Here is a 49,869-nt window from a genome sequence, read left to right as displayed (position 1 = left end):
ATGGATGCCTTACTGCCTGTCATAGGGATTCTGGTGGTGTATCCATGTGTGATTATGGGCGTCTATTTCTACCTCGAAGGAAAGGGTTACAGGTGGATCAACGGAATCGATTGGACCTCGATGTCCGAACAGGAGAGGGTCAATGCGTGCTCCTATGTCGGTTTCTATATGGCGATTGGGTGCGTGATCCTTGGAATCGCCATGGGTGCGATCCTGTCCAATTTCATCATAGCGATAATCCTGATCGTCGTCTCGATCATCATAATAATCGCAGGCTGTGTGATGCCGGAAAGGGCCATGGCAAAGAAGTTCGTGGAGAGAAGTCCCTCTTCCAAAGCGGCGATATTCATGGTCTTCACACTATTGGCCATCGTCCCGATGACCGCCTTGGGTGTCAGTCAGTTCTCTCAGGAAGTGGTCGATGTGGAGTTCCTGGACGACGAGGTCCACATACAGGCCCCGATGTTCAATTATCATTTCAAATACGAGTCGATAGAGGATTTGGACATCGATTTAGATTTCGACAAGGGTAAGCGCATAGCGGGATACGGTACCCCGACGATATGCAGCGGCACCTTCAAGAATGATGTGTTCGGCAGCTACAAACTCGCATCTTACACACAGGTGAAGCCTTGCATCTTCCTCCTCTATGAAGGAAAGTACTATGCATTCAACCAGGGATCGGACGAGCTGACGCAGCAGGCTTATGAGCAGCTTTTGTCACACGTAAAGGACTGAAAAGGAAAACAGGGGCATCGCCCCTTGGTTTCATCTCATCAGGTAGAATACGAATCCTGACCAGATCTTGGGGAAGAAGAACGTTGTCTTTTTGGGCATCCTCTTTCCGATCATGGAGAGGTCCCAAATGGTCTGGAGCTTGGGCTCGTTGAGGATGATGGCGGCATCGTGCTTGTTGGCATCCATCTGCTTCTTCACGGAGTCGTACTCGGCATCGTAGGAGATCGTTGCCTTGCCCTCGTCGGATTTGTAAACCCCCTTGAGGATCTTTTCCTGAGCGACGTAGGTGTCGAGCTTCCACATGGGGTCGTCACTGCTGTTGTAGTCGGCTAGAAGGCACTTTCCGGACCTGAACATGATTCCCATCATGTGGTCCTTAAGCTTGGATTCCATCTCATCTCTGCTGACTTCTTCGGTCTTCAGCGCTGCAGAGATTCCCTTGATCGCATTTTTCTCGGAGATGTTCTCGGTGTCGATGATCCTGTGCGTGGGCCAGATGACCAATCCCTCGTTGTTCGAAGCGACCAATGTCGCGAGGACGAAGGATTTCTTCTCGTTCCCGGGGTTCTCCAAGGAGTAGTTCAGAGCGGTCTCGTATCTGTGGTGTCCGTCAGCGATGAGCATCTTCTGATCCTTCAGCTGCTCTGAGATCTCACTGCAGATGTCCTTGTCGGAGAGCCTGTAGTACTTGTGCTCCACACCGGCATCGTCCTTGTACATGTAGATGAGCCTGGCGTTGTCATTGATCTTCTTGTTGAGTTCCGGTGTGAGCCCCTCGAAAATTCCGAAAATAGACTCAAGGTGGGCCTCCATGTCCCTGAGAAGGTTGAGACGGTCCGCCTTGACCTTGGAGAAAGTCTCCTCGTGGGGGATGATGTTGCCTTCCTCGTACTTCTCGGTCTTCAGAATACCGACGATCCCGGTGCGGACGCGCTGTGTGCCGTTGTCGTCAAAGGTCTGCTCGTAGATGTAGAAAGAATCCTCGTCCTGCTTCAGAACGCCGGACTCGATCCAAGAGTCCAGTTCCTTCCTGGCGGAATGGTATCTCTTGTCCGCATCCTGCTTGAGGGTGAGGTTGGTGACGTTATGGGGATGCGATTGAAGCTCCTTGAGATAATCGTCGCTGATGACATCGTATGGAGGCGAGATGCGGTCCACCTCGTGCTCTCCGTTGCTGAGATTCGGTCTGTATCCGGCGAATGGAAGGAATGTTACCATCTTTGCACCGGAGCACTTGATGTGTTGCTCATATTTGTGCATTCGCGGAGGATATCCACTCCATGCCCCTCTGATACTTGCTTTTGGTGACGGATTCGAAGCGAAGTTTATCGGTCACGAAACGTGAAAGGCCGAGGCTGTCGAAACCGTTCTCTGCGCTGTCCCCCATGAATTCAATCTCAATCTCCAGGAAGTCTTTGGAAAGGTCTCCCGAGACATACTTGCAGACGTCGAGGGACAGCATGATCTCGTTGCCTTCGTCGATGTAATAAAATGCGACACGCTCGGATTTGAGGGTCAGAACAGGCTGTTTCTGTATCTTGACTCCGGGGAATACCATTTTCCCGAAGGCCTCAAGCGATCTGAAACTCCCGTCGGAGCTATCCTCAATCTCTTCCCTGGACATGACACCCTTTTCGTTGGAGATAGGTCTCTTCGCCGTGAGTTTGAACTTCCCTTTAGAGGATGCCTTGTTCCTGAGACTGCAGCCTGAGCGATAAAGATCAAGTTCTTTGGAATCGTAGTATGTGTCCACCGACGATCTGGTCCTGACCTTGTACTTGACATCATGGCCCTCCAGGAAAGACTCGAGACTATCCATTATCGCCCGTTTGTCGGATATGCGGTCTGTGGTGAATTTGAACTCGTTCTCTACTGCTTTGGACATGTGTCTTGTCAAGCCATGTAAAGAGTCCATATCATAAATCTGTCGGGTAGTATTCATATTAAGTCGGCGTTCCTGTCCGTGAGTAACATGGATATCATCACCAGGGAGATCGATGGCCGCGAGGTGCGTATGACTGATAGTGCCAGCGATATCTGTGTGATCACATTCTTCGCAGATTTCGATGAAGGTTCCCTGAATGAATTGATGCAATCCATCCCTGAGGCGAAGGTCGCAGCTCTGAAGGTAGGCGATTGGAATCAGGAGCTGTCCCCATGGGAGGCAGCTCCCGCGTTCGGGGACGAGGGATTCGGCGACGGGGCCGAGGATACGCTGTCCTATATCGTCGGCAGTATGATGCCTGCGATAGGGTGCAGCAGGTATGTGATAGGCGGGTACTCCCTGGCAGGACTGTTCTCCCTCTGGGCCTGCTATCAGTCAGACAGATTCGAAGGATGCTGCGCGGCATCTCCGTCAGTATGGTTTGACGGATGGGATGATTTCATCGAAGGGAATTCCTTCAAGGCTTCCAAGGCATACCTGAGCATGGGAGAGAAGGAGTCCATGACCAGGAATCAAAGGATGTCCAAGGTGGCTGACCGTATCGCGGAACAGGAAGGACTACTCTCCAGACAGATAGGTCCCGGCAATACAGTGCTGGAATGGAATAAGGGCGGCCATTTCCAGGACGTGTCTGCTAGGAAGATCAGATCTTTCAGATGGATGTTGGAGAAGATGGACCTGTGCTAATCGTAAGGACCTACAACAAAATTGTTGGAAGCAATCCTTTAAAGTATGAATCGGGGATGTGAATCCCGGTAGACATGTCCAAGGTCATCAGGGTCGGTTATATGGGAATCCCATTCTCCAACAGTGAGGAGATGGCCATGATATTCTCCAAAAAGTTCGACCTCCATGATGTGGAGCTCGTTCCCCTGATGTCTGCTCAGAGGGTCATGGATGAATTGGTGGCCCGCAGGATCGAATACGGTGTACTCGCGGTGGAGAACAAGTTCGCGGGCATCGTCGAAGAATCCCGTGTCGCCAAGCTCGGAGTCCGTAACTTGAAGGAACTGGACCTGATGTGGTCCCCCATACACCATTGTGTCTTCAAGAGGAACAAGGATGACAAAGTGACTGCGCTGGTCTCACACATCCAAGCCCTTCTTCAGTCCCAGAACAATCTGAAGAGGCTCTACCCCGGTGCAGAGATGATCGAGTGCGAGGACACCGCATATGCGGCCGAGATGCTTTCCAAAGGTGAGCTTCCTGAAGGCTCTGCGGCCGTATGCAGGAGGGATGCCGGCGAGCATTACGGACTCTATCTCGATAACGAGAATGTAGAGGATAACAAGGAGAATATGACTAGGTTCTCCCTTGTGAGATTAGAATGAGTGCTTTTGGTCCAGCACTGTAATGGCGGCCATGGCCTCGACGACGGCGACCGCGCGGGGAACTATGCAGGGATCGTGCCTTCCTTTGATCTGTACGGTGTCGTCGGCCATCTTCTCCAGATTGACGGTCCTCTGTTCCTTGGCGATGGATGGTGTCGGTTTGAAAGCGACATCGAACGTCACCGGAAGACCGTCGCACATGCCTCCGCAGATCCCGCCCATGTTGTTGGTCATAGCGGATATCTTATCGTCTTTCATGCAGTATTGGTCGTTGCTTTCGGAACCCTTCATGTAGGCGAGGTCGAAACCCTTGCCGAACTGCACACCTTTCACCGCAGGTATGGAGAACATCGCTCTGGAGAGCGATACGTCCAGCGCATCGAACCATATGCCTCCGAAACCTGCTGGCAGCCCTACTATGGAACATCCTACGACACCTCCGACACTGTCGCCTTCCTTGGCGGCGTCCACTATAGCATCGTTCATCAGACGGTCGAACGTATCGTCGATGGCACGGGTCTTGTAGTTTCTGGAACCGCGGATGCTGTCGAAGTTGTGCTCCGCTTCATCTTTGACGCAATGGATCTGCTTGGAGTATGCGGCTATGCCTACGCCTTCCGATTCGAGGCACTGCTTGGCCATAGCTCCCACGGCAACGAGCGGAGCGGTCATCCTTCCCGAGAACTGGGCCCCTCCGGCGACATCGAAATCCTTGAACTTCATCAATGCGGGATAATCGGCATGTCCGGGTCTGGGCGTGATGTTGAATCCCGAATAGGAAGAGGAGTTCCTGTTGGTGTTCATTATCTTCAGCAGCACATAGCGGGACGATACCTTCCCGTTTGTGACTCCCTCCTCGAAAACCACTGCATCGGGTTCCTTCCTGGGGGTACCTATCCCTTCGGAAGGTTTCCTGAGCGCCAGTTCCTCCTGGATCCTGTCGAAGTCGATCTCCATACCTATCGGGAGACCTTCCACGATGCAGCCAATACAGTCGTTGTGACTCTTGCCGAACAGGCTTATCTTGAATCTGTTTCCGAGGGAGTACATGGGATCATCTCAGACCTATAGAACGCATCTGCTCCACGAAGCCTGGGTACGACACGTTCCAACATCCGTCGTTGGGCATGGTAACGGGTCCATCAGATATCAACGATGCGACCGCGGCCGCCATGAAGAGCCTGTGGTCCCCGTGATGCTCTATCTTTCCGCCCTTAAGGCGTTCCACGCCGTTGATAATGCACCCGTCATCCGTACCGGCGATATCCGCTCCGAGGGTCTTGAGCATCTTCTCCACCGAGGCGATCCTGTCGCTCTCCTTGAATCTGAGCTGGGGCGCTCCGTAGAGACGGCTCCTTCCCTCCGCCGTGCTCATCAGCACCGCAACTATAGGGAATAGGTCGGGTATATCGGAGAGATCTATATCGCAGGCCATCGGCCTCCCGTTGATGGAGCTCGTGATCACGCCGTTGCTCTCCGTTATGAAGCAACCAGCATCCTTGAGGATCTGCACGATCTTCTTGTCCCCTTGGGGATCGTTCATATCCAGGCCGTCCACGGATACGCTCCCCGACAGCCCTCCTGCGACCAGCGGGAACGCTGAGGACGAGAAGTCGGACGGTACCCTGTAGTCGCAGGGCCTGTAGCTCTGCGGCTCCACATGGTAGCCTTCGGGAGTCCTGACGATGCAGATTCCGAAGCTTTGCATCATGGAGATTGTGATGTCGACATACGGTTTCGATACAAGGTTCCCTTCGAGGATGATGTCCATAGGTCTGCCGACCAGCGGGGACATCATGAGCATCGAGGAAACGAATTGAGAGCTCATGCCTCCGTCGATCCTTATCGTATCGCCTTTGACTGGACCCTTGATTCTGATAGGTGCCTTTCCTTCGTTGGAGTCGCATGTCACCCCGCATCCCTCAAGAGCTTCCAGAAGCGGACCCATGGGCCTCTTCCTGATCGATTCGTCGCCGGTGATTGTGACTTCCTCGTCGAACAACGCGGCGATCCCTGTCATAAGCCTCATGGTGGTGCCTGAGTTCAGAACATCGATAGTCCTGTCCGGTGCGTGAAGTCCGTTGGACTCTATGGTGAGTTGGTCATCCTCGATAATTACCGAAGCACCCATGTTCCTGACCGCATCCGCAGTGGCCAGGGTGTCGAAGGACAGAAGCGGATTGGTTATGACGCATCTTCCTCCGGAAAGGGCTGCCATGATGATCGCCCTGTGCGTATAGCTCTTGGAAGGGGGAACGGTGACCTTTCCGAGCACCTTTCCTCCGTTGAATGTTATGTCGGATCTGACCGAAGTGATGATGGTCTTGCATCCCATGGCATCCGCGATGCGCTCCCCATCCCCTTCCTTAGCGACGATGGCGACCGCCGGCCCGGTTCCTGAGACCCCTGCAGCCAGTGCACCTGATTTCATCGCCTTTTCGGGCAGATCTTCAATCCCTATGATCGATCCGACCAGCGAACCGTTGGTGTTCAGGACACTCAGGTAATCGCCCCTGATTCCGGGGACCATGGATTCGTATTTCTCACGCAGTTCCATGTACTTCTCCACAGGGACCTTGCTCTTAGGTATGGAGTCATCGGGAACGCAGATCACGACATCGTATCTGGGGACATCTGTCTTGGAAAGTAGCTCGTTCTTGGAGTTGTCCGTGACAACCAGACCTCCAAGATGGCATCCGCAGGCATCGTCGAATGCACCGGTGATGGTGACCTTGCATTCCTTGGCGCATTCCACGCCTAGCCTGATAACCCTGAGAGGTTCCCATTCTTCGTCGAAATGGTCCAGCACCGCAGATATGGTTGCGTTGCAGACAGAACTGGAGCTCTTGAGCCCCATCGACGGCGGGATGTCCGTCCTGACAGTGAGTTCGTAATCGAAAGGTTCCTTTCCGAGAGCCTCAAGCGTCCTGGCGACACATGTCCTGACAAGGCCGTCATTCGTGTTAGGCCTGTCCACCAGTGTGATCCTGGTGGAATCGGCGGGTGCGAAATCCACTTCTGTCTTGAGTTCGATGCCTATCGTCGCCCCTATGCCGCAGGGTATGGCGTTCATGACCGATATGGCCCCGTATGATACTCCGTGACCAGTCATTCCAACGCACCTCTCATTATGTCGCAGTCGGGTTCCTTGCCGAACCACATCCTGAATGATGCCGCACCCTGGCCGACCAGCATCTCCTTTCCGTCCACCAGCCTGCAGCCAGTGGCCTTAGCTTTTGATGTGAGTCCCGTCTCTCTTCCGTAGACCATGTCGAACACCGTCTGTTCCTTTGTAAGGGTGGAGATGTCCGAGGGATAATCGCCTTCGACCAACCCTATGGGTGTGCAGTTGACGATGATGTCGAATCCCTTCACATCGCCGGTATGAGGTTCGCATCCGAATTCATCGCATACCGATGCGACTGTTTCCTTATTTCTTCCGGAGACCGACAGTCTGCATCCAAGCGAATCCAAGGCATAAGCTGCTGCCCTCGCTGCGCCTCCAGAACCCATGATCAGGACCTTTCTGTCCCTGAGGGGGACATCCAGGAGCGCATACTCGATCCCTATCACATCGGTGTTGTCTCCGATGAGTCTTCCGTTATCGTTGATTATGGTGTTGACGGCACCTACCTTCTCCGCAGGTCCCGAGATACTGTCCAGATGCTGCATCACCTCTTGTTTGTAGGGAATCGTGACATTGAGTCCTCTGATATCGTAGCCTCTGATGACCTCTTCGAGCCCCATAAGGTCAGGTGAGTCGAACACGAGGTATTTCCCGTTGATCCCCGCGCTCCTCATGGCAGCATCCTGCATGGCAGGTGATTTGGTATGCGACAGGGGGTGGCCTGTGATACCAACCAGCTGGCAGTCGTCTCCCAGTTCGTTCATCCTGTCGGCGCTTAGTTGGCCGGGTGCCGTCGAGACGCCCTCGAAGCCGAATGTGAACTCGTTTCCGAAGATCTTCTGTCTGATGCGTGTGACCTCTCCGATCTGACCCATCCCGAGAAGGACGTGCTTCCTGTCCAATCTCTTAGAAGCTTCCAGGATGGAGCAGAGGTCCTTGAACGATGATGCTTTGAACGCTCCCTTGGAGATCTCCTGATCCCCTTCTGACAGCATCGAGACTATCTCGTCGGCTGAAGGAGTACGGTCGAAATCATGTATCGACCTGATCTTCCTGTACTCGGTCCTGATGTCCCTGTCGCCCACATCGACCAGTCCTCTGAAGCCTTCGGGCACGGAGGAAATGTCGTTGCCGCACAGCGTCAGCAGGAAATCCCTGTCGTCCCCTTCAGGTATCCTGTCGAATACGTCGAGGCGGATCTCATGCATCTCCGCATCCCTTTTCAGCGGGACGGCGGAGCCGTAAGTGGTACAGATCTTCATTTACTTCTCCGAGATGGTCTCTTCGATGGCCATTCCGAAGTGTCTTCCTCCGGTGTCCAGTTTTGCCAAGAGTTTGTCGCCTACGACCACCTTGGTGACCGATTTGGCGCCCTCGGGTCCGACCATCTTTATGGTCTCGGCGTTCTGCAGCATGACCGTGTATTCCCTCTTGCCGTCGGTCGCGGTGACCATGAGCAGAGGTCTCTTCTCTATCTTGCATCTGCCTACCGAGGCGACCCTGGTGTTGCCCTCCCTGTCGCAGAGTAGTACGGGATCACCCGCGCTGATCTCTGAGAGGTATCTTGTACCTCCTCCGGGGACCTCCATGTATGAATGTACCGCGCCGGCATTGACTCTGAAGGGCCTGCTGGCGACGTATCCGTTCTCCTCGCTCTCAGATTGGATGAGGAAGAGGCAGTTGGAGTATGAGCCTATGAGCATCCCTTCTCCGGGGACCATCATGCTGCATGTGTCGATGCATACCCTGTCGCCCATCTCCACCGCTTTGATGGATGTGACCGTTACCTCGGAGAGCGTCTCCTTCCCCGTTGCGGATAGCTTGTCACCGAACTTGCGGACCATCAGAGGGTCCTTGATATCTATGACTATGCCGTCCACACCCTTCTCCATGGTGGTAAGGAAGAGCTTGGTGTCCTCTGGATCGGATGTGACCGTGTAGACTTCTGTTCCGGTCCCGCCGAACTTAGCGATCATGTTCTCCAAGGGGATGATCGTCCAATCAGAGGTGGTGACCATGACGGCCTTCTTCTTTCCCGCAAGGGACATGGCCTTGCTCTGGGAATCGGGGTCGTCGATGTCTATCATCTCGTATGCATCATCGAGGATCCTCCCGTTCTCGGTGTAGATGACCTCCATCTTTCCGAGCTGTGCAAGGTTCTCATCCTCCTTTCTGAGGATGAACATGGTCATACCGGATTCCAGTCCGTTCGTGACGAAATCCCTTCTTACGGAGGGGTCGTCGGATCTGTCTGCTCTCACGATTAGTTTCTTCATCATCATCACTCAAAGGAATTTGGCCGCTTCCTCGACGGAGAATCCGTCAAGGACTATGCTGGAGATGGCCTTGGTTATGCCCATGACGTTCTTGTTCTGGAAGACGTTCCTTCCGATGGACACTCCGTGGCCTCCCGCTTCTATCGAATCATGGACCATGTTCAGGATGTCCATGTCGGATTCCATCTTGGGTCCTCCTGCTATGACGATGGGTGCCAGTGCGCCTCTGCAGACCTCCTTGAAGGAGTCTATGTCACCTGTGTAGCTTACCTTGACGAGATCGGCACCGATCTCCGATGATGCCCTGGCGCAGTGTGCGATGGCATCAGGGTCGAACGAGTTTCTGATCTCGGGGCCGCGGGGGTATGCCATGATTATGAGGGGCATTCCCCAGTCGTTGCACTGTTCTGAGATCTTTCCGGCCTGCTCGAGCATGCTGGGCTCATCCTCGGAACCGAAGTTGATGTGTATGGAAACTGCGTCCGCACCGTATTTGATCGCCTCTTCGATTGTGGTGATCTGGACTTTGCTGTTCCTAGTGGGTCCGAGGTCCGTGGAAGCGGAAAGGTGCATGATCAGACCGACATCCCTTCCGGACTGACGGTAGGAGTATCTGATGAGTCCTTTGTGCATCAGGACAGCGGTGGCTCCGCCGTTCGATACGTCATCGACGGTCTTCCTCATGTCAATCAGTCCGTTCACTGGTCCGACGGATATCCCGTGGTCCATGGGTACTATGACCGCGTTCCCGGTCCTTCTGTCGGTAATCCTTTCCATACGAATGCTCTTTCCATACATCATGTCGATGCCTCACCCCTTTGTATCTTCTTTTATATTTTAATCTACGTCAGCTACTCTCAAAGTACTTTCTTCCTGCGTTCATCATATCAATGAATCCCGCAGGGTCATCATCCAATGATTTCTGCATCAGTTCGTTAACCGTTTTCCTGAACAGGGACCACATCTCGTCCCTGTGCAGATTCATGTGCTGGATCTCATAGTACAGCATCGGGTTCTCAGATGCTACGGACCTGTTGGTGTCCAGACCCTTGTTGAATGTGGTAGAGGATACCGTCAGCAGGTCCTCGAAGCTGTAACCGCTCCTTTCCAATACTGTGAACAAGGCTATGTTGACAGCATGCGTCAGTCCGAGGACGTAGGACATGTATCCGTCGTGCTCCTCGATATCCATGACCCTGATGTTGCCTCCCCTGTCGTCGAACAGTTCCTTGGCTTCGTCCACTGCCTTCTGGCATCCGCAGTCGCAGATAATCAGGTTCCTTCCGTACATCGAGGTGGCGGACGGTCCGAACATAGGGTGTATTGAGCACACCTTGTGCGTCTTGGACATCGCTTTTAGCCTTTTGACCAACGGGGTCTTGAGCGATGTGAGGTCGAATATCAGGCAGTCTTTGCCGCAGATGCTATCCAGATCCGTTATCGTTTCGTAGGCCTTGTGGATCGGTACGGACACGATGACGATGTCGCAGCCTTTGCAATCTCTGATTGTGAGTCCGTTGTCGGCAGCGGGATCGATGATCTTCACGTTGTGCCCCGATTCCCTCAGGAGGTTGGCGGTCCATGAACCCATCTTTCCGGCACCTCCGATGATTGCGACCTCTTTGGGCACCATTTTGATGGGGATGCTGGCCTCTGCATCGACGGCTTCCTTGATCAGAGCTTTGGAAACGGATTCCATGACCTCGCTGCTGAGCCCTTTCTCGGCGCCTCCGTCGATGTATCTTTGGATGACCTTTTTCTCGACTTCGATGTTCCTGATCGGCAGGCTCTCTGCTCTTTTGATCTCTCCGATCTGAATGGCCAGCTGTGTCCGTTCTGAGATCAGCTTGATTATCTCTGCATCCCTTTTGCGGATCTCGTCTCTGAGTTCGTCAAGTTCCATAGGCTCACGTCTGTGAATCATCCGCAGGATACTATAACCTTAATGATTAACCGGCCTGCGTGCTACGTGCTAGCACGGCACACTATAATAATATTGTGACAGAAACTCCCCCGAAGGGGAGAATTGGTTTCACTGGTGGATGTCCGAGGAGGGAAGGGTTCCGTCCATGTACTGTTCGTATCCGTACAGGTCCAGCAGACCGTGTCCGGAGAGACAGAACACGATGGTCTTCTCCTCGTTCTTCGCCTTTGCATCGAGTGCGAGGTCGATCGCTCCTTTCAGTGCGTGGCAGGATTCCGGTGCAGGGATGATTCCCTCAGTCCTGGCGAACAGCAGTCCGGCCTCGAAAGTCGCGGTCTGGTCGTAGGATCTCGCAGTGATCTTTCCAGAGTCGTATGCTGCGGATACGAGAGGGGACATTCCGTGGTATCTGAGTCCTCCGGCGTGGATCGCGTTGGGGATGAACTCGCTTCCCAGGGTGTACATCATCAGCAGAGGTGTGAATCCTCCGGTGTCTCCGAAGTCGTACTTGAACTGTCCCTCGGTGAGACTGGGTGCCGCTTTGGGCTCCACTGCGACGAACTGGGTGTCCTTGAATCCCTCTCCTCTGATCTTCTTTCCGAGCATGGGGAAGACCATTCCTCCGAAGTTGGATCCTCCGCCGGTACATGCTACGACGTAGTCGGGGGTGATCTCTCCGATCTCCATCTGCTGCATGGTCTCCTGACCGATGACGGTCTGGTGGAGCATGACGTGGTTCAGCACGCTTCCGAGAGAGTAGTTGGTTCCAGGATCCTTCGCGGCAAGTTCGCATGCCTCGGAGATGGCGATTCCAAGGGATCCAGATGTTTCTGGGTGCTCCTTGAGGACCTTCCTTCCGAATTCGGTGTACTCGCTGGGGGAGGCGTAGATCTTTGCACCGTAGGTGTTGATGATGGTCTTCCTCAGGGGTTTTGCCATGTAGCTTCCCTTGACCATGAAGACTGTGGTATCCAAGTCGTAGAGGTTGGAGACCATTGCGAGAGCGGTTCCCCACTGTCCTGCACCTGTCTCGGTGGTCAGGGTGTGGATACCTGCCTCGGCGTTGTAGTAGGCCTGTGCCAGTGCGGTGTTTCCCTTGTGGCTTCCGAGGGGGCTCATGTCCTCCCTCTTGAAGTAGATCTTCGCAGGGGTTTTCAGTGCCTTTTCGAGCCTGTATGCCCTCTGAAGGGGTGCGGGCCTGTTCAGGTAGATCAGGTTGTCGCGGACCTCTTCGGGGATGTCTATGTATCTCTCGGTCGAACCTTCCTGCCTGATGATCTCCTTACAGAAGATCGGCTCGAAATCTGAGGGTTTGGCGGGTTCGCCGGTTCCCGGATTTAGAGGAGGTTTGAGGTCGGTTAGATCGGATGCCAGATTGTACCATCTTTTGGGGATGTCCTCTGGCGACAGATTGATTCTTGCATCTTTCGGTATTGCCATGATTCAGAGCAAAAATGGTAGATATATAAACATATTGTTCATTAATGTATACTAATATACATTGAAGTTTATTTGAGTACTATAAGGTGCTTAAATGCCTTATAATAATGTAATAAAATATTCATTAATTAACTATAATATACATTAAAAGTTGAGAGAAGGATGTGCTAGATTCTTCATAGAATCCAGCTGGCGATTATTCAGATCAACAGATCCTTGGAACGGGGTCCCCGGCAGGGGCCTCGAGAATCCTCTTTCCGCCGATCTCGGTTTTCAGGACGACTCTTTCCGGTCCGTCGGTTGCGTATCCGATGATCGCAGCGTTCTTTCCCTCGGGAGTCCTCCTGAGAGTCTTCAGAACCTCTTCGGCCATCTCAGGTACGACACCTATGACAGCTTTGCCTTCGTTACCGATGCTCAGCGGATCGATTCCCAAAAGGTCGCATCCGTTGACGACGGCATCCCTGAGCGGGATGTCTGCATAATTGATCTCCATTCCTATGTGGGATTTGCTACACCATTCGTTGAGTGTGTTGGCAAGTCCTCCTCTCGTGGGATCCTTCATAGCAACGATTCCTCCGGTCTTCAGACCTTCGGCAATCATCTTGTTCAGAGGAGCGACATCGCTCTGGAGGTCGGCATCGAATCCGTATCCCTCACGGAAGGAAAGCAACGCGACACCATGGTCTCCCAGATATCCCGAGACTATGATGGCATCTCCAGGTCTGACGCTGGAATCTGTGCACCATCTGTTCTCGACCTTCCTGTATTCCGCAGCCTTGGCCAGGTTGGAATCCAGGTAGGGGGACCTCTTTCCCACGGCCGATGTGGACATGACCATCTGATCCACTGCACCGGCTTCCACGACCTTCGTGTCGCCTGTGACGATGGGCACTCCGCAGTCTGCGGCAGTCTGTCCCATGCTTGCCATGACTTTGTCCACCACATCGATGTCCAGTCCCTCCTCGATGATGACCGAGCAGGCAAGTGCGATAGGTGTCGCACCCATGACCGAGATGTCGTTGACGGTACCGGATACGGAGATCTTTCCGATGTCTCCTCCGGGGAAGAACAATGGTTTTACGGTGTGTCCGTCGATGGTGAACACCACGTCGTCCACGACTGCAGAGTCGTCCATGGAGTCCAGGGGTACTTCCGCTTTCATTTTGGGGAAGTGGCTTGTGATGTGCTTGCCGAGGAACTCCTGCATGAGTTCTCCACCGGCGCCGTGATTCATGATCACCTTCGACATGGTTCGCACAATGGGAAAGGTTGGATAAAGGCATTGCCCAACGAAGAAGACAAGCTTGCTGAAATTGGATGCTACAGCCAATGCTTATATCGGCGTATCTTCGTTCTTCCTCCATGAGCAGGCTGTCCGATATCCTGAGACTGGAGAATCATGCTGTAGCGATATACCGTGAGAAGACCATACCTGAGGATGCGTTCGTACCGCAGAATGGCCATTGCACGATTCCTTCTCTTTTCATACGCTGCGTGCGTCTGGGCGACAAGTGTGCGGCAGATTCTGAGCATTCTCCCTGTCATGGATCGAAGAGCGGTTTCGGTTTCGGAGGGATAAGTGACCGTCAGAGATCCGCCTGGTCCGCTTCCGTCATACCAGTGGAGGTCAGAGACCAGATAGCTCATAAGAGCTCGGGGATGTCGTATTTCAAAACACCGGAGATCGCCATGCTCCAGCAGAGTGCTATCAAGGATTACGGTGATGGGAAGGATGCCATCGTCTTCCAGGAATTGGATTCAGCAGTGAAGGATGGGAAGCCGATAGAGGTTGTAGCCTTCCTGGTGGACCCTACGCGTCTGAGTGTGTTGCAGCAGCTGGTCTCATTCTCGAAGACAACTCCGGGTCCAGCCGCGATAATGCCGTACGGTTTCGCCTGCCAGCAGGTATATGCATTGCCCAGGGCAGAAGGGGAGTCGGACGACCCCCATGCGGTAATCGGTATGACTGACATGTACGCCAGACGTTATGTGGATCGCGACAAGTTCTCTTTTGCAGTGCCTTATAAGCTGTATCTTCGCATGATCGATGACATCGACGATTCGTTCTTGGTTAAGGAGAAGTACCTGGCCAATTTCGACCAGGCACTCTGATTTACAGGTGAAAACCTTTAATCGGCGATGGCGCTACATTGGAACGGCCCTATGGGGTAGCTTGGATATCCTGCCGGACCTCGACTCCGCTGACCTGGGTTCGAATCCCAGTAGGGCCACTCGCCGTTTTATTCCATCATGCTGGATACGCAGCCTTTACAGCATCCAATCTCTCAGGGTCGAACGGGTTGGTGATGGGTACACCGCTCACAGTGAATGTAGGCGTGACGAGGTCATCTCCATTCTTGAGAGGTGCCCCTTCTCTTGCAGAATCTACCACACCATATCCGATGCTTTGTGCCGTATAGGAATAACCGCTGCTGGTCTTCGGTACAGTGCCTTCAGTGACATGGACCTTCACGGTGCTGTCGATGCTTCCTTTCAGAATACCTGAGTGGAATCCAGTACCGATGTCTGCGGCGTACTTTCCTCCCTCTGCGGTTATGTTGGAATATGAGCTGATAACGATGGTTAGGTCGGTAGATCCCTGTTCTCCACAGCACCTGTCATATCCGCTTCCAATACCTGCTCCATAGTATCCTCCAGTTACAGTAACGTCGGAGTTCTCGATTAGGATACTGATGTAGATGACTGGTTTGGTGGTTGCGTTATGTGCTGGGTGACTTCCTCCGATACCAGCAGAACCGTTACCTCCAACAATGTTCTGAAGGTTTGAGTTGATAATGGTTATGTCTGAGCTGTCCCAGAATCTTCCTCCGATACCAGCTGATTTACTGCCTCCGAGAGCTTTTTCGATGATGGAGTTTTCTATCAATATAGTCCTTCCTGCTATAGCTGGAGCTCCTTCCGCTTCGCTCATTCCATTGCCGTCGGTGAGGAAGTTGATTTCATCGAATCCTCCGCGGGCCTCTTTGATTGTCGAAGATGTGATTGTTACCGACCCGTTGCTTCCTCCGATTCCGGCTGCACATCCACCGTAACCGTATGCATATAGGGCTGAGAGATTTGTGACCCTTATGGTGCCTGTTGTAGCACTTTTTCCTGCAAATCCGATTCCACTCCCTCCGGTCGATGCGTAATCAGAGGTGCCCTTTTTGTTATATCCTTCATGTGAATCGTATTCCTGACCATTGTTACCTATGACGGTCAGTGTTCCGCTTCCAGTTATGGTGACTTCGCCACTTTCATGAACTCTGATGGCATCAGCATCCTTTCCGCCTTTGAGATTCACGTCATTTTTGATGACTACCGTAAGCCAAGCATCGCTCTTGATTTCGATTGCGGGCGTGTTCTCCGATGCGTTAATGGTCACACCGTCCAGTATAATCTGGTGTATGTCCTCCAATACAGTGGCAACATTGTCTTTGTAAATCGTCACTTTGTCTCCTTCAGCGACAATCTTATCGTATGTTCCTGTCAGATAGTTCGGCGGTGTGGTGATCGGGTCCTCTCCGCTCCCCTCCCCTCCTTGCTCCGAGGGAGTGGTGATGTAAATGATGCTGGTGTATAGATTGGAGTTGTTAACCATCAGAGTGGTGTCGGAGGCCCTTCCGACCAGGATGCCGGCATTTCCTCCGTTCAAATCGGCTATTATTGTCGTCCTGCTCAGGTTACAGTCCGAGACTTTGACAGTGACCGTGTTCTCCTGGATGTTTCCGGCTATTCCGCCCACATTCCTGTATCCGTTGATGGTCAGGTGCGAGACGGTACAGTCATCGACATCGGAGTTGCACATTCCGGAGATTCCTCCCACATCGTTGCCCATGTCGCTCAGGGCGTATGGGGTGGAGATTGTTATCCTGCTGCACAGGACGTTCGCGTAGGATACTTCTGAATTGGAAATCTTCTTGGTCTGGTATCCGGCTATCGCTCCGACATACCTGTTTCCGTCCAGGTCGACATGGGTCACCTTCAGTCCTTCAGCGGTGGAGTCGAGGAATCCTGCTATCGTACCGACATGCCGCGAGCCTGAAATGGATATTTTGTCCACTGCCAAGTTCTCGACGTGACCTCCGCTCATATGTCCGAACAGACCGACATAGTCGCTGCCGGAATGGATCACCAGATTCTCAATCACATGGTTGTTCCCTTTGACAGTGCCCTTGAACGGGCAGGTCGTAGGTGAGGAAACTGATCCGATAGGGGTCCACTCGTAGCTTCTGAGGTCAATGTCATGTCCGATCTCGAATGTCTTGCCGTCGAACCCTCCGTTGGCGAAGTTGTTCTGAGCGACCCAGGCCAATTCGGATGCGAGATGGATTATGTATTTGCCGTCTACAGTCCTGGGCTCCTTGGTCTCTGCTCCGTCCCAAAGGTATTCCCTGATCTCGGAGATCAGAACAATCTCCGTGGAGTCGGCAACACTGCCTCCTCCAGATACTTTGCAGAATATCTTGTAGATCCCGGGCTCGGTAGCGGTCGGGATATCGGTCGAATAGTTTTCAGTGGATAATCTGTAATACGCGATTCCTTCTGCGACGGTTCCGGGAGTGATAAGCTCCTTTGCCCATCCGTCGAAATCGTACGATTGCGCTGCAGGTTCCGTTGCCCACGATGCTGATGTAGCCATGATGCTGAAGATACCGGAATCGAACTCAACGACATAGTTGCCCTGATTCCTCTCTCCTGTGGCGTGTATCTTGTAAGCTCCCAGATCCTCTCCCGCATCACGGGTGAGTGAGTAGCTGACATTCGCATCCCCATCGACTGTTGCCGTGAATACGGGATCGCTGGTTCCGAACTGCTTGGAAGCGTCGTTGGGAGTGACCTTGACAATCTTGTAGATCGACAGGGTTCCCGTGAGGATCATAAGCCGATAGTTGCCCTGGACCTCGTTGGCGGTGATGCTGATTGTGTATTTTCCCAATTCTTCGCCCTGTTCTCTTGACAGTGTGTATTTCACCTTGTCGGAACCGAGGGTGCCGCTTACAGTGGCAGTGAAAGTGGGGTCCGAGTTTCCGAACTGTTTGGAAACATCGTTGGCTTTGACGGTTACCGTCTTGGGTTCGATGTATGCAGTAATCGATTTCTCGGTAAGGGTCTTCGAATTCTTCGTCACTTTGTACCATACGGTGTATTTGCCCGCATCGGTTCCTGTGGGTATGGTCGAAGAGTAGTTCTTACCGTCCAGACTGTATGTGATCGTCTCATCTGTGAAAGTGGATTTCACCAAAGCCTGGGGAGATCCGTTGTAGATGAGGCCCTGAACAGCCTCAGTGGTCGAATTGTCCGTCGGACTGACCGGCGTCACAGGATCGGTCTCGGGCGATCCTTCGATAGTGAAAATACCTGTACCGAACTCGACCAAGTAGTTGCCTTGAGCGCGTTCTCCGACTGCATGTATCTTGTATGTGCCGGGGCGTTCTCCGCTTTCGCGCACCAGAGTGAATTCGATTCCCTCTCCACCCTCGACCGTGGCAGTGAGTACGGGGTCTGCAGACCCGTAGGCCTTAGAGGCATCGTTGGGCGTGACCACGACGACTTCGTTAAAAATGACGAGATATCCGTTCTCGAAGGTCAGCTTGTAGTTTCCCTGTACTTCTTCTCCGGAGGCGCTGATGACGTATCCTCCGCAATCCTCTCCAGGCTCCCTGGAGATGGTGTATGTAACTTTATCAGAACCGAGTGTACCGCTGACCTCTGCTGTGAATACAGGGTCCGCTTCTCCGTGGTATTTCTGGCAGTCGTCCACTTTGACGATGACAGGTGCCGGCCGGATTGTGACTGCAATCTTACTTTCGCCGATTATTTCCCCGTCCCTGTCCACTTTGCACCAGACGGTGTACTTCCCTGCGTCGGTCTTGGAAGGAATCTCTGTCGTGAATTCTGTTCCGTCCAGACTGTAATAAATAGTGCCCTCGTCCACTACGACCTTCACCAACTGTTGTGAAGTTCCGTTATAGACTAAATCCTCGGTTGGTTCTATGCTCCAACCTGTCTCGGCACTGCCATCATCGAAAAGCCCCGCGTATGCCGCGAATCCAGCAATTATCGCTAGTACGGCGGCAATCACGGCAATGATCAGTACTTTGCTCTGATTCACCAAAATGCCTCTTTCTTTCTGATGCTCTACAGATAGTCCCGATCTCAATATAAATTTTAACGGGAATTTATCGAAAAATGTACAAATTGGAGGAGTCTCATGCACTTTTCGTGTAAACTGAATATTGACCGTAGCAACGAAAAATGGTCATATTTTCCTATACTGATGGAAGGGAAGAAGTTTGAGGCGGGATCAGTTCCCGGGGTATGTGATGAGTGCGAACGGATGATACTTCTCGAATTTCTTCATTCCTTCGAGTCCGGCAAGCTCCATGACGAATCCCATTCTGACGATTTCTCCTCCGAGCCTCTCGACCATCTTGACGACTGCTTCGGTGGTTCCTCCGGTGGCGATGAGATCATCGATGACGACAACCTTCTGCCCGGGTTTGATGGAATCTGTGTGCATCTCGACTGTAGCCGTTCCGTACTCGAGCTCGTAATCCTCGGAAATGACCTCTCTAGGGAGTTTTCCTTTCTTCCTGACAAGGATGAATCCCTTTCCCATAGCGTATGCAACGGGAGCACCGAATAGGAATCCGCGAGATTCCGTTCCGACGACAAGGTCGAAATCGATGCCTTTGAGTCCTTTTATGAGGCCGTCGATGGCGAGCTTCAATCCTTCTCCGTTCTGGACTACAGATGTGACGTCCCTGAACATGATCCCTTTCTTGGGGAAGTCGGGGATCGTGGTGACGTAGTCTTCTAACTGCTTCATGCGCCGCGGAACGATTCCTGTGTAAATAAAACTCTCACAGATACTTGCGGTAGCGGAATATCATGACCACAGACGCCAGCATGACCACTGCCAATATGCAGGCGATCGTCAGTATGACATTGTCCGTGAGTCTGAAGATGATTCCGCAGGCACCGATCCCGGCAAGGAGCACCCCTCCCATGACCGCAGCACCGTATTCCGACGGTCCTCCGGAAGTATCGTTCCTGTCTTTGATGTAGAATGAGACTGCGAGATATCCGCCGGAGATTATCAGGATGGTGAAGACGGCGTTGACGATCTCAGTGAAGTATCCTACGAGTATTCCGGCTATTATCGCAACCGCGAAAGCAAAAGCGGCAGCCGTGTTCCATTTCTTGACATCCGAATCCTCTGACACGTCCTTACCTCATCTCGCGGGCTCCGTCCTCTCCTCATAACGCTCGCAGGCCTTGTTGGTGACATAGGCAACGCAGACAAGGAAGATAACGCTGACGGTGACCGGGGCGATTATGAACGTCCAGGGCTGGGGAGTGAGGACCGCCGAGAGCGCAGTCGCCCCTCCCGGAGGGTGGACGCAGTCAAAGACGACCATCACTATGAGCGAGAGCATGACGGCTATGGCGCATGCATACCATTCGGATCCCAGAAGATATTGTGTCACCCACCCGCAGATAGCTGAGAGGAACTGCCCCAGGATGGCGGATCTCGGTTTGGCCGGAGGCGCCTTGGGAAGACCGAACAGGGTGACGGCCGTAGAACCCAGGGACGCTATCAGGAGGGGCAGGTCGAAGAAGGCCCACAATACTCCCAGGAATCCGATCCCGACGAACGAACCGATTATTCTGATGATCTGGGGTCTATCGAAGCGCTGCTTCACCCCCTCGAGGAAGTCCATGCGGGCCGATAGAATTCCCTGTATTTCTACTATAAGGATGTTCGATATCGCTCCCGGGTCTTGCAGATAAGATATATTAGTTAAGACGCAATCCATCGACACATGCCTAGCAGCAGGTTCAGAGCAGTGGACGAAGCCTTCAGAAAAATGCCTTTGGATGTCGACGCGCCATCTTCTCTGACCTCTGAGTACTACGGGTGCAACGTATTCAACAGGAAGGCCATGAGGGAATATCTCTCCGAGGACACGAGGCGCAAGATCTACGAGTCCAGCGAGCAAGGTGTCACTCTGGACAGGGAAACAGCCGAGGATGTTGCTGCTGGTATGAAGAAATGGGCCATGGATAAGGGCGCCACACACTACACGCATTGGTTCCAACCGTTGACAGGGGGAACCGCGGAGAAGCATGTCTCCTTCATAGAACCCTTCGGAAAGGGCGAGGCCATCGAGGAGTTCACAGGAAAACTGCTCTGCCAGCAGGAATCGGATGCATCCTCGTTCCCCAACGGAGGCCTCAGGAACACGTTCGAGGCCAGAGGGTACACCGCCTGGGATCCCTCATCGCCCGCATTCATCATCAAGGACACACTGTGCATCCCTACGATTTTCATCTCATACAACGGGGAGGCCCTCGATTACAAGGCGCCGCTGCTCAGGTCGGAGATCGCGATCGGCAAGGCCGCGGAGGAGCTCCTCAAATACTTCGGCATCAAGGACGACAGGGTCGTATCCTATCTCGGATGGGAACAGGAGTACTTCCTGGTGGATTCGTCGCTCTTCTCACTACGTCCGGATCTGATCATGGTGGACAGGACGCTCATCGGGCACAACGCCGCAAGGAACCAACAGCTGGAGGATCATTATCTGGGATCCATCCCGGAGAGGGTCCTTGCATTCATGAGGGATCTCGAGTTCGAATGCTACAAACTAGGTATCCCGATCAAGGCCAGGCATAACGAGGTGGCCCCAAACCAGTTCGAGATCGCCCCCGTGTACGAGGCGGCCAACCTGGCGAACGACCACAACCTCCTCCTCATGGCCATGATGAAGAAGGTCTCGGAGAGGCACGGATTCAAGGTGCTGTTCCACGAGAAGCCCTTCGCAGGCGTCAACGGTTCTGGAAAGCACTGCAACTGGTCGATAGGCACTGTCTCCGGTATCGGATTGTTCACACCCGGAAAGACCGACAACGAGAACCTCATGTTCCTCATGTTCGTAGCAAATGTGCTCAAGGCCGTGTATGACAACAACGCTCTGCTCAAAGCATCGGTCCTTACGGCGACTAACGCCCACAGGCTCGGGGCGAACGAAGCGCCCCCGGCGATCATATCGGCATTCCTGGGAACGCAGCTCATGCAGGCATTCGACGACCTTCTGGAGTCCAAGGACATGGTCAAGCTCAAGGGCAAGAAGTCCTACAGCCTCAACATCCCCCAGATCCCGGAGCTGATGCTTGACAACACCGACAGGAATAGGACGTCGCCCTTCGCATTCACCGGAAACAGGTTCGAATTCAGGGCGGTGGGGTCATCCGCCAACTGCTCCAACGCCGTATCTACACTGAACACGATCGTGGCCGATCAGTTGAGGGCATTCAAGGCCGCCGTCGACGAGAGGGTCGCCGAAGGGATCCCTGTCATGCAGGCCATATTGGACGAGACCCGTGAGACATACAGGGCAGCCAAGAACATATGCTTCGACGGCAACGGCTATTCCGACGAATGGAAGAAGGAGGCGAAGAAGCGCGGTCTGGACTGCGAGACCTCCCCGCCTAAATCTTATTCCGTCCTCACGGATAAGAAGACCGTCGGTCTGTACAAGAGGACAGGCGTCATGACGGAGGCTGAGCTGGAGGCCAGGAAGGAGACCTTCTGCGACATCTACAGCAAGAAGGTGGAGATAGAGGCCAGGATACTGGCGGACCTTACCGAGAACCACATCCTCCCCATCGCGATCCAGTACGAGTCGAGGCTGCTCGATAACGTCTCAAAGATGAAGGAGGTCTTCTCCGCCCAGGAATACAAGGCGCTCTCCTCAGGAGAGGTCTCTCTGATAAAGCATATAGCGGAGCATCTCTCCGAAGTGCGCAAATTGGCCATCGACATGGAGGCGGAGTGCAACAAGGCCAATGGCCTCAAGACCGATTTCGCAAAGGCCAATGCGTATCATGATAAGATAATCCCGTACATAGAGAAGATAAGGGTGCTCATCGACGATCTAGAGATGATAGTCGATGATGAGATGTGGCCTCTTCCCAAGTACCGCGAGCTCCTGTTCATACGCTGACACGAACTGTCTGGATACTTCTTCCGATCAATCGGAGCGACCGAGGATACGGTAGGTTAGATTTATATAGAAGAACAAACTTTATCCGTATCAGTCATTCCAAATTGGAATATATTGGAGGAAGTAGAATGGGAATGGGTAACGCCCCCGTAATCATCCTGAGAGAAGGAACAAAGAGAGAGAAAGGAAAGGATGCCCAGATGAACAACATCTCGGCAGCCGTCGCTATTTCCGGAGCAGTCAAGAGCAGCCTGGGACCCAGGGGAATGGACAAGATGCTTGTCGATTCCATGGGAGATGTCATCATCACCAACGATGGAGTCACCATCCTCAAGGAGATGGATGTGCAGCACCCCGCAGCAAAGATGCTCGTCGAGGTCGCCAAGACACAGGATGCAGAGGTTGGAGACGGAACAACAACATCCGTCGTCCTTGCCGGAGAGCTCCTCAAGAAAGCAACAGACCTGATCGACGCCAACGTCCACCCCACAATCATCGCAAAGGGATACAGGATGGCAAACGAGAAGGCACAGGAGATCCTCGAGAAGATCGCAATGAAAGTCTCCATCGATGACACCAAGACACTGAAGCTCATCGCTGAGACCGCAATGATCTCCAAGCAGGTCAACCAGTCCAAGGAACTCTTCGCAGATATCGTCGTCGACGCCGTCAAGACCATCGCCGACAAGAAGGGCAAGGGCTACGACATCGACCTCAAGAATATCACAACAGTCAAGAAGGCAGGCGCCAACATGGAAGAGACCGAGATCATCAAAGGTCTCGTCATTGACAAGGAGCCCGTCCAGCTGAACATGGAGAAGGTCGTCAAGAAGGCAAAGATCGCACTGATCGACTCCGCATTCGAGGTCAAGAAGACCGAGATCGACGCGAAGATCCAGATCAACGACCCCGCACAGCTCTCCGCATTCGTCAAGGAGGAGGAGAACATGCTGAAGAGGATGGTCGACAAAGTCGTCGCATCCGGTGCAAACGTCGTCTTCTGCCAGAAGGGAATCGACGACCCCGCACAGCACATGTTCACAAAGGCAGGCATCTATGCATGCAGGCGTGTCAAGAAGTCTGACATGGAGAGGCTCGCAAAGTCCACTGGTGCTAACATCATCAACAACATCAGCGACCTCGAGAAGACCGATCTCGGTTACGCAGACTGCGTCGAGCTGAAGAAGGTCGGAGAGGAGCAGATGACATTCATCTCCGGACTCAAGGACCCCAAGACAGTCACCATCCTCGTAAGGGGAGGAACCAACCACGTCGCAGACGAGGTCGAGAGATCCCTCGTGGACGCATGGTCCGTCGTCAAGGTCGCAATCGAGGATGGAAAGATGGTCACCGGAGGAGGATCCACCGCTATGGAGATCGCAATGCAGCTCCGTGACTACGCACAGTCCGTCGGCGGCAGAGAGCAGATCGCAATCGAGGCATTCGCTTCCGCAATGGAGGTCATCCCCTCCACACTGGCAGAGAATGCAGGTCAGGACCCCATCAACATCCTGATCGAGATGAGGAAGCAGCACAAGGGAAAGAAGCTCTACGCTGGATTCAACCCCTACACCGGAAAGGTGGAGGACATGAAGAAGCTGAATGTCATCGAGCCCTACAGGATCGGTACACAGGCTATCAACTCCGCTACCGACGCTGCAGTCATGATCCTGAGGATCGACGATGTCATCGCAGCCGCGACACACAGCGGTCCCGGACCCCAGGACATGCCCGACATGAACGACATGATGTAAACACGTTGAACAAACGCGGGGGCCAGAACCCCCGCTTCACACTTATCCGAGTGCACTAAAGAGGTAACCAGATGACTGGAAAGTCTAAAGAGAAGAAGAAGGACGATGCATCCAAGAAGGACGAGGAGTTCGAGATCGTCGAGGATGAGCCAAAGGTCGATCCCGTTGCGGAGATCCAGGCTAAGGCCGACCACTATCTCGATCTTGCCCTGAGGCTGCAGGCGGACTTCGATAACTACCGCAAGAGGAAGGAGCGTGAGATCGAGGACTACAAGAAGGTCGCGACCTCGGGCATAGTGACCGATCTCCTTACGATTGTGGATGATCTGGACCGTGCTTTGGAGCACGCGAAGGAGGATGACGACCTGGTGGTCGGAATCAAAGGTGTGAGGGCTAATCTGATGAAGATCCTCGAGAACAACGGTCTGAAGGAGATCCCTGCGGAAGGGAAATTCGACCCCAACTACCACGAGGCCCTGATGGCCGTGGAGGGCGAGGAGGACGATCAGATTGCAGAGGTGTTCCAAAAGGGATACACCTTGAACGGAAAGGTCATAAGATTCACTAAAGTGAAAGTGACGAAGAAAACGGCTTAAGAATAGGAAGGTGAGCAAGTATGTCAAGAATCATCGGAATTGATCTAGGAACAAGCAATTCGGCCGCCTCCATCATGGAGGGAGGAAGGCCGACAATGATCCCCAGCGCAGAGGGAACCAGCGTCGGAGGAAAGTCATTCCCTTCGTACGTAGCATTCACAAAGGACGGACAGCTCCTCGTCGGAGAGCCCGCAAGGAGGCAGGCCGTCACGAATCCTGACGGAACCATCAAGAACGTCAAGAGGAAGATGGGAGGAAACGAGAAGGTCACAGCGCTGGGCAAGGAATACACTCCCCAGCAGATCTCAGCATTCATCCTCCAGAAGATCAAGAAGGACGCAGAATCCTATCTCGGAGAGACCGTCGACAAGGCGGTCATCACAGTACCCGCTTACTTCAACGACAACCAGAGGCAGGCAACCAAGGATGCCGGAGCGATCGCAGGACTGGATGTAGTACGTATCATCAACGAGCCTACCGCAGCGGCACTCGCATACGGTCTTGACAAGTCCGATGTCGAGCAGAAGATCATGGTCTTCGACCTCGGAGGAGGAACCCTGGATGTCACAATCATGGACTTCAGCGACGGAGTCTTCGAAGTCCTGTCCACATCCGGAGACACCCAGCTGGGAGGATCCGATATGGATGAGGCTCTGACCAACTACGTCATCGGAGAGTTCAAGAAGCAGACCGGAATCGATCTCGCAGCGGACAACATGGCCTTCTGGAGGGTCAGAGAGGCATGTGAGAAGGCGAAGATCGAACTGTCCACCACCATGCAGACAGAGGTCAACCTGCCCTTCATCGCATCCGACGCATCCGGCCCCAAGCACCTGGTGCAGACCATCACCCGTGCCAAGCTCGAGGAGCTCGTGGAGCCCATCGTCAGCAGGTGCAGGCAGTCCATCACTCAGGCTATCAGCGATGCGCACCTGTCCAACGACAAGATCGACAAGATCATCATGGTCGGAGGACCTACCAGGATGCCCATCGTGCAGAACTTCGTCGAGAGCATCGTCGGACCCAAGATCCAGCGCGGAATCGACCCGATGGAATGCGTATCCATGGGAGCTGCAATCCAGGGAGCTGTCCTGTCCGGAGAGGTCAAGGATGTCCTCCTGCTCGATGTCACTCCTCTGTCCCTCGGTATCGAGACCCTCGGAGGAATCGCAACCAAGCTGATCGACAGGAACACCACCATACCGACGAAGAAGTCGCAGGTGTTCTCCACCGCAGCAGACAACCAGCCCTCCGTGGAGATCAACGTCGTCCAGGGAGAGAGGCAGATGGCAGCGGACAACACGTCCCTCGGTAAGTTCATCCTCGACGGAATCCCACCCGCGCCCCGCGGAATCCCTCAGATCGAGGTCACCTTCGATATCGATGCTAACGGTATCATCAACGTCACCGCGAAGGACAAGGGAACCGGAAAGGAGCAGAAGATCACAATCGCATCCTCCAACAAGCTCAGCAAGGATGAGATCGACGATCTCGTCAGGCAGGCCGAGCAGTTCGCCGACGCGGATAAGAAGAAGGCAGAGCTGGTCGAGGTCCACAACCAGGCCGAGACAGCCGTCTACACCGTTCGCAAGTCGCTCGACGAGCTCGGAGAGAAGGTCACCCAGCAGGAGAGGGCAGGCATCGAGGCAGCCATCTCCGACCTGGAGACCGCCAACAAGTCCGACAACGTCGATGACATCAAGGCGAAGATGGATGCTCTCATGAAGGCTATGGGCCCCATCAGTCAGAGGGTCTATCAGGAAGCTTCCCAACAGCAGCAGGCCCAGCAGGGACCAGCAGCAGGCGGAGAGGCCCCCAAGCAGAACTCTGGCAACGCAGGCAACGGCGACTATGTGGACGCCGACTACAAGATCGTGGACGACGAGTGAGACTGATGCCGAGAGACTACTATGAGGTACTCGGAGTGGAGAAGACTGCCACTCCAGAGGAGATAAAGAAGGCGTACCGCTCCCTTGCGAAGAAGTACCACCCTGACGTATCCACCGAGCCCAAGGAAGTAGCGGAAGCTAAGTTCAAGGAGATCTCGGAAGCCTACGAGGTCCTCTCGGATCAGGAGAAGAGGAACCTGTACGATCAGTACGGTTTCGACGGAGTCAAACAGCAGTTCGGAGAAGGCGGGTTCACCTGGGACAACTTCACGCGTGCCGACGACATCAGCGACATATTCGGAGACATCTTCGGAAGCATGTTCGGCGGAGGCATGAGGTCATCCAGGTCCCGCAATTCCCCCCAGCAGGGAGACTCCCTCAGGTACGACATCGAGATCACACTCAAGGACGTCCTGGAGGGCAAGAAGGTAAAGCTCGATGTCCCCCATACCGTCATCTGTGAGGACTGTAAGGGAACGGGAGGAAAGAACGGAAAGGTCACCACCTGTTCCAAGTGCGGTGGATCCGGTCAGGTGCAGATGGTAAGGAGGACCCCCTTCGGGAACATGGTATCCGTATCCGACTGTCCTGAATGCCGCGGAAAGGGGAAATCCTCTGCGGAGAAGTGTCCCCGCTGCCGCGGTAACGGAAGAATCACCACAGATTCCCATATCGATCTGAACGTACCGAAAGGAATCGACGAAGGCATGAGGATCAGGGTCCCCAGTGCCGGTAACGCTGGTATAAACGGCGGTCCGGCGGGAGACCTGTTCGTTGTCGTCCACATCAAGGAGGACAAGAAATACGAACGTGACGGGGCTAATCTCTGGTCTGAGATCACCACCAGCTATCCCAAATTGGTGCTTGGAGGAGAGGAGACCGTCACCGCCATCGACGGCGACAAGGTCATGCTGACCATTCCCTCGGGAACACAGGTCGGAACCGTCCTAAGGATCCCGGGAAAGGGTCTTCCCAGGATGAACTCCTCTTCGAGGGGCGATATGATGGTCCGTGTGTTCGTTGACATCCCCAAGAAGGTCTCCGACGAAGAGAAGGAGCTCCTTCAGAAACTCGATTCGTCCGCAGGCAAGGGTACCAAGAAAGGTCGCAAGAAACTGTTTTGAGGAATTAGTTACTCCAATATATCCCAAGGGGCCCGAAAGGGCCCTCATTCGGGATAAGATTCTTTACTGGTCACGTCTTCGCACGCTCATGGGAAAAGGCACTGTCATAGCGGCCGTCGCGACTGGCGCTGTCGTGCTATGTCTTATCTTCAGCTTCGCCACCGCAGAAGACACTCCGACTCTTCAGGCAACGATAATCGTTGAGGAGTACAGTTCTTATCTGGATGTCAGCAGCGAGGATCTGATGTCCATCGGAGCCCATCCTGGATGCGATATCAGAGTCGATTACGGCGATTCTAAACATTTCGTTGCGATGTTTGCCGATTCTCACGGCAGTTCCGCATCCTTCGCTCCATATATCCACTACAGCGAGTTGTCTCAAAGAATTGTTATCGGTATCGTCTCTGGCAGTCTCATCGAAGAGACCGGATTAGTCAACGGGGACATGTTAACTCTAAAGGTCATCGGAGACAACCCGTATTACAAGCAGGTCCCCAACTACCTTGCGGGTTACACCGACAAGCGCACCGATTATGATGACGACCAAGTGTTCGGGAACTATCGTGAGCTCAGAGGGGGAAACCTGAAGGACGATATGTTCTACCGCTCATCCAATCCTTGGAACTATAAGAGCGAACGCGCCCAATACAGTGATGATTATTACAGGTCCATCGGTGTTGAGAACCTTATCTGTATGGATCTGAGCATGGATGAAGTGGAGGAACGTTGCCAGGAATTGCCTGATGCCTATGCGACCTCTCTGTTTAAAGAAGGCAAGGTCTATGCACAGATTCTTTCGCATAACGTGCATTCTCACCCGGATCAGGCACGTTATGTATTGGAATCTCTACTTGATTCGGAAGGTAGTGTCGGAATATTCTGTACCCAAGGAAAGGACCGCACCGGAGCATACTGCGCTATGATCGAATCCCTGGCCGGTTCTACATTTGAAGAGATCAGGGAGGATTTTATGGAATCCTTGTGCAACTACTATCATATCGAGAAGTATTCTGATGAATACGAGATCGTAGCCAATATGTATGTTGACCGTGTCCTTTACCTGTACAAGTATCCTGAGTATATCGGGCACTACCTTGATGTTGACTGGACCCACATGGATTTCAGCGAATACAATCCCGAAGAGGTCATGACCGATTACCTGATTGGATTCGCGGGCATGCCTTCAGAGCTTGTCAATGCGGTGAAAGAGAAGGTCACCGCCTAATGGTGATCGGACGGTCTTTCCCTCGAATAGGGCAGTGCATCTCTCCAATTCGTCGCGTATCTTTATGTGCTGAGGGCATACATCCTCACATTTACCGCATTTTATGCACTCGTTGGCCATCTTCCTACCTTGCCAGACTACCAGCCAGTCCAGCTGACCCTTTGAGAAATCAGAGAGGCCGTATTGTATGACCTGATTGGATGCCATGAACGTTCCTGAGATCCCGATGTTCTTCGGGCAAACCTCTGCGCAGTAGTCGCATGTGGTGCAGGGGATGATTGGGTAGGTCGCCAGGATGTCTGTTGCCTTTTTCACTGTGTCCCTCTGTTCCTGTGTGAGATTTGTGAAACCTTTCATGTAGGACAGGTTGTCCTTCATCTGTTCGACGCTGGACATCCCTGAGAGGACTGTGAGTATCCCTTCTTTATCTGCACAGAATCTGATGGCCCAGGAGGCGCAGCTGCTGTCGGGTTCGGCATCCTTGAAGACCTTCTGTACCTTTTCAGGGGGATTGGCCAGCAGACCTCCTTTCACCGGTTCCATCACGATGACCGGTACGTTGTACTTCCTAGCAACCTCATAGCATTTCCTGGATTGGATATCGTTGCTTTCCCAGTCGTTGTAGTTTATCTGAAGCTGAACGAATTCCACATACGGGTGTTCCTTCAGAAGCTTTTCGAGAAGGTCTGCCTTATCGTGGAATGAGAATCCGAAATGCTTGATCTTACCTTGGTCCTTGAGGTCCTTGAAGTACTCCCATAGGCCGAATCTCTCGAACACCTCGGTCCTGGCGTTTCCCAGGTTGTGGAGCAGATAGAAGTCTACGTAATCGACGCCGAGGCGTTTCAGAGATACATCGAACAGTTCGACAGCCTCTTCCTTTGTCTTAGCGCCTCTCCATGCAGCATTCTTGGTTGCGATGTAGTAGCTGTCGCGGGGATACCTTTCTACGAGGGCCTGTCTGATCGCTTCTTCGCTGCCCGGATATGCCCAGGCTGTGTCAAAGTAGTTGAATCCCGCATCCATGAAGAGATCGACCATCTCCTTAGTCTGCTCGATGTCGATTTCATCTCCTTTCTTGGGAAGGCGCATGAGTCCGAATCCAAGTTTGCCAATATTCTCGTCGATCATAGAATCTCTCAGAAGATGAAGAATCTAAGAGTATATTTACCTGGCCGTTCGGGTTATGATGTATGTCGTCGCGAAACCAGTGATCCGAGGGTTTCAGATTTTGTGTATGATCCAATTCTGGATGTATGGTCCACACATTGTTCCGTTGTCAGAAATACTGACCAAGCGGCTGGCTGAAATAGACTGGGGACCCGAGTACGATAGCATCGGCTCCTCTGAGCTTCTCAAGGACGGGGCGCAGGTCATCCTTCATCGCACACACGCCATTGGTCTTTGCATCCTTCAGCTTGCATGCGAAGCAGCTTGTGCAGCCTTTGAATGTGTAATCATAGAGGTCTATCCTCTCTACCTCGAATCCATTGTCCTTCAGAGCCTCTCCGGCCCTGTCGATGGCCTGCGCAGTGTTCCATTTCTTGCGGGGACTTCCGTTGATAACAAATGCTCTCATAACTTGTGGACTAAGTTCATACACATAAAGCCTTAACACAGATGATATACATGTTTCTCAGAATGGTCTTCTCGGATCAACGAGGTCGTTTTAGGTTCTTCACTCCCTCGAAACGAATGGATCCGTCATCGTTCGATCCGTTTCAAGCTTCATCAAGATCCAGAAAAATGTCCCCTACATCTCCATTCAGGCAGATCGACCTGTCTGAAATCTCCTTTGGACAATAGGTTTCCCCATAGTTCAGGCAGGCATATTTGGCCTTCGGATCCTTCCATGTCCTGAACCAGAACGGGTACTTCACGATCACCGGCGTATTGGAACCAACTCCTATCTCCAGATATAGGATGCTTTGGCCTTCATGTCTACGAAGGTAATCAGAATACCTGGCGGATGCCGATCTCCATCCGTTATCTTCGACAAAGGAATCATCGGATCTAAGGTTGAGCGTCATGGGCATGCCGTCATCAGGGCAGACCGGAATCAATTCCGGATCGATCCTCATCGATACCCCGTCCGGGGGAGACTGATAGATTCCTGATCCGTCCTTCACAAAGCCCTGCGATTCAAGCATTGCGGAAATCTGAATCTCATTGTCATACGTCCTGTGGTTATTCGGGTCCGTGCTTTGGAAAAGTCCGTAATCGCCTTGCGTGTAGAACAATCTCTTCTTATCGAAACCTGCCCTTTGGAACTGGTGATCGACATTGGTGGTTACCACGAAATAATCCTTACCATCCAGTATCGAAAGCATGTTGTTGTAAACCGGTTTCGGAGGGTTGACATAGCGGTTGAAGTAGATGTGCCTGCTCCACCATGCCCACATGATCTCCGGGGAGGGGAACGGATAGAATCCTCCGGAATACATGTCGGTGATGCCGTATTCCTTGTGGAAATCGGAGAAGATCGACATGAACCTCTTCCCAGAGTATGTCAGTCCTGCAGATGTGCTCAGGCCTGCACCCGCTCCGACGACTATCGCATCCGCATCATCCATGGCTTCCTTCAAGGCTTGGACCGAACCGCTTCCTCTGGTCAGTTTCCTATCCAGGAATCCGATGCATTTCATTCCCTCAGATATGGTTTCCCTGTAACCGTCAGGGATGTCAGGATAGGAGCTTTTCATAGATTTCCCTATCCTTATCAAGGAAGACATTGAAGATCACCTCCTTCATAGAATCATCATTCTCTAACCATTCTGATACCGTATCGACCGCTATCTCCGCTGCTCTCATGTTGGGGAAGCGGAATACCCCTGTGGAGATGCAGCAGAATGCTACGCTCTTTATTCCATTCGCTCTGCACATCTCGAGTACGTTGGTATAGCACTGCGCCAGTGATTGCTCATGTTCCTTCGTAAGGTCGTGATAGACTATAGGCCCGACCACATGGATCACATTCTTGCAGGGCAGGTTGTATGCATCGGTCAACATGGGGATCGATGTGGGTTGCTCGTAATCATCGCCGAAGGCTGTCCTCATTTCCGACATCTTGCGATGGCATTCCATCCTCAGCTGCATCCCTGCATAGGTATGGATGCAGTTGTCGATGCATGAATGGCAGGGCTGGAAGCATCCGAGCATCTGGGAATTGGCCGCATTCACTATCGCATCACAATCCAGAGTTGTTATGTCCCCTTGCCATAGGGCGATCCGGTCCGCAGAGCGCTTATTGCTTCCCAGGGACTTGTTCACTGTCGCAATTCTTTCCACAGGATTCACGCCCCTCTCGGCATTTCTTTCTTTGAGATAGCGGTCTTGCAGCTCCAGAAGATCGGATGGGATCGGGGAGGGCCTCCTGACATTCATGTATGAACGCAGGAGCATCCTCTCCCCTTCGATGCCACCGGAAGCCCCGGTAAAGGCAATCCTGGAATCTTTCATCAGACCTTCCAGAAGAGGTTTCAGAAATTGTTCGGAACTCATGATGACGATTCCACTTTCCTATATCCTTCGCCCCAGGCCTTTAAGGAGTCAAGCACCGGACTCAGCGATTTGCCCAAGTCGGTTAGCGAGTACTCCACTCTGGGAGGGACCTCGGCATATGCTACACGGTTCAGCAGTCCGTCCGATTCCATTTCACGGAGCTTCTGTGTCAGAACCTTCTGCGATATCCCGTTGATGGCATCCAGGATCTCTCCGAATCTTTTGGTGCCATCCATGAGTTCCCTCAGGATCAGTACCTTCCATTTGTCACCGATCATCATCAGCGACACCTCGACCGGACACAGGGGAAGTTCTTTCATCATCAATACCTCGACCGGTGATATCAGTTCTTGAAAAAGAACCCTGCGGTCATGTCAAGATAGTTCTCACCTGAATACCCGGGGAATTCTTCTTTGACCTTCTCCTTGAATTCCGACGCTGATGAACAACAGGCACCAATCTCCTTGATCTTCTCCAGATAGGAGATCTTGGTCTCGACATCCTTCCTCGTCTCGGGAACGTAATGTGAGGACAGGAATATCTCTGTACCCCTGTCAAGGTAGCCCCTCAGATTAGATATTATCGCATCGGCGTGTCCAGCTCCAGCAACTATCGAATGGCAGTCGTGGCCTAGCATGTGGATGTAGACCGCTTTTGCCTGCGGGATGTAGACCTCAAAAGCATCGCCGTTGGGGATGATTTCCAAATCAATCCCTGCTATGGTCACGATACCGGCACCAAGTATCTCGCCTGAATTGACCTTACCGGAGTCAAATCCCTCTCCGAACGCTCCGGAGAAGTTCTTGATGAGCTGCGCACCTTCACCGTCGGTGTTGTATGCGACGGATGATTCGGTAAGATAGTTCTTGACGTTTGGAAGGAACGAGGATCCGGCTGCATGATACGATACCAGTTTCGCTTCGACCTCGATGTTCTTCTCCTTGAGATAGGATTCCATCTCCTGGATGCTGTTGTGGAATGCAGGGAGTTCAATAACCACTCCCTTTCCTTTCTTTTCCAGTATGATCACCTGATCGTCGATGGCATCCTCGGTCGTGTATACACGGATGCTTAGATCCCCGCAGGAGATGGTGGTCACAGAACCGTACTTCAGCGTCTCAGTTTCATTTTTCATTTGAGTTACCTCGCAGACGACACATATCATCAGGGATATAAGTATCAAAAAGAAACCAACAGGTAATAAAGTAACTATTAGGTTACTTTGTTACCGGAAGGTAACCAATGAGCGGTTTATCAACGAATAATTGGGATCAGAGGCGGATGCGTACCCATGATATCCATAGGCCCCTAACCGCAGGACCCCGGCCCCGGGGGCGGACCCTGTCATAGGATCGATGTCCGCTCCCTCATCCATCTTTCACGGACGGTGCATGCTTTTAAAAACTATGACAATCCAAGAGTCCATTTTATATTTTAACGTCATTAATGGTGCAATAGACTCGCCGATGACAAGGGAGTGATTACTGGCTATTAGTCAATTATCATTTACGAGCGACGGATTCCGTTGCATGGTCAGGAAGGCGGCATAATAGCAAGAGAGGAGAATAATATGGGCTTGAAAGGATATGGACGGAACGATTCATTCAGGAACATAATGATAGCGGTCGCGGTGCTGACGGTCCTGTTCGCGGCGATAGCGGTATCGGATTCGACCGATACGGACGGAGCATACGATGTGGAAATCGATGAGTGGAGCGTTGTTACCATCACCGATGGCGACACCATGTACATACAACCGAATACGTCGGATACATTCGAGTCTCCGATGATCGATTTCTGGCCTGGATATAGCGAAAGTGATTCACTGCCGGCCCACCGCCCGTACTGGGATACGGACTGGTTCAGACAGAGTGTCAAGCATATCGTCGTATGCGACGGGATCACATCTATCGGCGGGTACGCGTTCTGGAATAACACCAACCTCGAGAGCGTGATTGTATCCGATTCGGTGAAAGAGATCCGTAAGGGCGCATTCATGAACTGTACTTCCTTGAAGGAGGTCAAGATCGGTGGTTCGGTCAAGTATTTTGGTGGAGATGCCTTCAAAGACTGCACATCGCTTGAATACATCGAGTTCGGAAGCGGTATCAAGAAGGTCGGGGCCAATGCGTTCGACGGATGCACCTCTTTGAAAACCGTCATCCTATCGCCTGTGATCAGTGAGATCCACCCTCAGGCATTCCGCGGCTGTTCGTCCCTCATGTCGGTATACTACCTGAACGACCAGATGGATAAAGACACCATCAATATAGAACCTGGCAAAAAGGTCTTCGATAACTGCGGTAATGTCACCGTTTATTCTCCTAATAATTGCGCTTCTGTGGCAAAACCATTCTATTGGGACAATAACGTCACCTATATGTCCAATGGAGGCACGGAGAACGGTCTGGCTTGGGAGATCAGGGACGATACCTTGAGGATAAACAATGCACCCAATGAATCCGGTCAGACGATCGTTTACAATCACGAGGTCCGCCCTGCATGGGAGAGTTCGGTCCTATGGGGCGGAATCAAGAATGTGATCATCGAGAACGGAGTCACCGAGGTACCAGCTTATTTGTTCGAAAACCGGCCGAATATCGAATACATCAGTGTCCCCTCATCCGTTACAACCATAGGGGCCTATGCGTTCAGCGGCTGTACGCATCTGACGTCCATATCGCTTTCGAAGGAATTGACATCCATCCCGAATTATGCGTTCAAGGGATGTACGGCACTGACAAAGATCGATATCCCTCAGAAAGTTACGACCATCGGATCCAATGCGTTCTATGGGTGCGCCAACCTTAATAGCATCGTCATCCCGTCCGGGGTTACGACCATAGGCGAATCCGCGTTCCAGTTATGCAGCAATCTTTCGTCTGTCACCATACCGTCCTCGGTCACAGGCGTCGGAGAGAATGCATTCTACGCATGTTTGACCATGAAGGTCCTGCATTTTGAAACTTGGAGTATCAATTCCATTGGAAATAGCGCATTCGATTTCTTCGGTGATCTCATCACTCAAGACACCGACAAGAATATCACTGTTTACTCTCAGGATAACAGTGCATCCGGAAAGATTCCGTCGTATAGAGAACATGTCATCATCACTTACAAGAGTACCTCTGACTTAGATGGAAATATCCATTGGACCGTTTCCGGGGATACCTTGTACCTTAGACCGAATGGCAGCACAGCCTCGATGTCCAATTATTCATCTTCGCTGCCGCTGCGCCCAGCATGGGAATCGGCGTTCGGATGGGAAGATGTCTCTTGGGTCGTAATCTCTGAAGGCATCACGAACGTAGGCGATTATGCTTTCTATGGACTCTCGCAGATCAAACACATCGTTCTTCCTTACAGTCTGACGCAGATCGGATCCAATGCATTCTCCGGTACCGGGATAGAGTCCTTCATCCTTCCCAATTCAGTGACAACGATCGGAGGTTATGCATTCGCGGACTGCGGATCCTTGAAGACGATCATCAATCCGACCAAGGGCCTGGAAACGTATACCGTAGAAACTTTGGACCTGCCATCATCCGTCACATCCATCGGAAGCCATGCATTCTCCGGATGCGACAAGGCGAGGATGCTCGTGTTCACCGATTCTTTGACGCAGATCGGATCCGATGCATTCTCCGGATGCTTGCTTCAGTGCATCTATTTCACAGGTGAGACCTGGAGTGAGAAGACCATTGGGGAGGGAGCATTCTCGCTAGGTAATGTGGATCAGTGCGAAGTGTATTCGCACAACAACGTCGCAGATGGTAAACTGGGAAGCACGAAGATGCAATACTATGCGTCCTCAGGGGTAGAAGGCAGCATCAGATGGAGTATCATCGGAAGTAAACTGACATTGGAATCCAGCACAGATGGAGATGCTCCCATGAACAAGTATTCATCTTCGCTTCGCCCCGCATGGGAGTCGCCCGCTCTTTGGGATGGCGTCACCGAAGTCTCTGTCAAACCGAACGTAAAGTCGATAGGGGACTACGCTTTCATTGGGAGCAAGATCACATCTATCAGTATGCCGTCATCCATTACATCCATCGGTTCCCACGCATTCGAGAAATGCGAGAGGCTGGCCGTCTTATCCCTGCCCAGCAGTCTGAGTTCCTTGGGAGAGGCAGCGTTCAAGCAGTGTACATCAATAACATCGATCACCATACCTTCGAATGTGGAAAAGGTGGAGTATGAATGCTTCTATGGATGTACTTCAATGAAGTATCTGAATCTAGGGTCTGTCGCTATAGATATGAATAATACAAAATACGTCCCCGAAATCGGGCTTACTACAGATCAAGATACAAACATCAAGCTCAAAACAATCGGTGCCAAGGCATTCGAGGGCTGCGGCAACATAAGATGGCTTACCATCCCTGCTACTGTAGAGAAAATAGAAAGCCGTGCATTCAAAGACTGTAACATGTTGCACGATCTGATGTTTGAAAGCTTCACCATGGACTACAAGAATGATATTGCCTCTGATGCATTCAATTTGCACCCAGCACTCAGTTTCTATGTCAATTCTCCTTTCTTCAAGGCTGCGGAATATTTCAATGACAAGGGCATCGAAGAGATCCATATGCAAACTTCTGCAGGCATCCAGGATGATGTTTTCTGGGTAGTCAGAGGAAATACGCTCCATATAATCAAACATACTGTAACAGACGGAAAGACAACAGTTAACGGCGAACCATGGATATCCACATCATTCGATATGAAAACAGTAATAGTGGGGAAGGGAGTGACGGATTTGGGTCCGAACTGTAAATTCCCACGTTCCGCTGTGCAATTGTTTTTGCCAAGTACATTGAAAGAGCTCAGGTGTTCAAATTTCAGTAGGAATATTCTTGACCTCCCAAATATACAAAGGATCACCATGCCCTCAACGATCAATCTTGGAGAGGGAGCATTCGTCATGTGCATGAATCTCCAGAGCTTAACATTCACAGGAAATGAATGGCAAGTACAATACAATCCAAATTACCTTTTCGGGATTCTCAGTAAGAATAAAACGATCGCAATCTATTCCACCAATAATATCGCGGAGGGTAATTTCACCGTCCTTAAACCTGAAATCTCGTTGGTATACAGGGATGCCGGCTACAGGCCCGCAACCGAAGAAGTCACAAGCGGTTCATGCGCATTCTTCGGCGATGTGCACTGGTCATTCGACAGCGAAACTAAAGTGCTGAGAATCTACGGCGGCGGATACTCGATTGACGATTATCAGGCTACAAGCATGCCGTGGTATAAATTCAGGGATCAGATAAAGACCGTGGAATTCAATACCCCTTCACTTTTCGACATAGGGGCGTATGCGTTCTACGACTTGCCCAATCTGGAGAAGGTCGTTTTGCCTCCTAGATTAATGAATATCCATGAGAAAGCGTTCTATCGTCCCGTCAATTCGACCAGTTTGAAATCGATTACTTTCGGCCCCGATATCCAGACTATACAAAAAGATGCTCTGTTCGGCCTTATGCTGTATGACGAATCAGGAAAGCTCATCGATTTCACAGGAACAACCGGAGGGATCGATGCTGTTCCTCAGAAGGTCCGGAATTCGACGTTCGAGCTCGTTGATGGTAAACTGACCAGGCGCGTTGCGGATATGAAGGTGTCACTCAATGCGAATGAGTATATCTTCGATGGTAAGGACCATGTTCCCTTGGTATCTGTATTCTCAGGTAACACATGGCTGGCTGTAGGTCTTGATTACACAATATCGTTCGAGAGGAACGGCGACATTAGTGTCGATACCAAGAATCCGGGAACAGTTACCGTTGTCATAAAGGGAATAGGGGATTACTCGGATGCTCCCCCCATAAAGGAAAACTATACCATCCTCGCAGCAGAAAGGGCGACCATAGCTGTTGCGCCTACAGGTAAAACACTGACATACACCGGACAGCCTCAGCAACTGATCCAAGCCGGAAGCAGCAGCAATGGTACGATGCAGTACAAGTTGAATGACGGTGAGTATTCTACGAACATACCTGTCGGAATATACGCCGGTACCTACACGGTCTACTACAAGGCAGTAGGGAACGAGGACCATACGAATTCAAAGGAAGGTCAGGTCAGGGTCACAATATCCAAGGCAACGCTGAATGTGATCCCTAAAGCTCTGACAATCAGCCGTCACGAAGAGAATCCCAATTTCACATACGAAGTTACAGGACTCGTGAATTCCGAATCAGCTGACGTTTGCAAAGGAGCCCCAATATTCCTTGTGAACGGAAATGAGTATGACAAGGATTTGGAATCCGGGACATACGCAATTACAATCGATCCTACGCCGATGGTTGCTGATAACTATCGTTTCGTAGGAAACGGTTCCGCGACGCTTACGATCGCTTTAGAGAAACATAACATCGAATTGCCATCGGCAAATGAGCTTACATACAACGGAAGGGCCCAGGAACTGATCACAAATACACATGAGCTCTTCGTGAATGCCATATTTAAGTTCGCTATCGGTGAAAACCCCAATGATGCCGACTTCCGGGAGTCCTATGCGGTTGACAAAGGATCCAGCCCATGGGTGTATTATCCTGCCGCTACCAATGCTGGAACCTATGTTGTATGGTACAAGGCGGACGGTATAAATGGATATGAGAATGTCCCGCTCACAAGAGTCGACTGCAAGATAAATCCCAAGTCCATTGCAGAAGCGACTGTCACACTGGAACAGAGTACGGTAGCATATAACGGGCAGCCACATGCTCCCAGTATAACGGGCGTATCTTTGCCCGGTTTCAGCAACATAACCTACACGTATAACATTGAGGAAGGCTCCTTCGTTGAGCCTGGAGTTTATGTTGTGACGGTGACAGGTACCGGCAACTATTGCGGAACCGCCTCGGCAATCTATACGATATCGGATTCGGGATCCATATTCCTGAGTGCGACCGCTTCACCGTCAGGGATAGGCGGATCCGTAACGGTCGATAAGAAAGGTAATATTGAGGCCGGTGAAAAGGTGACCCTGACGGTCACCCCATTGGCAGGTTATGAGGTTGGTAGGGTTCATATTGTTAAAATGGACAAGACCGAAGTGGACATAAGTCCAAAAGATGGCAAATATGAGTTCATCATGCCTGAAGGGGATGTGAACGTATATGCCTCGTTCCATGCCATACAGCACACGGTCACTTACAGTCTGGTGAACGGACAGACTATAAAAGACTCCATGGCCAACATCGGAGAGGCCTTCACAAGCGAACCTATCCTTCCGATGGTGGGTTACTATAATCCGCAATCCGTTACCGTGACAGTCGGCGGAGAGCCCTTGACCAGCGGATACAGTTTCTCGAATGACAGGGTCACTATCGATAAAGGATTCGTGACCGGAGATGTGGTCATATCTGCGGAATGTACTGTAAGGACCTTTTTGGTTGATGGATCCTCAGGCAGATTTGTTGCTGTCACCAATATGACACAATATGTCGAATACGGTTCCGATGCGGCAGAGATGGTGTTCACTCCGGTTGAAGGATACCGTCTGGTTGCATACAGTGTAGGGCTCCATCTACATGAGAATGTCAAGTTGATAGATCGTCTGAACGCGGACGGTACCTTCACATATCGTTTCTTGAATGTGACCGAGAGGTGCAAGATATATGTCTACGCAGAGGAGATCGATGAGCACATAGTGGTCTGGAAGAATGGAAACACTACCCTGGAGTTAGACAGATGGGTTGAAGAAGGAACGCAGCCGAATTATGGAGGTTCCACTCCGACCAAGGAGGCAGATGAGTATTACACATACACATTCTCCGGATGGTACCCTGACCCTAATTTGACTCCTGTCTGGTCAGACGTAGAATATCACGCAGTCTTTGCGGCCACCGAGAACGAACATACGGTATCAGTCAATACAATCGTTTCCCCAGTTTCGACAGAAGTCGGGGGGGATGTGACCGTGGATATGACGGGTAGCATCGCAGCTGATGAAACGGTGACCCTGACGGTAATCCCTGAGAACGGATTTGCTATCAAGAATGTCCAGGCGTTTAAGAAATCAGATCTTTCACCAGTAGTTGTTACTGAAGGCTCGAACACATACACGTTCACGATGCCTTCAGAAAGTGTCGAGGTCCAGGTGGAATTCAGCGCTATTGAGCGTACTGTGACCTATGATATAACAAATGGACAATCCATTGCTGCATCTGTTGCTAACATTGCTCAGGAATTCGTCAGTGAAGAAATCACCCCGAACGAGGGATGCGTCCTCCCTGCATCCATCGTTGTGAAGATCGGTGATAAGGTCCTCAGCGACGGATATAGTTTTGAGAATGGAAGGGTAACCATTGAGAAGGGGGTGGTTTCAGGAGATGTTACCATCTCAGCTATATGCATCATCCAGACATATTCGGTCACAGCATCTATCGATGCGAACGGTACGGTCACCAACGCAAGTCAGAGCGTAGGTTCCGGTTCTGATGCTAAGGAAATGGTGTTCACTCCAAAGACAGGCTATCATCTGGTGTCATACAACATCGGTTATGGTGATAAGTCGATAACTAATGTAGCTCAGGACGGATCATTCTCATATCACTTCACCAATGTGAAGGAGGACTGCAGCATCTCAGTGAAGACTGAGATCAACACTTACACCGTTGTGTGGAAGAATGGGGACGTCGTCCTTGAGACAGATGAAGGTGTACCTTATGGAACTGTGCCGTCTTATGACGGAGACAATCCTACCAAGCAGTCGGATGCCAGGTACACATACAGTTTCTCAGGATGGTCGCCTGCGTTGGTTCCCGTTTCTGGTGATGTGACATACCTTGCAACCTTCACCAGCAAGGAGCGTGTGACTCCAACTCCAACACCTACGCCAACTCCCGATCCAACCCCAACCCCAACTCCAACACCTACGCCAACTCCCGATCCAACCCCAACCCCAACTCCAACACCTACGCCAACTCCCGATCCAACCCCAACCCCTAAACCCACTCCAGAACCGACACCGGTCGAATACGAGGATACGAAGATTTCGGATGAAGGGTCCAAGACGCACTCGTCAACACAGGAGACTGTGAATGAGGATGGAAGTAAGGATGTGAAGGAATCATCCACCACTGTCAATGTCGACGGATCCATTTCGGAGGTACAGACCACGACAGTTGAAAAGACTGACGAGCAGGGAAACACTATTGCGGATTCAACCACGTCTGAGGTATCCAAAGATGCATCAGGTAATGTCGTATCGACCATTGAGACGAAGACCACTACGACCACGACAGGTAACACCAGTGTGGTTGTCGAGTCCTCGGAGGTCAAGGATTCGTCAGGAAATACAACGTCTACCATCTCCACAGAGAAGGAGATCACCGTGGGTGACGGCACTGTGGTGGAGAAGGCCAAGATTACCGAGATATCCGGAGATGTATCTGTCATCACCGAATCCGAATCTACCATGTCCACAACCGGAGGGGAGGTCACCGTTAGTACTACGACTACCGAGACAACCGTCGAAGGAGAAAAGTCCTCAGTCAAGGTCACTGAATCAGAGACCTCGACTCAGATTATCTCCGGTGGAAAGCAGGTTAATACTTCATCTATGGTAACTGAGACTGCAACGGATGGAACCGTCACCAAATACGAGATCGAATCCACCCTAGTTAATACGACCAATGGGGACGTTACTACCATCAGCGCGGCGATCACAGAGGTGATCAAAGACGCACAGGACAATATGATGTCCACAACCAAGACCGAATACACCATAACCCTGACGGATACCGATTCCATCAAGGAGACGACGGTCACAGCCCTCGACCAGAACGGAAACGAGACCAAGACCGGAACCGTCGAGGCCACGAGCCTTGCCGAGAAATCCGTCACCGCGGTCGCTTCTACGACCGGCGAGGGTTCCCAGAAGGTCGAGACCATCGAGACCACGCTCAACTATGCTACAGGAGAATCCGTATTATCCGCTTCCGATATCGAGAACGCTGTGGAATACGCCAACAAGGTAGCGGAGATGGCGCAGATCTCAGGAGACGCGTCGAAGGTCCTGAATGTCAACTCGGGCGATTCGGCAACCGCCACTGTATCGCAGGATGCACTCCGTATCCTTGCTGACAACAGCACATCCCTCAACGTAGTCTCGCAGGAAGTATCCCTGAAGTACGACAGCGATGCGCTCGGAAGGTTCTCCAGAGCATCCGGAGAGGTGACCGTGAGCATGGAGAAGGACAACGCATCCGAGCTCAACGATGCCCAGAAGGCAGTCGTTGCCGATGCGACGTTCATCACCGTCAAGGCGATGGCAGGTGACGAGTACATCTCGGATATCGAGGGGACCGTCGCTATGACCTTCACCTTCGAAAACAGCAGGAACTGGACCAACTACGGTGCATTCTACGTGGATGACAACGGTAACAAGGAAGCGATGTCATACGTTTATGACGCTGATACCAAGCAGATGACCGTCTATTCCACCCACCACTCCGTCTATGCTATTTTGGAAGTCACTGAGGAGCCTGCGGCCGAGAACGGCATCGACAACTCCCTTCTGATCGGTGTCGGCTGTGCGATAGCGGCCATCATAATCGTAGCTGCCGTGGTATACGTCAGGAGAGCCTGAAAACGATTTCCCGTGCATCATGCACGGGTCTCAAACTCATTGGACCTCCCGGGATACGGGAGGTCCACATTATTCTCAGTATGGGGCCTGTGACGGACCGAAGTCTTGATGGTGCGATTGTGATCACATATCGGTGATCCCGATTACAGTGTAAGTACACATTTGTCATCGATTATTGAGCTTAGTGACCAGCGTGTTGGTATGACCTCAACATGCCTTCATAGAGCGGATCTTATGAAGGTAGAAATGGCGCCGAGAGAGAGATTCGAACTCCCGAGGGCGAGGCCCAGCGGTTTTCGAGACCGCCGCCATACCGGGCTTGGCTATCTCGGCTTGGGTCTCCCGACATGATTACTCTATTAAATATCTTCGTCTATCGCCAGTTAATGACTGATATTACTGATCGTATCAAGGCGGCGAAGGCGGCCACAGTCGATATGTCCGTCCTATCCACGGATGTCAAGGACAAGGCCTTGGAAGCCATGGCCATGGCGCTGGATAGGAACCGTTCGATCATCCTGGAAGAGAACCAGAAGGATCTGGATGAGGTAAAGGACACCATACCTGTGCCGATGTACAAACGCATGGTCGTGGACGATGCCAAGATCGATGAGATGGTCAAAGGGATCAGGAGTGTCAAGTCCCTTAAGGATCCTGTTGGAGAGACCATCTCCACCACAGAATTGGACGAGGACCTCGTCCTGTATCAGGTCAGATGTCCCGTCGGTATGCTCGGTGTCGTTTTCGAATCACGTCCCGATGTTGTACCGCAGATCATGTCCCTCTGTCTGAAATCAGGCAACTGTGTGGCATTCAAAGGCGGGAGCGAAGCTTACCGCACCATCAAAGCATTGTTCGACATCCTGCGCATATCGGCAGTGGATTCGGGCGTTCCCGAGTCGGCCTTCGTGCTCATGGAATCAAGGGAGGATTTCAAGGAGATCCTCAGCATGGACGGATACATCGATCTGCTCATCCCAAGGGGTTCCAACAGTTTCGTCAGATACGTTCAGGAGAACACCAGGATCCCGGTGCTGGGACACGCCGCAGGGATATGTCATATCTATGTCGATTCGGAATGCGACCAGAAGCTTGCAGTGGAGGTAGCCACAGATTCAAAGGTCCAGTATCCCGCGGTGTGCAATGCGGTGGAGACCATCCTCGTGGATTCCAAGATTGCGGATGAATTCCTGGTCAAGCTCGGTTCCTCATTCCAGTACAACAAGGTGGAGGTCAGGGGGGACGAGCGTACGCTCCAAGTCATAAAGGATGCCAAGCCTGCCACCGAAGAGGATTGGTATGCAGAGTACGGAGATCTCATAGTTTCTGTCAAGGTAGTCGATTCGCTTCAGGAGGCCATAGATTTCATCAACACTCACAGTTCGCATCACACGGATGCCATCATCACCAACAACATGGCCAAAGCGGCAGTGTTCGCGAAGATGGTGGATTCGGCAGATGTGTTCGTCAACGCTTCCACCCGTTTCGCCGACGGATACAGGTTCGGCAAGGGTGCGGAGGTAGGAATCAGCACCAACAAGATACACGCCCGCGGCCCTATGGGAATGGAAGGGCTGATGATTTACAAGTACGTCCTTATCGGAAACGGCCAGGTCGTCAAGGACTATGTCGGAAAGGATGCAAAACAATTCACGCACAGGCATCTTGACAATGAATGTCCGCTGAGGTGATGTAATGACAAGGAAGGAGACTCTCGGAACCGTCGATCGTGTCGTCATCAAGATCGGTACCACATCCCTGATGCAGGGTAGGAGGACCATATCCATCGATTTCATGGATTCCGTGGCCGAGCAGGTCAGGGCCCTGAAGGATGAGGGCAAGGAGGTTCTGATAGTCACTTCCGGTGCTATCGGTGTCGGACTCAGGGCGATGAAGGTCAACGCCAATCCCAACGATATCCCGATCAGACAGGCTGCCGCTTCAGTGGGCCAGAGCATCCTGATGCAGAGGTGGGCGGATAGTTTCCAGAGGCAGGGCATGATCGTAGGCCAGATCCTGATGTCATTGGATACGTACTCTGACAGAGAGAGCGCCATCAACCTCAACAATACTATCAATTCACTCCTCGACAACGGCGTGGTGCCGATCTTCAACGAGAACGATGCGGTATGCATCACGGAGATCAAGTTCGGTGACAATGATACGCTTTCCGCGATAGTGGCAAGCAGGACGGATGCAGACCTTCTGGTGATCCTTTCCGATGTGGCCGGCCTCTACGATTCAGATCCCACTAAGAATCCGGATGCCAAGCTCGTACCGGAGGTCCATGATGTTGATTCCGTCCGTTCCATGGCAGGGGACAGCAGCACCGGATTGGGAACTGGCGGCATGAGGACGAAACTCGATGCGGCAGCAATATGCAAGGATGCAGGCTGCAGCATGATAATCGCCTCCAGCAAGGAACCCGATGCGGTCTACAGAGCAGCCACAGGCGACGACATCGGTACCATATTCGTTTCCGATAACGAGATCTCCAAGAAGCGCAGATGGATCAAATCCGCTCATGCCTCTGGAAGGATAGTCATAGATGAGGGTGCCGAGAAGGCTGTCCTGGATCACAAATCCCTGCTCCCAGTAGGAATAAGGGCAGTCGAAGGCACGTTCGGGAAGGGCGAGGTCGTCGACATAATCTGCGAAGGAAACAGGATTGCTAAGGGGATATCGGGTTACGATTCCAAAGAGCTCTCTGTAATCGCAGGTAAGCACACTGATGAATTGGAGAAGGCATTGGGCCGTAAGGACCACAAGGAAGCCATACTCTCCGAGAATCTAGTCGTGATGTGATCCGAGATAAAAAGAAAAAAATAACCGGGGGTCTCCCCCCGTAATTGATTTTATCAGTCTTCCCACTCTGTGACTCCATCGGAGTCCGAGAGGGCTGATTTGTGGAAGATCGGTTCTTTGATGCCTTCCTTCTGCTGTTTCCTGTAATCCCTATATGCTTCCATGACAGGTTTTGCCAGCAGAGCGACCACGATCACGTTGACCGCTCCCATGGCTGCCATAAATGTATCCGAAATCAGATCCATCAGCGCGGTGCTGATGGTACAGGATGCGAAGGCTACCAGTACGACGACGACACGGAGTACGAACACGACGGTGTTGTGATCCTTGACGAACCTCAGGTTTGCCTCGGACATGGTGTAGTATCCGAGCATACTGGTGAATGCGAACACGAACAGGAACATGGCGATGAGCGTGGGTGCCCATGTTCCGAGAGCCTGGGATGCGACCTCCTGAACGAGAGGTGCTCCCCTGAGTCCCAATGCCATGACCTCTTCCCAGTTACCGAAGGACAGGACCGCTATTGCGGTGAAGGTACAGACGATAACGGTGTCGACGATAACTCCGAAGGACTGGATGAGTCCCTGCTTGACGGGGTGGGTGGTGTCTGCGGTACCTGCGAGGTTCGCGATGGATCCCAGACCCGCCTCGTTCGAGAAGACTCCTCTCTTCAGTCCGACCATGATGATGGTACCGATTCCACCACCGAGCAGTGCGGGTGCGGAGAAGGCATACTGGAAGATCATGGCGAATGCGTTGCCGACGTTGCCGAAGTTCATGACGATGATTGCGATTGTGAAGATAATCCAGAAAACCGCCATTGCGGGAACGATCTTCGCTGAGAACCTTCCGACGATCTTTGTTCCGCTGAAGATTACGAGTCCGGCGATCAGTGCGATGACGAATCCTACGATGTGGGAGTCGACATTGAATGCCTCGACGATAGCTGCAGAGGAGTTGCTTGCCTGGACACCGACGAATCCGATACCGAAAGTGACCGTGATCAGGATGGCCAGGACGACCCCGAGCCATCTCTTCTTCAGACCTTTGGTTGCGTAGTATGCGGGTCCTCCGTAGTAACTGCCGTCTGACTTCTTCTCTTTGTAGATCTGGGCTGCTGTGGATTCCATGAAACTGGTTCCTGCACCGATCAGTGCGAAGATCCACATCCAGAAGACCGCTCCGGGTCCTCCAGTAGCGATAGCGGTAGCGACTCCGGCGATGTTACCTACACCGATACGCGCACCCATTCCCAGACAGAATGCTTCGAACGAAGACAATTTCTTGCCGTCCGTCTTGTCGTTGACACCGGTAACTGCAAGTGTTGCGTTCTCCTTTATGTGAACGACCTGCATGAACTTGAGCCTGACAAGGAAGTACAGACCAAGACCGATGAGACAGACGAAGGCGATATACCAGATATATTCATTCAAAGGACTGAATATATCGTTCAGAAGATCACTGAAACTCATTTGTTCCCCTTCATATCTTTAATTCGATTTCACAGCGTTTTCTAGCTGTCAATCTATGCGTTCCTCACCATCCGAATATAATATAATGATTTCTGAACATAATCGGAATTCGTACAAAGTCAATGGATTACTGATAATAACGTTAGTTTTACTGCGAATTATCAAAATAATGTCAATTTATTAGCGTTATTCGTAGAATGTCTGATGATATCATCAATAATTAGTCAATAAATTATGACTATTGTATTTTTCCCAAAATTCTTGGATGATACGTGCAGCTGGACATTTGCATAGTCCTGTGAACAGATGAGAATTTAAGAGAAACATGGTGGACCCGGCCGGATTTGAACCGGCGACCTCCGCAATGTCAATGCGACGTCATAACCCCTAGACCACGGGTCCGATGTGTGGACGATATACTGACAGTACATAAACTTTTTTAGCCACAGCAGGATTGACAGGCGATGATCACACTAGGTATCGAGGGTACTGCACACACTCTTGGGGTCGGGATCGTGGATTCCGATCACAATGTTCTGGCCAACGAGCTGGACATGTTCAAGCCCAAGAACGGAGGTCTGCATCCCAGGGAAGCTGCGAACCACCATGTAGATGTGGTTTCCAGGATAATGCAGCAGGCCTTTGACGTCTCGGGACTGAAACCCAAAGACATCGATGTGATATCCTTCTCCATGGGTCCGGGATTAGGTCCGTGCCTTCGTGTCGCAGCTACGGCAGCAAGGGCATTTTCATGCACCATGGGTATCCCTATCGTCGGAGTGAATCATTGTGTCGCCCATGTGGAGATCGGACGTGCTTTGTGCGGTTGCGAGGATCCTGCACTGCTTTATGCATCCGGAGGAAACACGCAGGTCATCGCGTTCGCCGAAGGCCGTTACAGGATATTCGGCGAGACACAGGATATCGGTATCGGCAATATGCTCGATAAGCTCGGAAGGGATCTTGGCATGGGATTCTACGCGGGGCCGATCTTCGAGAAACTGGCCAAGGAAGGCAAGGAATACCATGAGCTGCCATATTCCGTGAAAGGCATGGATGTTGCATTCTCCGGCTTGATGACAGCGGCCTTGGCGCTGCAGAAGAAGGGCGTTCCTCTTGAAGACATAGCATTGTCCGTACAAGAGACGGCATATGCAATGCTCACAGAAGTCACCGAAAGGGCTATGGCCCATATAGGCAAGGATGAGGTCCTTCTCGGGGGAGGTGTAGCCCAGAACATGCGTCTGAGGGAGATGGTCAGGGAGATGGCCGAGGCCCGCGGTGCAGAGATGTATTGTCCGGACCGCAGATTCTGTATGGATAACGGTGCGATGATCGCATGGCTCGGAAGCGAGATGTATGAATCCGGTGTCAGAATGGATATCGCAGACACTGAGATCAATCAAAGGTTCAGGACCGATGAGGTCGAGGTCACATGGAGGAGCTGAGCTGCCTCTCCAGGATCTCATCTAGTTTTTCCAGGAATAATTCGACGTTCTCCGAAGGAACAGATCCTCCGGCAGCTATACGGTGTCCGCCGCCGTCCCCGCCTGCTGCGTTGCATGCTTCCCTCATGGCGACTGCCAGATCGATGCCTCTGTCAAGCTGTATCCACATGCCTCTGGACGACAGGTTCACGGGTTCCTTTGACCGATTCATTCCGATAGTAGGCTTGTTCGGATCTCCTATGCATTGCATGGCGATACCGCAGAGCATTCCGGTGAAACCAGAATCAGAACTGTCGAACCATTGGAAGTGCTTCCTCTGATTCAACCCCTTGCTGTCCAGCTCCACCATGTTGATGACTACGTCTCTGTCCGATTCATGCATGAGCTTTGCACCCATCTCGATGCTCTTCGCGTCGCCCATTCCTGCCGATATCCCGATCCCTCCGAATCCTGAACGGCCGCAGCTGTTGAGGACGGATGACAGGTATTCCGCATCCATGTTGAATCCTTTCAGGAAGTATCTAGCGCGGGCAATCTCATTCATTGACTGTTCGAGCATTCCCTGTTCGGTGAGCTTTATCGCTATCAGTGAGGAGAGTTTCCTCTTCTCTTCCTCTGAAAGATCCATGTAAGATTTTCCATGGTCGAT

At 52.0% G+C, this 49,869-nt stretch carries 36 protein-coding genes and 3 tRNA genes; 15 read left to right on the top strand and 24 right to left on the bottom strand.

Going from position 1 to position 49,869, the window contains the following annotated elements:
* Positions 1-54: 54 nt before the first annotated feature.
* Positions 55-738, top strand: coding sequence for a hypothetical protein (locus tag E7Z62_07065; protein ID MBE6522862.1), 684 nt, complete (start codon positions 55-57; stop codon positions 736-738).
* A gap of 30 nt (positions 739-768) precedes the next feature.
* Here the strand turns inward: E7Z62_07065 and E7Z62_07060 are convergent, their stop codons facing one another.
* Both E7Z62_07060 and E7Z62_07055 read right to left on the bottom strand, forming a co-directional pair.
* Positions 769-1,956 (bottom strand): DUF1015 domain-containing protein, encoded by a 1,188-nt coding sequence (locus tag E7Z62_07060; protein ID MBE6522861.1) that lies wholly within the window; start codon positions 1,954-1,956, stop codon positions 769-771.
* Positions 1,957-1,984: 28 nt separating this feature from the next.
* Positions 1,985-2,680, bottom strand: a complete 696-nt coding sequence (locus E7Z62_07055) for a CYTH domain-containing protein (GenBank protein MBE6522860.1) — start codon at positions 2,678-2,680, stop codon at positions 1,985-1,987.
* Positions 2,681-2,710: 30 nt separating this feature from the next.
* Between E7Z62_07055 and E7Z62_07050 the strand changes: the two genes are divergently transcribed.
* Both E7Z62_07050 and E7Z62_07045 read left to right on the top strand, forming a co-directional pair.
* Positions 2,711-3,370 carry an esterase gene (locus E7Z62_07050; GenBank protein MBE6522859.1) on the top strand — a complete coding sequence of 220 codons (660 nt, stop codon included), beginning with the start codon at positions 2,711-2,713 and terminating at the stop codon, positions 3,368-3,370.
* A 74-nt stretch (positions 3,371-3,444) separates the two neighbouring features.
* Positions 3,445-4,014, top strand: coding sequence for a chorismate mutase (locus E7Z62_07045; GenBank protein MBE6522858.1), 570 nt, complete (start codon positions 3,445-3,447; stop codon positions 4,012-4,014).
* On the opposite strand, the gene aroC is transcribed toward E7Z62_07045, so the two are convergent.
* From aroC to hypE, 8 genes are all read right to left on the bottom strand, one after another.
* Positions 4,006-5,064 carry a chorismate synthase gene (gene aroC / locus E7Z62_07040; GenBank protein ID MBE6522857.1) on the bottom strand — a complete coding sequence of 353 codons (1,059 nt, stop codon included), beginning with the start codon at positions 5,062-5,064 and terminating at the stop codon, positions 4,006-4,008. The two genes, E7Z62_07045 and aroC, sit on opposite strands and share 9 nt — an antisense overlap.
* Positions 5,065-5,068: 4 nt before the next feature.
* A complete protein-coding gene (aroA, locus tag E7Z62_07035; GenBank protein ID MBE6522856.1) occupies positions 5,069-7,126 on the bottom strand; it encodes a 3-phosphoshikimate 1-carboxyvinyltransferase in 2,058 nt (685 codons plus the stop codon).
* Positions 7,123-8,403, bottom strand: a complete 1,281-nt coding sequence (aroE, locus tag E7Z62_07030; GenBank protein ID MBE6522855.1) for a shikimate dehydrogenase — start codon at positions 8,401-8,403, stop codon at positions 7,123-7,125. The genes aroA and aroE overlap by 4 nt, the downstream gene beginning before the upstream one ends.
* Complete coding sequence (locus tag E7Z62_07025) at positions 8,404-9,423, bottom strand: 3-dehydroquinate synthase (GenBank protein ID MBE6522854.1); 1,020 nt, start codon at positions 9,421-9,423, stop codon at positions 8,404-8,406. It lies immediately after the preceding gene.
* A 3-nt stretch (positions 9,424-9,426) separates the two neighbouring features.
* A complete protein-coding gene (locus E7Z62_07020; protein ID MBE6522853.1) occupies positions 9,427-10,218 on the bottom strand; it encodes a fructose-bisphosphate aldolase in 792 nt (263 codons plus the stop codon).
* Positions 10,219-10,264: 46 nt separating this feature from the next.
* Positions 10,265-11,341, bottom strand: a complete 1,077-nt coding sequence (locus E7Z62_07015; protein MBE6522852.1) for a prephenate dehydrogenase/arogenate dehydrogenase family protein — start codon at positions 11,339-11,341, stop codon at positions 10,265-10,267.
* A gap of 108 nt (positions 11,342-11,449) precedes the next feature.
* On the bottom strand, positions 11,450-12,781 hold the full coding sequence (locus tag E7Z62_07010; protein MBE6522851.1) for a TrpB-like pyridoxal phosphate-dependent enzyme: 1,332 nt from the start codon (positions 12,779-12,781) through the stop codon (positions 11,450-11,452).
* Between the two features lie 205 nt (positions 12,782-12,986).
* A complete protein-coding gene (hypE, locus tag E7Z62_07005) occupies positions 12,987-14,018 on the bottom strand; it encodes a hydrogenase expression/formation protein HypE (GenBank protein MBE6522850.1) in 1,032 nt (343 codons plus the stop codon).
* 83 nt (positions 14,019-14,101) lie between these two features.
* On the opposite strand from hypE, the gene E7Z62_07000 reads away from it, so the two are divergent.
* On the top strand, positions 14,102-14,896 hold the full coding sequence (locus tag E7Z62_07000) for a hypothetical protein (GenBank protein MBE6522849.1): 795 nt from the start codon (positions 14,102-14,104) through the stop codon (positions 14,894-14,896).
* 45 nt (positions 14,897-14,941) lie between these two features.
* Positions 14,942-15,015, top strand: a tRNA-Arg gene (locus tag E7Z62_06995).
* 17 nt (positions 15,016-15,032) lie between these two features.
* Here the strand turns inward: E7Z62_06995 and E7Z62_06990 are convergent.
* From E7Z62_06990 to E7Z62_06975, 4 genes are all read right to left on the bottom strand, one after another.
* A complete protein-coding gene (locus E7Z62_06990) occupies positions 15,033-18,899 on the bottom strand; it encodes a hypothetical protein (GenBank protein MBE6522848.1) in 3,867 nt (1,288 codons plus the stop codon).
* A gap of 192 nt (positions 18,900-19,091) precedes the next feature.
* Complete coding sequence (locus E7Z62_06985) at positions 19,092-19,616, bottom strand: adenine phosphoribosyltransferase (protein MBE6522847.1); 525 nt, start codon at positions 19,614-19,616, stop codon at positions 19,092-19,094.
* A gap of 34 nt (positions 19,617-19,650) precedes the next feature.
* Positions 19,651-20,013, bottom strand: coding sequence for a hypothetical protein (locus E7Z62_06980; protein ID MBE6522846.1), 363 nt, complete (start codon positions 20,011-20,013; stop codon positions 19,651-19,653).
* Between the two features lie 9 nt (positions 20,014-20,022).
* Complete coding sequence (locus E7Z62_06975) at positions 20,023-20,607, bottom strand: HPP family protein (protein MBE6522845.1); 585 nt, start codon at positions 20,605-20,607, stop codon at positions 20,023-20,025.
* 6 nt (positions 20,608-20,613) lie between these two features.
* Here E7Z62_06975 and E7Z62_06970 point away from each other — a divergent pair, with 6 nt between their 5' ends.
* The 6 genes from E7Z62_06970 (at position 20,614) to E7Z62_06945 (ending at position 29,385) form a co-directional block, all read left to right on the top strand.
* Positions 20,614-22,797, top strand: a complete 2,184-nt coding sequence (locus E7Z62_06970; protein MBE6522844.1) for a glutamine synthetase type III — start codon at positions 20,614-20,616, stop codon at positions 22,795-22,797.
* A gap of 128 nt (positions 22,798-22,925) precedes the next feature.
* Positions 22,926-24,551, top strand: a complete 1,626-nt coding sequence (locus tag E7Z62_06965) for a thermosome subunit (protein ID MBE6522843.1) — start codon at positions 22,926-22,928, stop codon at positions 24,549-24,551.
* Positions 24,552-24,622: 71 nt separating this feature from the next.
* Positions 24,623-25,147 (top strand): nucleotide exchange factor GrpE, encoded by a 525-nt coding sequence (locus E7Z62_06960; GenBank protein ID MBE6522842.1) that lies wholly within the window; start codon positions 24,623-24,625, stop codon positions 25,145-25,147.
* 20 nt (positions 25,148-25,167) lie between these two features.
* Positions 25,168-27,036 (top strand): molecular chaperone DnaK, encoded by a 1,869-nt coding sequence (dnaK, locus tag E7Z62_06955; GenBank protein ID MBE6522841.1) that lies wholly within the window; start codon positions 25,168-25,170, stop codon positions 27,034-27,036.
* 5 nt (positions 27,037-27,041) lie between these two features.
* The gene (dnaJ, locus tag E7Z62_06950) at positions 27,042-28,160 is read left to right on the top strand and encodes a molecular chaperone DnaJ (protein ID MBE6522840.1); all 1,119 of its coding nucleotides are present in this window, start codon (positions 27,042-27,044) and stop codon (positions 28,158-28,160) included.
* Positions 28,161-28,248: 88 nt separating this feature from the next.
* Positions 28,249-29,385, top strand: coding sequence for a tyrosine-protein phosphatase (locus E7Z62_06945; GenBank protein ID MBE6522839.1), 1,137 nt, complete (start codon positions 28,249-28,251; stop codon positions 29,383-29,385).
* Here the strand turns inward: E7Z62_06945 and E7Z62_06940 are convergent.
* From E7Z62_06940 to E7Z62_06915, 6 genes are all read right to left on the bottom strand, one after another.
* Positions 29,344-30,516, bottom strand: coding sequence for a Fe-S oxidoreductase (locus tag E7Z62_06940; protein ID MBE6522838.1), 1,173 nt, complete (start codon positions 30,514-30,516; stop codon positions 29,344-29,346). The two genes, E7Z62_06945 and E7Z62_06940, sit on opposite strands and share 42 nt — an antisense overlap.
* Positions 30,517-30,664: 148 nt before the next feature.
* Complete coding sequence (locus tag E7Z62_06935) at positions 30,665-30,964, bottom strand: flavodoxin family protein (protein ID MBE6522837.1); 300 nt, start codon at positions 30,962-30,964, stop codon at positions 30,665-30,667.
* A 142-nt stretch (positions 30,965-31,106) separates the two neighbouring features.
* Positions 31,107-32,087 carry a hypothetical protein gene (locus E7Z62_06930; GenBank protein ID MBE6522836.1) on the bottom strand — a complete coding sequence of 327 codons (981 nt, stop codon included), beginning with the start codon at positions 32,085-32,087 and terminating at the stop codon, positions 31,107-31,109.
* Positions 32,068-32,886 (bottom strand): protein-ADP-ribose hydrolase, encoded by an 819-nt coding sequence (locus E7Z62_06925; protein MBE6522835.1) that lies wholly within the window; start codon positions 32,884-32,886, stop codon positions 32,068-32,070. Before E7Z62_06925 ends, E7Z62_06930 begins: the two co-directional genes overlap by 20 nt.
* Positions 32,883-33,209, bottom strand: coding sequence for a winged helix-turn-helix transcriptional regulator (locus E7Z62_06920; GenBank protein MBE6522834.1), 327 nt, complete (start codon positions 33,207-33,209; stop codon positions 32,883-32,885). The genes E7Z62_06925 and E7Z62_06920 overlap by 4 nt, the downstream gene beginning before the upstream one ends.
* Positions 33,210-33,229: 20 nt before the next feature.
* Positions 33,230-34,021, bottom strand: a complete 792-nt coding sequence (locus E7Z62_06915) for a hypothetical protein (GenBank protein MBE6522833.1) — start codon at positions 34,019-34,021, stop codon at positions 33,230-33,232.
* Positions 34,022-34,456: 435 nt separating this feature from the next.
* Between E7Z62_06915 and E7Z62_06910 the strand changes: the two genes are divergently transcribed.
* Entirely contained in the window at positions 34,457-43,495 is a 9,039-nt protein-coding gene (locus tag E7Z62_06910; protein ID MBE6522832.1) for a hypothetical protein, read from the top strand.
* Positions 43,496-43,742: 247 nt separating this feature from the next.
* Here E7Z62_06910 and E7Z62_06905 read toward each other — a convergent pair.
* Positions 43,743-43,828: transfer RNA gene (locus E7Z62_06905), tRNA-Ser, on the bottom strand.
* A gap of 53 nt (positions 43,829-43,881) precedes the next feature.
* Between E7Z62_06905 and E7Z62_06900 the strand changes: the two genes are divergently transcribed.
* Positions 43,882-45,186: a glutamate-5-semialdehyde dehydrogenase gene (locus E7Z62_06900; protein MBE6522831.1), complete on the top strand. Its 1,305-nt coding sequence runs from the start codon at positions 43,882-43,884 to the stop codon at positions 45,184-45,186.
* 4 nt (positions 45,187-45,190) lie between these two features.
* On the top strand, positions 45,191-46,300 hold the full coding sequence (gene proB / locus E7Z62_06895) for a glutamate 5-kinase (GenBank protein ID MBE6522830.1): 1,110 nt from the start codon (positions 45,191-45,193) through the stop codon (positions 46,298-46,300).
* A gap of 53 nt (positions 46,301-46,353) precedes the next feature.
* On the opposite strand, the gene E7Z62_06890 is transcribed toward proB, so the two are convergent.
* Both E7Z62_06890 and E7Z62_06885 read right to left on the bottom strand, forming a co-directional pair.
* Positions 46,354-47,772, bottom strand: a complete 1,419-nt coding sequence (locus E7Z62_06890) for an alanine:cation symporter family protein (protein MBE6522829.1) — start codon at positions 47,770-47,772, stop codon at positions 46,354-46,356.
* Positions 47,773-48,098: 326 nt separating this feature from the next.
* Positions 48,099-48,174 (bottom strand) — tRNA-Val (locus E7Z62_06885).
* Between the two features lie 62 nt (positions 48,175-48,236).
* Between E7Z62_06885 and E7Z62_06880 the strand changes: the two genes are divergently transcribed.
* Positions 48,237-49,220: a bifunctional N(6)-L-threonylcarbamoyladenine synthase/serine/threonine protein kinase gene (locus E7Z62_06880; GenBank protein MBE6522828.1), complete on the top strand. Its 984-nt coding sequence runs from the start codon at positions 48,237-48,239 to the stop codon at positions 49,218-49,220.
* Here E7Z62_06880 and E7Z62_06875 read toward each other — a convergent pair.
* Positions 49,204-49,848: a DHH family phosphoesterase gene (locus tag E7Z62_06875; protein MBE6522827.1), complete on the bottom strand. Its 645-nt coding sequence runs from the start codon at positions 49,846-49,848 to the stop codon at positions 49,204-49,206. The two genes, E7Z62_06880 and E7Z62_06875, sit on opposite strands and share 17 nt — an antisense overlap.
* Positions 49,849-49,869 lie beyond the last annotated feature (21 nt).

Source organism: Thermoplasmata archaeon (genome assembly GCA_015063285.1).
GTDB lineage: Archaea > Thermoplasmatota > Thermoplasmata > Methanomassiliicoccales > Methanomethylophilaceae > Methanoprimaticola.
This window is presented reverse-complemented; position numbering and strand designations above follow the sequence as displayed.

What these genes read in the sequence shown, in the direction of transcription:
- E7Z62_07015 (MBE6522852.1), bottom strand. Translation starts at nt 11,341, where the DNA reads ATGATTCACAGACGTGAGCCTATGGAACTTGACGAACTCAGAGACGAG.
- dnaJ (MBE6522840.1), top strand. Translation starts at nt 27,042, where the DNA reads ATGCCGAGAGACTACTATGAGGTACTCGGAGTGGAGAAGACTGCCACT.
- E7Z62_07050 (MBE6522859.1), top strand. Translation starts at nt 2,711, where the DNA reads ATGGATATCATCACCAGGGAGATCGATGGCCGCGAGGTGCGTATGACT.
- E7Z62_06975 (MBE6522845.1), bottom strand. Translation starts at nt 20,607, where the DNA reads ATGGATTGCGTCTTAACTAATATATCTTATCTGCAAGACCCGGGAGCG.
- E7Z62_07065 (MBE6522862.1), top strand. Translation starts at nt 55, where the DNA reads ATGGGCGTCTATTTCTACCTCGAAGGAAAGGGTTACAGGTGGATCAAC.
- E7Z62_06930 (MBE6522836.1), bottom strand. Translation starts at nt 32,087, where the DNA reads ATGAAAAGCTCCTATCCTGACATCCCTGACGGTTACAGGGAAACCATA.
- E7Z62_06935 (MBE6522837.1), bottom strand. Translation starts at nt 30,964, where the DNA reads ATGAGAGCATTTGTTATCAACGGAAGTCCCCGCAAGAAATGGAACACT.
- E7Z62_06925 (MBE6522835.1), bottom strand. Translation starts at nt 32,886, where the DNA reads ATGAGTTCCGAACAATTTCTGAAACCTCTTCTGGAAGGTCTGATGAAA.
- E7Z62_06890 (MBE6522829.1), bottom strand. Translation starts at nt 47,772, where the DNA reads ATGAGTTTCAGTGATCTTCTGAACGATATATTCAGTCCTTTGAATGAA.
- E7Z62_07055 (MBE6522860.1), bottom strand. Translation starts at nt 2,680, where the DNA reads ATGAATACTACCCGACAGATTTATGATATGGACTCTTTACATGGCTTG.
- E7Z62_06965 (MBE6522843.1), top strand. Translation starts at nt 22,926, where the DNA reads ATGGGAATGGGTAACGCCCCCGTAATCATCCTGAGAGAAGGAACAAAG.
- hypE (MBE6522850.1), bottom strand. Translation starts at nt 14,018, where the DNA reads ATGAATCACGGCGCCGGTGGAGAACTCATGCAGGAGTTCCTCGGCAAG.
- E7Z62_06940 (MBE6522838.1), bottom strand. Translation starts at nt 30,516, where the DNA reads ATGATCGACGAGAATATTGGCAAACTTGGATTCGGACTCATGCGCCTT.
- E7Z62_06900 (MBE6522831.1), top strand. Translation starts at nt 43,882, where the DNA reads ATGACTGATATTACTGATCGTATCAAGGCGGCGAAGGCGGCCACAGTC.
- E7Z62_06915 (MBE6522833.1), bottom strand. Translation starts at nt 34,021, where the DNA reads ATGAAAAATGAAACTGAGACGCTGAAGTACGGTTCTGTGACCACCATC.
- proB (MBE6522830.1), top strand. Translation starts at nt 45,191, where the DNA reads ATGACAAGGAAGGAGACTCTCGGAACCGTCGATCGTGTCGTCATCAAG.
- E7Z62_07020 (MBE6522853.1), bottom strand. Translation starts at nt 10,218, where the DNA reads ATGATGTATGGAAAGAGCATTCGTATGGAAAGGATTACCGACAGAAGG.
- aroC (MBE6522857.1), bottom strand. Translation starts at nt 5,064, where the DNA reads ATGTACTCCCTCGGAAACAGATTCAAGATAAGCCTGTTCGGCAAGAGT.
- E7Z62_06960 (MBE6522842.1), top strand. Translation starts at nt 24,623, where the DNA reads ATGACTGGAAAGTCTAAAGAGAAGAAGAAGGACGATGCATCCAAGAAG.
- E7Z62_06875 (MBE6522827.1), bottom strand. Translation starts at nt 49,848, where the DNA reads ATGGATCTTTCAGAGGAAGAGAAGAGGAAACTCTCCTCACTGATAGCG.
- aroA (MBE6522856.1), bottom strand. Translation starts at nt 7,126, where the DNA reads ATGACTGGTCACGGAGTATCATACGGGGCCATATCGGTCATGAACGCC.
- E7Z62_06970 (MBE6522844.1), top strand. Translation starts at nt 20,614, where the DNA reads ATGCCTAGCAGCAGGTTCAGAGCAGTGGACGAAGCCTTCAGAAAAATG.
- E7Z62_07000 (MBE6522849.1), top strand. Translation starts at nt 14,102, where the DNA reads ATGCTACAGCCAATGCTTATATCGGCGTATCTTCGTTCTTCCTCCATG.
- E7Z62_07045 (MBE6522858.1), top strand. Translation starts at nt 3,445, where the DNA reads ATGTCCAAGGTCATCAGGGTCGGTTATATGGGAATCCCATTCTCCAAC.
- dnaK (MBE6522841.1), top strand. Translation starts at nt 25,168, where the DNA reads ATGTCAAGAATCATCGGAATTGATCTAGGAACAAGCAATTCGGCCGCC.
- E7Z62_07010 (MBE6522851.1), bottom strand. Translation starts at nt 12,781, where the DNA reads ATGGCAATACCGAAAGATGCAAGAATCAATCTGTCGCCAGAGGACATC.
- aroE (MBE6522855.1), bottom strand. Translation starts at nt 8,403, where the DNA reads ATGAAGATCTGTACCACTTACGGCTCCGCCGTCCCGCTGAAAAGGGAT.
- E7Z62_06945 (MBE6522839.1), top strand. Translation starts at nt 28,249, where the DNA reads ATGGGAAAAGGCACTGTCATAGCGGCCGTCGCGACTGGCGCTGTCGTG.
- E7Z62_07060 (MBE6522861.1), bottom strand. Translation starts at nt 1,956, where the DNA reads ATGGTAACATTCCTTCCATTCGCCGGATACAGACCGAATCTCAGCAAC.
- E7Z62_06985 (MBE6522847.1), bottom strand. Translation starts at nt 19,616, where the DNA reads ATGAAGCAGTTAGAAGACTACGTCACCACGATCCCCGACTTCCCCAAG.
- E7Z62_06910 (MBE6522832.1), top strand. Translation starts at nt 34,457, where the DNA reads ATGGGCTTGAAAGGATATGGACGGAACGATTCATTCAGGAACATAATG.
- E7Z62_06880 (MBE6522828.1), top strand. Translation starts at nt 48,237, where the DNA reads ATGATCACACTAGGTATCGAGGGTACTGCACACACTCTTGGGGTCGGG.
- E7Z62_07025 (MBE6522854.1), bottom strand. Translation starts at nt 9,423, where the DNA reads ATGATGATGAAGAAACTAATCGTGAGAGCAGACAGATCCGACGACCCC.
- E7Z62_06920 (MBE6522834.1), bottom strand. Translation starts at nt 33,209, where the DNA reads ATGATGAAAGAACTTCCCCTGTGTCCGGTCGAGGTGTCGCTGATGATG.